Here is a 56,770-nt window from a genome sequence, read left to right as displayed (position 1 = left end):
GCATGCGCCGCGTGCTCAAAGCCAAGGCCCGCCAGATCAAGCTGTTCACAAACAGATCCACCACCCTAACCAGATGATCCTCATCGATCTAGTCCTCAAGACGGTCCGGAAACAGCGTCACCTGTTCGCGATCAACACCTTCAATGAAACCCGACATACATGCACTCCTGTAACGCAGAAAGCATACCACATATTGGGGTTTCCACACATGGGGTAATCGCGGGAGCGAGTCGCCCCGACCGTAATGCCAGCGGATTTTGGGCGGGTGGTTGTTCCCCGATAGGATGCAGATACGGGCTCACGATGGACATCGGGCCCAGACATCGAATGGAGAACAACCATGTGCGACTATATCGGTCTGGACGTATCTCTGAAAGAGACGGCGATTTCCGTGCGCCGAGGCGGCCGGCGGGTCTGGCGTGGCAAATGTCCCTCGGACCCGGCGGCGATTGCCGCGGTTCTGCGGCGACGCGCACCAGATGCAAAGCGTGTCGTGTTCGAGACCGGCCCGCTGTCCGTGTGGTTCTTCCATGTTCTGAGCGCCGAAGGGCTGCCGGCGATTTGCATCGACGCGCGGCACGCGAAGGCCGCGCTCGACATGGCGCCAAACAAGACCGATGCCAATGATGCCGACGGTCTGGCCCATCTGGCCGAGATCGGCTTTTACCGCGAGGTCCGCGTGAAGGGCTACGACAGCATGCTGGTCCGCACTCTGGTCGCCGCCCGCAGGCGCCTGGTCCGGATCTCGACCGAGCTTTCCAACCAGATCCGAGGCCTGATGAAGACGTTCGGTCTGGTCGTCCCGGGCGCCAAGGGAGGCCGGTTCGAAGCCGAAGTCCGTCGGCTCCTTGCGGGACAGGACAGCCTTGAACATGTCATCCTGCCGCTGTTGGAGGCATGGACCGCCGTCCGGGGCCGCGCCGCCGAACTCGGCCGCCAGTTGCTGCGCCTCGCCAGGCACAGCGAGGCCTGCCAGCGGCTGATGTCGATCCCCGGTATCGGAGCAATCACCGCAACATCCTTCACGACGGCTATCGAGGATCCGGAAAACTTCCGGACATCACGATCGGTCGGTGCCTGGCTCGGGCTGACCACGCGGCGTTTCCAGTCTGGCGAGGTCGATTACGACGGGCATATCTCGCGACGTGGAGATGCCCATCTGCGGGGCTTGCTCTACGAGGCGGCCACCGTGGTGCTGACGCGCACCAGCGCCGAGAGCGAGCTGAGAACCTGGGGGGTGAAGCTGCGCGAAAGGATCGGCTTCAAACGGGCTGCCATCGCTGTCGCGCGCAAGCTGGCCGTTATCATGCACGCCATGCTGAAGTCCGGGCAGTCCTTCCATCGGGAGGCCGAACCCATGGCCTGATCCATAGCCAATTCACGTCGGCCATCCGACGCACCGAGGCGTCCCTGCCGGGGACGTGGCCAGAACCATTCCGCCGAGGCTGTTGCACCATCACCCCAACGGATTGAGGCGTGCGTTCCACACATCGGAAGGTTCCCCCGCGAAGCCCCACCATGCGGCGGCCTATGCCGACCGCGAAGATGACACTGCTCCCGGCAAACGATGCTCCTCGGAACACAGAATGACCTTGCAAAATGACATGCGATTAGATGACAGCCTCGGCCCAAAGCCGTCGGCCGCGCCCACACCATGCTGCATCGCAGAAATCCTGAAAGCTGCCTTTCGTGCGCAGCTTTCGAGATTGTGCGCTGTCTTAGTGGCCCACACAGCGAAGATTCAAGCTCCAGGGGCAAGTTCTCGCCGCGATGTCCCTTTACAGCCCTGTCATTTTCAGCACCGCTTCAGGCAGCCTTTCGCCCTGCACCTCGATGTTGGCGGCCTCTTTTTCGATTTCCGCAAGTTCGGCCTGTGTCATTTCCAGATCTACGGCACCAAGATTTTCGTCCAGGCGGTGCAGCTTTGTGGTGCCCGGGATCGGCGCGATCCATGGCTTTTGGGCCAGAAGCCAACCCAGTGCTATCTGTGCCGGAGTTGTGCAAGTGCGTGATGCAATCCGTTTCACCACCTCGACCAGTGCCATGTTGGCCTTGCGGGCATCCGCCGAAAAACGCGGCACGAAGTTGCGGAAATCGTCTTTCTCAAAAGTCGTGGATTCGTCGATCTTGCCGGTCAGGAACCCCGCGCCCAGCGGGCTGAAGGGCACAAAGCCGATGCCCAGTTCTTCCAGCAGCGGTAGAAGTTCCAATTCCGGACCGCGCCAGAACAGCGAATATTCGCTTTGCACCGCCGTCACTGGCTGTACGGCATAGGCGCGGCGGATGGTTTGGATACCTGCCTCGGACAGCCCGAAATGGCCGACCTTGCCTTCGGCGATCAGATCGCGGACGGCACCGGCCACATCCTCGATCGGGACGGCGGGATCGACGCGGTGCTGATAAAGCAGGTCGATGTGATCGGTGCGCAGGCGTTTCAGCTGCGCCTCGACCACCGCCTTGATATGGTCGGGGCGGCTGTTGGTGCCACCGCTACGGGCGCCGGTCGCAAGGTCGATGTCGAAGCCGAATTTGGTGGCGATGACGACCTTGTCGCGGATCGGCTCCAGCGCTTCGCCCAGCAATTCCTCATTGGCAAAGGGGCCATAGGCCTCGGCGGTGTCGAAATGCGTCACGCCACGATCATGGGCGTCGCGGATCAGCCGGACCATATCGGGCCGCGCGACGCCTGGGCCGTAGACGCCGCTCATGCCCATGCAGCCAAGGCCAAGGGCGGAGACTTTCAGCGTGCCAAGAGTTCTGTATTTCATCGGTGTTCTCCTTGATGTTGTAAGGCCCGGGCGGCAAGGCCCGTGTCAAAGCTGGCTTTGCCAGAAGCGGATGGCTTTCGCGATCCAGCCTTCGGCAGGGGTTCCGGTGCCGGTGCCAAAACCATGGCCGACGGCGGGAATGCGGTGATATTGGACCGGCGTGCCGATCCGGCGCAGGGCGTCGATGCGGCGTTCCATAGTGGCAGGCGGGGCGATGCCGTCCTGTTCACCGACCACTACAAAGGTGGGCGGCTCGGTCGCGGCCAGATCGGCGTGGCTGGTATAGGCCATGATGACAGCGGTGGGCCGGGGCAGATCTGCGCCGCCGAACGCGGCGGGGCCGTGCGAGCCGATGAAGGCTGCCATTCGTGCCCCGGCGGAACTGCCCCACAGCGCGTAGCCTTTGGTGCTGACGCCCAGCTCCCCGGCATTGGCGAAGATCCAAGTGATCGCGGCGGCCAGATCCTGAGTCGCGGCCTGTCCGCCCTGACCGGCGCGGTATTTCAGCACGAAAGCGTTCAGGCCACTTTCGCTGATTTCTTGCGCATAGGGAAAGCCTTCGTGCAGCGATCCGACGTAGGCGAAGCCGCCGCCCGGCGCGATCACCGCAAAGGGGGCGCCGGGCTTTCCGCGATAGAAGAACAGGCCGGTTCTGGCCTTGGCTGGATCGGCGGTGCGCGTGGCCGCCGGGTAGAACTCGTAGAACACCGTCTGCCCGGCAGCCGCATCGCGGATTATCCGGTTCAGGCCCACCACCACCGTGCCGGTATCGACCGCGCTGTGATAGGGCAGCAGGCGGCCCAACTGCGCCAGCGGAAGCGCGGGGTCCGGCGCGTGGTCATCCCAAGGCAGGATACGTTCGGCAAAGCCTGCAAAGGCCGGGTGGTTCAGAATATCGGCCACTGTGCCATCAGGCGACAGCGGGCCGCCGCCGGTGGCGAAGTCTTGCGTCACAGGGACGGTCTCTCCGGTTGCGCCCGGAGCCTCGGCCAGTGCCAAGGCGGGCAGCGACAGCAGCACCGGCATCATCAGCAGCGTGTCACGAAAGGTCATCATCTGTCCTTTCAGCTTGCCACAACTGTGTGGCGGCGGGTCACAAGCCCGAAGGCCAGCGCGACCGCCACGGTCAGCGCGATCATCACCGCGCCGCCGGTCATCGCATGGGCGGTGCGGGCGATGATGCCGCCCGCCGGAGCGGCGACCGAGATCAGCACGCCAAGACCCAGCGAACTGCCAATCTGATGCGCGACATTCACCACCCCCGAAGCCGCCCCGGCGTCATTTGCCGCAGCCCCACTGATCCCGGCGGCGGTCAGCGGGGCCAGCGCGCCGCCCTGTCCAAAGCCAAGGAAGACCATCGGCAGCATCAGACCCAGCCAGAACCCGCTGTCAGGCGTGATCAGCGCCAGTCCGACGAAACCGATCAGGCTGGTGGCAAGGCTGGCGATCAGCACCGCCCCACCACCAAACCGCGCGATCAGTCGTGGTCCGGACAGCGCGGCGGCAAAATTAACCAAAGTTGTCGGCAGGAAGGCCAGCCCGGTTGTCAGGGCGCTGTAGCCCAGACCCTGCTGGAAATACTGCGACATGAAGAAGTAGAAAGACACATTCGCCCCCAGAAACAGCACCCGCGCCAGATAGGCCCCCGAACGCGCACGACTGGCAAACAGCCGCAGCGGCAGCAGGGGCTGGGCCGCCCGCGACTGACCAAGGATAAACAGCGCCAGACTGACCGCCCCCGCCGCAACTGCCGCCAGCGTGACGGCATCCTGCCAGCCCGCCGTGGCCGCATGGATCATGCCGTAGACCAGCGCGCCGATCCCGAAGGTCGATGTCGCGGCCCCCGGCAGGTCAATCAGCCCGCCCTGCGTGTCGGTGTCCGAAACATGGCGCAGCGCCGCGAGCGCCAGCCCAAGGCTGACAGGAAGGTTCAGGAAAAACCCCGCCCGCCAGGACACCAGATCGGCCAGCACCCCGCCCAGCACCAGCCCGAAGCTGGCCGAAACCCCGGCAGCGGCGGCATGGGCGGCCAGCGCCCGCGTCCGCTCTGGCCCCGGGCGGAAGGTGACCTGCAACAGCGCCAGCGTCGAAGGCGCCAGGACCGCCGCCCCCATCCCTTGCAAAGCCCGTGCGGCCACCAGCATCCCCGGCCCCTGTGCAAAGCCGATCAGCAGTGAAGCAAAGCCAAAGACCGAAAGCCCGATCAGGAACATCCGCCTGCGGCCAAACACATCGCCAAGCCGCGCGCCCAGCAGCAAGAAGCCACCGAAGCACAAGGTATAGGCGGTAGAAACCCAGGACAGGCCCGCCTCGGTAAAGCCAAGCTCGGCCTCGATGCGCGGCAAGCCGGTCAGTACGATGGAAATATCAAGCACGATCATCACATAGGTCAGAACGATAATCGCAAGGATTGCGGTGCGGTTGGACATCTTGAGTGCTTTCATGGTGCGAAATGCAATCTAGCCGCAAAGGCATCCATCAATTAGAGTGTATAAACCGAATGGGTCTATAAGCAGGTCATCTTAATGCCGCGCCGCAGTTTCAACGACCTTCATGCCTTTGTCGCGGTGGCTGTGGCCGGCAGCTTTACCCGCGCTGCGGCACAACTGGGCATGTCGCAATCCGCGCTCAGTCAGACCGTGCGCCAACTGGAGGAAGGCCTTGGCGTGCGGCTGTTATCGCGGTCCACCCGCAGCGTGGCACCCACCGAGGCGGGGCAGAGGCTGCTGGACAGCATCGGCCCGCAGTTTTCGGAGATCGAGACCGCGCTGGATACGCTGGGCGATCTGCGCGACCGGCCAGCCGGATCGGTGCGCATCAGCGCCGGGGAACATGTGGCGGTGTCGATCCTGCAACCGGCGCTGGCCCCGCTGCTGGCCGAATATCCCGATATTCATGTCGAAATCTCGGTCGATTACGGGCTGACCGATATTGTGGCCGAACGGTTCGACGCCGGGGTGCGGTTGGGGGAACGGGTGGCCAAGGACATGGTCGCGGTGCGCATCGGCCCCGACATGCGCATGGCGGTGGTGGCGACCCCCGGCTATCTGGCCGCAAACCCCGCGCCGGTGGTGCCGCAAGACTTGATCGGCCATCGCTGCATCAACATGCGCATGCCAACCCTGAACGAGATCTTCGCCTGGGAGTTCGAGAAGGACGGCCGCGAATTGCGGGTGCGGGTCGAGGGGCCTTTGACGGTGAACAGCCTGGCCCTACGGCACAATGCGGCGCTGGACGGGCAAGGGCTGGTCTATCTGCCCGAACCCTTTGCGCGCGCCGATATTGCCAGTGGCGCTCTGATTTCGGTGCTTGACGACTGGTGCCCGACCTTCCCCGGCTATCACCTTTACTACCCCAGCCGACGCCAGCACTCTACGGCATTCGCGCTGGTGGTGCAGACCCTGCGCCACCGGATGTGAGCAGCCCATCAAATACTTATCAACGAATTGTGATTAAGCGGCCTGGCTTATAGGGTCTTGTGCGGATGACCGGCTAATCACCGGGCGCGACACATGGTTTTCTGCCCCCTGAACCTTTCAGGGAGATACCGCCATCGCCATGCGCAAATTTGCCCTCATCACCGCCATCGTCATGCTTGGCCTGCCCGCATGGGCGGAACCCAACCGCGTGACCTTCCCGCCGCTGGACCAGCTGGAGCATTACACCACCGTCACCCGCGGCGAGGTGACCGAACACATGCTGACCAGCCGCGCCGCGATTGACGCGGTCGAGGCAGGCCAGCCAATCCCTTTCGGCACCCATGTCGTGCTGGTCGATTACCGCGAGGGCGAGGTTTACCGCTATTTCGTTATGCAGAACGGCGAGGGTTGGGGCGCCGATGATCCCGATCAGCGCACCGCCGACTGGCAGTTCCAATGGTTCTGGCCAGACCGCTCGATCAACGTGGATGAGACGACCTCGCGCTGCCAATCCTGCCACCAGTCGCGTGAAGACCGCGAGTTCATGTTCACCTACAACGACTTGCGCAGCTTCGACTGATGGCCGTCGTCGCCCGCAACCTACTGATCACGCGCCTGCTGCCCGATGGAATTGCCCTTGGGCTGCTTTTGGCCTGCATGGGCTATTGGTGGCTTGGCAACATTGCGCATGAGGTGATGGGCACCGCCTTTCTGCTGCTGGTCGGGCGGCATCTGATCCTGAACCGGCGCTGGTTCGGCGCACTCCGGCGCGGGCGCTATGACGCGGCGCGGCGGGTGCGGCTGGGGCTGAACCTGATGCTGGCTGTCACGATGCTGGTCATGCTGGTCACCAGCCTGCTGATCTCCGAAGCGCTGCGCGACTTTCTGAACAATCCCGGCCTGTTCACCCTGCGCGAGATCCACTGGTTCGCAGCCTATTGGCTGGTGGTGATCGTCGGCCTGCATATCGGGCTGCACTGGCATATCGTGGCCGGTCTGGCGCGGTCGCGGCTGCCCATCCTTCACAACCGCATCCTTGGCCTCGGCCTCTGGGCGCTGGCTGGTCTGGTGGCCCTGACCGGCATCAACAGCTCATTCGTGATGGGTTTGGGCACCCGACTGGGCTTCGACTACAGCCTGATCATGTGGGATTTCAACGAATCTACCCTGCCGTATTTCGCCCATTGGCTGGCGATCATGGTGCTTTACGCGGTGCTGGCCCATGCCGTTGTCCGGCTTTTGGCGCGGCACCGTACGCTATCCAATCCCGAAAAGGAGACGACCCATGACTGACGACACCGCTTTGAATATCGGCCGCCGCACCGCTGATCGGGGCCGCGCAGGCCCAAACCGCCCCTGCCGCAGCCCCCGCCGCCGGTCGCCGCCGCCTTGGCGCGCTGGAGGTGTCCAGCATCGGCCTTGGTGTGCAGAACATGAGCCGCACCTATCAGCGCACCATTCCCTACCGCCCGGAAATGCACGCCATCATCCGCGCCGCCTTTGACCGGGGCATCACCTTCTTTGACGCCGCCGAGGCCTACGGCCCGCATGAGGTGGAACGCATCCTTGGTGAAGGCATCGCCGGGTTCCGCGACCAGATCGTGGTGGCCACGAAATTCGGCTGGAACATCGACCAGCAGACCGGCGCGCGGCTGCCCGGCCTGAACATCAAGCCCGACCATATCAAGCTGGTGGTCGAAGGTATGCTGTCACGCCTGAAAACCGACCGCATCGACCTGCTTTACCAACACCGCGTCGACCCCGAAGTGCCGATCGAGGATGTCGCAGGCGCCATCAAGGATTTGGCCGCCGAGGGCAAGGTGCTGCAGTGGGGCCTGTGCGAAATGGGTCTGAACACCCTGCGCCGCGCCCATGCCGAACTGCCGGTCAGCGCCGTGCAAAGCGAATATTCGATGCTGTGGCGCGGGGTGGAAACCAACAACGTGCTGGCGGCCTGCGAAGAACTCGGCATCGGTTTCGTGCCGTGGAGCCCGCTGGGCGTCGGCTTCCTGACCGGGGCCATTGATGCTGCCACCACCTTTGCGGCGGGCGATATCCGTGGCATCGAGGGGCGGTTTGCTACCGAAAACCTGGCGCACAACATGGCGCTGGTGACGCTGCTGGTGGATTGGGCCGCGCGCAAAGAGGCCGCGCCGGCGCAGATCGCGCTGGCCTGGCTGATGGCGCAAAAGCCGTGGATCGTGCCGATCCCGGGCACCACGCAGATGGCGCATATGCAGCAAAACGCCGGCGCAATGGATATCACCTTCTCGGCCGAGGAACTGGCCGAACTCAATACCGCCGTGCGCGCCATCGAAGTGCAAGGCGCGCGCCTGCCCGACGCGGTACAGGTCTTCTCGGATGTCGAGGCCCCCGCGCGCGGCTAGGGCCGGGAAACGAAACCGCGTCACCCGGACGAATGGTCCGGGTGACGCATCAGCTAAGGGATGATCCCGGATGGAAACCAAAGGCATAAGCCGACGCACGGCCCTGCTCGCGCCCTTGCTTGCGGCAGCCTTTGGTGCGGCTGCAACATCCGCCCGCGCCCAACAGACCGAGGGCCGCGCGCTGGTGGCCTATGTCATCCGGTCCGGGAACGCCCGGGTCATTGCGGGTGCGCTCAGCCGTCAGTTCAACGCCCGGCTGTTCGAGATCCGCACCGCCGAACCTTACCCCGAAGATTACGAGGCCCATGTATCGCAGGCCCGCGCCGAACAGGACGCCCGCGCCACACCGAAACTGGCCGAACATCTTGAGGATCTGGCACGCTTTGAGACGGTCTTCCTGGGTTCCCCCGTCTGGGACGGTACCATGCCCGCCCCCATGCGCAGCTTTTTGACCCGCCATGACTTGACCGGCAAGACCATCGCCCCCTTCCTCACCCATGGTGGCTTAGGCACCGGCGGCCTGCTCGACACATTGGCGGAACTGGCCCCGGCGGCGAACTTCCTGCCGCCCTTCGTGCTGGAATGCGATCAGGAGCGGCGAACACTGGATCGGCTGGCGGATTGGCGGGACCATGCCGGACCGCAATTCCGGTTTTGACCGAAATGGGCAAGAGATTGGCGGCTTGTGCCTTATCCGGTACTTGCAAAGATTTCGCGGCGTTCTGACGATCCACCCACATCACATCATGGGCGGGCTTTTCACTATAAACCCAACGAAAGGCTGCTTCTTAAGATTGCGGCGGCCCTGAGTCTGCACTGCGGTCAGGCTGGTTTCCGCCCTGCGCGAGGGATCGAAGGGGCAGAAGGATCGGTGCTACACTTCCGGATCGGCGGAGCCGATGACGTGGTGGGCGTGGCGGATGGGAGTACTGTCATGACCATTGAAACCTTACCCGCTCTTCGCCCGGCCCGCGCGCCGTGGAACAAGGGCCGCATCATCGGCCAAAAGCTTCCACTTCTGCCAAAACACGTCTGGTCCATCTGCGTACGGCTTGAATTGGCCGACAATCGGCGCGACCTTGCCCTGTTCAACATGGCCGTCGACAGCAAACTCAGGGGCTGCGATCTGGTCGGTCTCAGGGTAAACGACGTCTATGCCGCCGGTCACGTCAAGGAACGCGCTTCGGTGACCCAGAGCAAGACCCGAAAACCCGTCCGCTTCGAGATTACCGAAACCACGCGCCTAGCACTGGAACGGTGGATCAAGGATCCCGAAATGATCGGCAGCGAATACCTCTGGCCAAGCCGCGTTCACGCCAGCCCCCACCTCTCGACGCGTCAACATGCCCGGATCATGCGCGACTGGGTTCTTTCGATCGGGCTCGAGCCCAGTGCCTATGGCACGCATTCGATGCGGCGAACGAAGGTTGCGCAGATCTACAAGAAGACCGGAAATCTTCGCGCCGTGCAGCTGCTCCTGGGCCACACCAAGATGGACAGCACTGTTCGGTATCTGGGCGTCGATCTGGAAGATGCGCTGACGTTGTCGGAAGGGATTGAGCTGTGAGCTTTGCCTGGCCGGCGCCCGTCGGTCAGGCATGTCGCGCAGGGCGACATTGCGCTTGCTTTTTGCCGAAATGTCGCTTAAAGCTACATCATGAAGCAGATCAGCTATACGAAAGCCGCGATCAAGGCCTTGCGGCGGATGCCCTCGAATACCGCTGCGCTGATCCGCGCCAAGATCGAAGCTTACGCGGAAGACCCGAACTCGCAGGCCAATAATGTGAAGCCCTTGAAAGGCCGGGAGGGTATTCGGCTTAGGGTGGGGGATTGGCGGGTGATCATGGATGATCACGGCAATGTTCTGGCCATTCTCGATATCGGGCCGCGCGGCGGCGTCTACGACTAAAGGGGTTTGAGATGAACGAGATGGTGACGATCCCGCGCGAAGAATATGACCGCCTGCGGGCAGCTGCGGAGGATCTGGCCGACCTGCAGAGCTATGACCGCGCCAAGGCGCGGCTTGCGGCGGGTGAGGACGAATTGATACCGGCGAACTATGCGAACCGCCTGCTGAATGGCGAAAGCGCCTTGCGCGTTTACCGCGATCTGCGCGGGCTGACCCAAGCGGCGCTGGCCGAGAAATCGGGCGTGAAGCGGGTCACTGTGGCCGAAATCGAGACCGGCCGAAAGCAGGGCTCGATCGCAACATTGCGCGCTCTAGCCGATGCGCTTGGCGTGAGTCTGGATGATCTGACGGAGTAACCCCGGCCCATAGCAGGCAATCATCATCTCACAACTTCTTCTCTGCAAAATCACCGAACCGGCCATTCATCGCATTTGCGGGGTTGGTGGTCGGCTGGACGCTCTGGACGCACGCTGCGGGCGCTTGTGCAGGGAGAAGTTTTGTTCAGCATACGCTCGTATCGGCGTTGTTGCGCAACTCATGCCTGAGGCATGATGTCCCCTTTCCCCGTCGGCGTCATGCCACGCGGACGATCTCAGCGGTGCCGAGCGCATTGAAGCGGTTGATGAGGGCGATGCGGACCTGGATTTCGGCGGTTTGTCGGTCCGGGTCTCGTGCGGCGATGCACTCGCCGAAGGCCTTGAGGCACCGCATTTTCGCCTCGATCCGGCTTCGGACATGGTATCCGGTCCATCGCTTCCAGAGGGCCCTGCCATAGTGCCGGGTTGCGCGAAGGGTTTCGTTTCGGGTGATTGCCGCCGGGCAGTCCTCTTTCCGCGGCCGACCGTTTTTGCCGATAGGGATGATCGGCGTGGCCTGACGGTCGATGATGGCGGCGTGGCAGCGGCGCGTGTCATATGCGCCATCGGCGCTCACGGTGCCGATCTCTTCGCCCTCGGGGATCTGGTTGAGCAGTTCCGGCAAGATAGGACTGTCACCATCGCTGCTGGGAGTGAATGCCACGGCGCGGATGTCAGACGTGGCGGCATCCATGGCCAGATGCACCTTGCGCCATTGACGACGGCTCTGAACACCGTGCTTGCGCGCCTGCCACTCTCCATCGCCGGGAAACTTGATGCCGGTGCTGTCAACCAGCAGGTTTAGGGGGCCATCGGCGCGCCGATACGGGATCTGAACGGCGAGCGTCTTCTGCCGACGGCACAGGGTCGTGTAGTCCGGCACCGCCCAGTCCAGTCCCGCCAACTTCAGCAGGCTGGCAACCATCCCGGTCGTTTGCCGGAGCGGCAGCTTGAACAAGACCTTGATGGTCAGACAGAACTGGATCGCCGCATCCGAGAACAACGCGGGGCGACCGGGGCTGCCGTCATGCGGCGCGAGCCAGGTCATCTCCTTGTCCAGCCAGATCAGCAGCGACCCGCGCTTGCGAAGCGAAGCCGTATAGCTGGACCAATTCGTCGTGCGGTAGCGGGCGGGTACAGGCTTGCTCATGCACCCCGTCAAACCGCATGCATTCACAATGTGAATCCTTCGCAGACAGAGTTCCGCAACAATGCCCTGCCGGAACACTGTTGCTGGATATCAGTTCGCCCCCGATCGCCGCGGAAAAATCTGACGTTGCGTCGAGCACGCGAACAGTGGTGCCAATGGTTGCGAACCTTAGAGGGAGAACCAAGATGGCATCGTTCGGGATCAGGCGCGTATGCCCGTTCCCCGGAAGTGCCAAAAGGCGCATCAGGGAAAGCAGGAATTCATCCTTCGAGTCGGCGAGTGCACTCTGCCGGGCTTGGGTGATGTGCCACTCCAACGCCTCGCGTCCGATCAATCGGAAGCTGGGGTCGGCCGGCAGGACCATTGTGACTATTTGTTCCAGGTCTTGGATCATCGACATACGCCAATGTGTAGTCATTTACGCCGCATTGTCCAAGATGGGCGCAAAGTCGCCTTGCTGCAGCGCGGCATGAATGGCCCTATTGATCAACGCCACCCGATCAGCGCGTCCGGTCGGTTGTCGACTGAACTCTCACAATACCTCGGTGAAGGCGGTGAGCTTTGCCGACACATGCCGATGACCCGGACAATAGAGGCACAGCCGCTCTTTCGCCGGGAGCCAAGTCAGCCAGAACTTCAACCAGCGCGCCGCTTCCGAGGTCAGCCGCAACCGCAGTTTCCGACAGGCAGACGAGGACTGCGTCGGCCAATGCCGCCTGACGCATGAGGTCGCCTTCGTCGAGGATCAGCCGTCCGGGAACGTCGAGGCGCATTTCCCGACCTTGCCGATTGAACTCCCAGCGATAATGTCAGCCCGAGGGCAGTCGTGCCCGGATGCGGTTGTGATCACGCAGATCGTGCGGCGCCTACGCATCGGAAGTCCGTCCGATCCATCGGTCGTGCTCAGGCCGATGGCCACCACAAGCCGCATTGGCAGCGCGTGCAAGGCTGGAACCGCACCGGCGTCACTGAAGGTTCCGTCCTACAGGTTCAGCCGAAAGCGCGGCGGGTGATGCGGTCCATGAAGATTGCCACGGCGACGATCGAGAGGCCGGAACGCAGGCCGAGGCCCATTTCCATGCGAGTAAGGCCGCGTGTGACCTCGGCCCCTAGCCCGCCAGCGCCAACGAGTCCGGCGAGGACGACCATAGCGAGGGACAAAAGGATACACTGATTCAGGCCAATCAGCAGGGTCTTGCGGGCGGCCGGAACCTCGATCTTGGTCAGGGTCTGCCACGGGGTCGCGCCTGTGGCTGCTCCGAGTTCAATCAGGTCGCGCGGCAGCTGTTTGAAGGCAAGCGTGGTCAGGCGCATCATGGGCGGGATGCCATAGATCACCGTGGCCAGCAGGGCAGGCACCTTGCCGAGACTGAAGATCATCACCGCGGGGATCAGATAGACCCAAGGCGGGACGGTCTGCATAAGGTCGAGGATCGGGCGCAGTGTGGCTTCGAGCTTTGGGCGCTTGCCGGCAAGGACGCCGAGGGGGAAAGCAACCAGAACGGCGACACCGACCGACAGCGTGACGAGCGAAACGGTCTGCATCGTTTCGACCCAGAGGCCGGAGAGGATTGAAACAGCAAGACATCCAGTTGCAAGAAGCGCCAGACGCGCCCCCAGCCGCCAGAAGACCAGTGCGATGATCATAGCCGCCATCACGGGTTCTGGCAGCAGGGTCAGCAAAGCCTCGGCATGTGCAAGGATGGCTTCGACGCCCGTGCTGATGGCCCGGAAGACGCCATGGGCATGGGTGTTCAGCCAGTCAATGGCGGGGGCGACAACTGCGCCTGGTGATAGAAGCGCTTTTTCTTTCATGGCTTGCCTCCGTCACGGCTGCCGGCAGCCTGGCTGATGCGGTCGATTATAATGGTCAGGATCACGATGGCGATGGCCGCGTTGACCGACAGCGCGATGTCGAGCTTGCGAACCGCGCCGTAGATCGTTTCGCCCAGTCCGCCCGAGCCGACGATGCCCGCGATGACCACCATGCCAAAGGCCATCATCAGACTCTGGTTGATGCCCGCCATGATGCTGGGCAGGGCGAAGGGAACGCGGATTTTCAGGAAGGCGTCCAGCGGCTTTGCCCCCGTTGCCTCGCCCAGTTCGACGAATTCGACGGGGGTCATGCGGAAGCCATGGGCGCAGAGGCGGATGACAGGGGGTAGCGAGACGATGAGAGTTGCCGCAATCGCCGTGGCGGGGCCGTAGCCGAGGAAGGCGATAGAGGGCAGCAGGTAGATGTAGGGTGGCAGCGTCTGGATCAGGTCAAGCAGGGGGTCGACGATCCGCGCCAGGCGCGGGCTGTAGCCTGCCCAGACGCCCAGCGGCAAGCCGACCAGGACGGCCAGAATGACCGAAACGAGCACGAGGCACATGGTTTCCACCGTCGCCCCCCACAGCCCCATGACGCGGCAAAGGCAGAGCCCGAGGGTCGCGGCGATGCCAGCTGCCCAGCCGAGGCTGCGGGCAGCGATCGCCCCGATCAGAAGGGCTGTCAGCCAAAAGGGCAGGAATAGGAAGCCGTCGGTCAGCCCGTCAAACGCAGTTTCAAGCGCGGCACGGATCATGTCGAAAACGATCCCGCCATGATCTGTCGCCCACGCCATGCCGTTGTCGATCGCGGCATCGAAGGCCTTGGTCCAAACGGTCAGGTCCATTTTACGCCTCCTGCGGAGCAGGGGCGGCGTCGCCCTTCAGCCCCTCGAGCAAGGTGCGGGCCGTCACAATGCCGCGGATTTCGCCACCTTCCACAACCGCGACGGCCTGATGGTCCGAGGCGAGGACGAGGTGGATCAGCCGGTCAATGTCGGCATCGAGGCCCGTGGTAGCCAGCGCCGAAACCGGGGCGGCGGAGAAATCGGCGACCGGCATCATCACAGATCCGGCCTTGACCAGATGGATGCGTGAGATGCCCGCGACAAAGTCGGCGACATATTGGTCGGCGGGGTTCATCACAATCTCTTCGGCGGTGCCGGTTTGCACCATCGCACCATCCTTCATGATCGCGATGCGGTCACCGATACGGATCGCCTCGTCCAGGTCATGGGTGATGAAGACGGCAGATTTGCCGAGCTGTTTGGTCAGCTGGCGGAATTCGTCCTGCAACTGACGTCGGATCAGCGGGTCGAGCGCCGAGAAAGGCTCGTCCATCAGAATGATTTCAGGGTCGGCGGCGATGGCGCGGGCAAGGCCCACACGCTGCTGCATGCCGCCGGAAAGTTCGCGGGGATAACGGTTCAACCAGTCACCCAGACCGACGCGCGTCAAGGCATCGGTGGCGATGCGGCGGCGTTCGGCGGGGGCGACGCCCTGCACTTCGAGCCCGAATGCCGCGTTTTCCAACACGGTGCGGGTGGGGATGAGGGCGACGTTCTGAAACACCATTCCGATGGTATGGGCGCGAAGGTCCCGCAACTCCTGCGGTCCCAGCCCGTTGATCGCGCGGCCCTTCACCAGGACTTCGCCCAGCGAAGGGTCAATCAGACGGTTGAGCAGGCGGATCAGGGTGGACTTGCCACTGCCCGATAGGCCCATGATGCAGAAAATCTCACCTTTGCCGACAGTGAAGCTGGCATCATGCACGCCGACGACACAGCCGAATTCAGACAGAACTTCGCGCTTGCCGAGGCCTTTGGCATGGATCGCGGCGATGGCATTCCGCGAGCGGTCTCCGAAGACTTTCCAGACCGAACGGCATTCGATCAGCGGGGCATCGGTGGCGGTGGCGGGGCTGGTCATGTGGGCTGTCCCATCTGGAAGGAAAGGCGAAGGGGCCGACCCCGTGACGGACCGGCCCGAGGTGTCATTCAGACTTGATGGCTTCCCAACGCGAGATCAGGTCGGCATGGGCAGCGGTCCAATCAGCCACGGCCTCTTCCATCGTCTTGCCCGCGTTCATCGCACCGTTAATGGCAGTGATGTCGTCGAGCGGGACGTAGATCGAGGCGAGCTGCTCACGGAGAGCGGGGTTCGCTTGCGAAAAGCCCTTGGTGCCGATGAAGTAGTAGGATTGTGCCGCCGGGAAGACGCCCTTCGGATCGGCAAGGAACTTCACGTCATACTTCTGCATCATCCACGACGGTTCCCAGACAGTCACGGCGATCGGTTCGCTGCGCGACATGGCCGAGTCGAGGGCTGCAGTCATCGCGGCGGTCGACCCTTCGACCAGTTCTATCCCGGTGCCATATGCTTCAACGGCAGCCGCGGCGTCACGCATCAGGCCCGAACCCGGCTCTATGCCGATGATCTTGCCGCCAAACATGTCCTTGCTGGCCGCCAATTCGTCCATGCTGTTGATGGTGACGTAGGACGGGACGGCAATCGCCTGATAGAGGCCATGCGACACGGGAGAGATCTTCTCGAGCTTGTCCATGTTCTTCACCCAGTAGTCATGGGCAACGTAATCGGTCTGGCTGGCCATGATGTCGACGTCGCCGTTGGTCAGCGCGGCGAAGGCGATACCCCATTCCGAGAATTCTTCGACTTCGACGGTGTAGCCCTTGTCTTCCAGCACCTTCTTGGTGATGCCGGTGATCGGGGTGAGGTCCTCCCAGCCCATCGTGCCGATGGTGATGGTCTTTTCGTCCTGCGCAAATGCGGGGATGGCAAGCGTGGCGGCCAGGGCAGTTGCGCCGAGAACATTGATGAATTTCCGCATTGGATCCTCCGGATGTGTTGGGGTTCGTGCCACCGTGTGCGCATACGGACGGATTGCGCGCTTGCGCCCTCCGCCGGATGCCGGCGATCTTTTTGGTGGGAGTGCGCACCGCGCACTGTCTCCAGTCTGGCGGGGCGCAGTCGACAGGCGCACCGTGGTCAGGCCGTCAAACCTTGCCTTCTAACGGTATCCTGTATTCAGCCATTCTGCGGCAAACGAGAATTTTGCAGGGTTTTGCATTAGCCCATCTAATGGCCGACGCGAATCTGCAAGTAACTGATTTTTTTGGTGATTTTCGTGATTTCCGAACGGGCCCGGCCCGCGTTCAGCGTTTTAGCGAGAGCAGCAGATGGTCGACGAAACGCGCGACCGCAGGCCGTTGGAGCGCGCTGGTGGCGCAGCGCAGGAAATTGCCGCGCCCGGCCGAGACCGGAGCCGGATGGGCAATAACGAGGCGGCCCTCGGCAAGCGGCTTTTGCACCATGTGCTGCCAGCCGAGCATGATGCCCTCGCCTGCCAAGGTTGCCTCGATCAGCAGCGCGACCTTGTTCGTCGACAGGCTGGATGCGCCCCGTTCCCAGCGTGCGCCTTGCGCGCGGAACCACTCCTCCCAGCCAAGCGGCTGCCAGCCGATGGCATCGGCGCTCCAATGGCGTTCGTGCAGATGCAGCAGGTTGGCACGGTTCAGGCTTTGGGCATCGGGAAAGGGGCCGCACTTGGCCAGATAGCCGGGGGAACAGACGGGTTGGGCGGCCTCGGGGAACAGGAAATGCAACTCCTCACCGACCTCGCTGCGTTCGTTGCCGCACAGCAGCGCGATATCGACGCCGGAATAGTTGCGCAGGGCGTTATCCTCGTCGGAGGCGAGGACGACGAAGCCGATCTGCGGATGTTCGGCGCGGAAGCTTTCGATCAGCGGTTTCAGCCAATAGACAGCCATGCCATCGGTCGCAGAAACCGTTACCGTTTCGGGCTGTCCGTCCGGCTGCAACAGGCCCACGCCTGCACTGATGGTGTCGAGCCCCGCCGATACGGCGGTGTAGAGGTCACTTCCCGCCGCCGTCAGCTCCAGCGCGTTGTGCTTACGCACGAAGAGCGGCAGTTCCAGCGCTTTTTCCAGGACGCGTATCTGCTGGCTGACCGCCCCTTGGGTGATGTTGAGTTCCTTCGCCGCCAGCGTGAAGCTAAGGTGTTTTGCCGCCACCTCAAAGGTGGCGAGCGCGCCGAGCGAGGGGAGGTGTCTGCGGCGAACCGGTCTCATCATTCGGCCCTTGCTTGCCATTCCTTCCAGCGAAGATAGGCATTTGCGCCGACGGTGTCGAATGGGTGTGGCGGCAGGCGCGCAGGCTCGGCTTCGGCAAGGAAGAAACGGGTGATCTCGCTGGTCCGGCCAAGGGCGAGGTCGGCGGCTCCGATGCCCGTCAACGTGCCACGGGTGGTGCCAAGGCCGTTCTGCACGCAGGCGGCGTAAAGGCCAGGTTCCAATTCTCGCATGACCGATACGGCATTTTTCGTCAGGCACAGGTGGCCCGACCATGCAGTTTCGAATTTCACGCCGCGCAGAGTGGGGAAACGGGCGTCGAACTTGGCGCGCATTTTCGCCTCTGCCCGGGTGAGATCACCGCCGCTCGTCTGCATCGTCGGGCGGTAATAGGCGCCCTGCCGGATGACGATACGGTTGCCGCCTTGCGCGGTGGAGATGCGGCGCACGGTCGCGCCCATCGGGTCGGACGGGGTGAGACCCCATGTCTCTTGGCCGCCAAGACCGCGCAGCAGGTGGTCGGGGATTTCTTCGGTCATGCAGGCGTTCAGCATGATGTGCATGAGCTGACCACGTTTGAAGCCGAAGCTTTCCAGATGGCCGTTGTTGGCGAGGATCACCCGCGAAGCGCTCACGCGGCCTTTGGGTGTGGTCAGAACCCAGCCCGCAGCTTTGCTTTCATAGGCGGTAACAGGCGAGGATTCGAAAACCTTCACCCCGCGCGAGGCGAGGCCTGCCGCCAGACCACGGATATAGCCCGCAGGCTGGATGAGTGCGGTACCGGGGGTGTAAAGACCGCTGGAATAGTAGCTGGTCCCCGTCACCTCGCGCATGGACTGCGCGTCGTAGATCTCGTGCGGTTCGTTCAGCGCCGAAAGGTGGTCGGCATAGGTGCGGTTCGCCTGTTCGCCCACGCGCGATGCCGCGCCGTTGATCTTGCCCCAGCGCTGGAAATATCCGGCAGGCAGGGCGTATTCTCGTGCGACATCTTCGGCAAAGTCGATGGCCTGACGGTTCAGGCGGGTCAGCATGCGGTCATGCGCCTCGCCCGCTCCGGCATAGTCGGCGCTGGTCAGCTCATGTGGCAGGTCGATCATGAAGCCGGAATTGCGCCCCGCCGAACCTTCGGCCACGCGCCCCGCATCAAGGATGCATACCGTCAGCAACGGATCGCTCATCGAGAGGTGGCGGGCAGCGGAAAGGCCCGCGAAACCTGCGCCGACGATGGCAATGTCACAGGTCACATCCCCCTGCTGCCTGGGATAGGGGGCAGCGGGCGGCAGGACCGAATTCCATCCTGCCGGACCGGTATGTACGGGCAGTCGGGCAACCTTGCGCAGAGCCATTGGGACCTCAGTCGATTTCGCTGTCACTGGTATCGGCCAGATCGAGCCAGATTGTCTTCAGCTGCGTGTATTGATCATGTGCATGGATCGAATTGTCACGCCCGCCGAAGCCCGATTGCTTGTAGCCACCGAAAGGCGTCGTGATGTCGCCCTCGCCGAAGCTGTTCACCGTCACGGTGCCCGCCCGCAGCATCCGCGCGCCGCGAAGGGCCCGCTTGCCGTTGGACGTGAAGATCGAGGCGGCGAGGCCGTATTCTGTGTCGTTGGCGACGGCGATGGCCTCTTCGAAGCTACTCACCGGAATCACGGTCAGGATCGGCCCGAAGATTTCTTCCTTGGCGAGGACCGAGGCATTGCCGGCCACTTCGACCACGGTCGGTTCCACAAAGCCTTCGGCCACGATCTTGCCGCCCATCACCACGGTTTCCTTGGCGGCGGCGGAAAGGTAGCCCGACACCTTGGCGAAATGTGCCTTGGACACCAGCGCGCCCACCCGCACCTCGGGGTTCAGCGGGTCGCCCACCACCCATTCGCGGGCATGTTCTGCGATCTTGCTCAGCAGACGGTCCTTGATGCCGCGCTGGACGATAAGGCGCGAGGCGGCGGAACAGTTCTGCCCCATGTTCCAGAAAGCCCCATTGACGACATGCGCCGCCACCGCGTCGAGGTTTTCGGCATCGTCGAGCACGATGCAGGGGTTCTTGCCGCCGAGTTCAAGGACCACTTCCTTGAGGTTGCTGTCGGCCGCGTAATGCAGGAAGCGGCGCCCTGTTACGGTCGATCCGGTGAAAGAGACCATGTCCACATCCGGGTGGCGTCCGAGGGGTTCGCCCACTTCGGACCCGCTGCCCGTGACGATGTTCAGAACGCCGCGCGGCAGGCCCGCCTCGGCGGCGAGTTCGGCAAGACGAAGTGCTGTGAGCGAGGTTTCGGCGGCGGGTTTCACCACGACCGAGCAACCCGCCGCCAGCGCGGGGCCGATTTTCCAGGCGAGCATAAGAAGCGGGAAATTCCATGGCAGCACCAGGCCGACCACGCCGACCGCTTCGCGCAGGATCATGGCGATATGATCGTTCGAGGCGGGGGAAACCTGATCGTAGATCTTGTCGATCAACTCGCCATGCCATTTGATCACATGGATCGACTCCGGGATGTCTGCCTGTTCGCAGTCATAGATCGTCTTGCCACTGTCGAGGCTTTCCATCACCGCGAGCTCACGTGCGTTGCGCTCCATTAGCTTTGCCAGTCGCACCAGCACATCCTTCCGCGCCCCCGGATGCAGCCGCGACCAGCGGCCGTCTTCGAAGGCTTCGCGGGCTTTCGCCACCGCAAGGTCCACATCGGCGGAAGCGCAGGCGGCAACGGTGCCGATCACTGCACCGGTGGCGGGGTTCACCGTCTCGAATGTCTTGCCCGAAATCGCGGGCCGATAGCTGCCATCGATCCATGCGTTTTGCGGCAGATCCAGCGCGGCGGCAATGGCGTGGTATTCTTCATGCGTCAGCAGGTCGGACATGGCTCAGTTCCCTTTCAGGATCGCTTGGACGGTGGTCTTGAGCGTGCGGATTACCTGCTCAAGCTCGCGCTTTTCTTCCTTGTTCAGCCCTTTCAGCGGCGGGCGCATCGGTCCGGCCTTTATGCCCGTGACCTCGACCCCGTGCTTGATGCATTGGATGAACTTTCCGCCCTGTTCCAACACGGCCATCAAGGGGAGCATGGCCGACATGATGCGGCGACCCTTAGCGAAATCGCCCTTGACCACACAGGTCTCCCACAGCGCGATATGTTCTTCGGGCAGGAAGTTCGACCCGCCGCAGATCCAGCTTTGCGCGCCCCATGCGAAGAATTCCAGCGCCTGGTCGTCCATGCCGCAGGACATCTGGATATGCGGATAATCGCGCGCCAGCAGATGAACGCGGTTGATGTCGCCCGAACTTTCCTTGATGCCGATGACGTTCTGCGACCGGCCGACGCGGTCAAGGAAGTCGCGCCCCATCTCGACGCTCATCCGGCCGGGGTAGTTGTAGAGAATGATCGGCAGGTCAGCGGCGCGGTCAATGGCCAGCGCATTCAGCGCGTTCTCGCGTTCCGTGGGCACCGAATAGGGCGGCGTGCCGAGGAGAATGCCGTCGGCATTCATTTCGCGTGCGCCGGTCGCCAGTGCGATGGAATCCGGCGTGCGCATCGCACCCGTGCCGATGAAGACCGGCATCCGGCCCTTGGCGCGCTCGACCACGAAGCGTGCGATCTGCAGCCGTTCCTCGATCGTCTCGGCATAGTTCTCTCCGGTAGAGCCGCCCGAAATCAACCCGTGAACGCCTGCGTCGGCGAGGCGGTCCACCAATTCTGCCAAAGAGTCGAAGTCGATCGAGCCATCCGCGAAGAAGGGCGTGATCACGGGCGTATAAATGCCCTCTAGCCTGAAACGGACGCCCATGCGCGGCTCTCCTTTGCTGCGATGTTGCGGCGTCTCGGCGTCGCAACCTTTGCCTTTCGCTCAGGATTATGCCCGCGAGCGATACGGCGCAAAGGAGAATGATCTTGAGGTAGGCATTAGTCAGGCTAATGGCCGCAGTAGTGGTGGTGGTCGCGGAGTGCGTGTCACATGCCGACACAGAGTGTCCGCTCTACGCCCATCGCGAAGATGACGGCCGCGCCATCGCGGTCGGCCCATTGCTGCCTGTCAACCACGCAGAATGCTGCGCGGCGGCGCTCCCCTTAACCGCCGCTCGACTGGCGCCGCAGCGAGTTCCTTATCACCATTGTACTGATGCGGAGCGGAACTGTCAGAAATCAAGCTTTTGGCGGTCAGCAAATGAGATGAATTGCTAGGGGAAAGGAAACCTCCCCCAATACCCGATCTGCAGAACATGTTTAAGCGCGCCATCTCCACAGAACGGATCACGGTGCAACCTCAAGGCTCATGTGTCTGCGAAAGGCCATTCTTCAGCACGGTAGGATTCGATGTCCGGTGCAATGACGGCGCGAAACCGATCCTCGTAACTTGAAATCGATAGGATCACTGATCCTCGCTGCTCTGCTCGCTTGATCCGGCATCGGGACGGATGCTCGGGGTGTTGGGTCCAGGCATCGATGCGGGCGATGTTCTCGGCGGTGAAGAACGCGCAGAAATCAGCCATCCTCGCCTGGAATTTTCGGAAGTCGCTGTCCGTCTGCCGAAGGCGGGTCGCGGCCCATTTGCGCTCGGCATCCGTCATCTGGCAGATAGCTTCGAGGGCGTCGTCCTCGGAGCCACACTCGGGGAAAACCTTCAAGACCGTCTCAATGCGGTTCAGCTCGGCCATGGGATTGTAGTCGTTGATGACGGCTGTGGTTCCGGCAAGGACGCCGAACACGGCGTCGCGCGTCTGCTTCCCGCTCGACCCTTTGAAGCCGGACGGGCCGATCTCGGCCAGCTTGGCGTCGATGGTCTCAGCGACGGTCAGGCGTGCCCCCTTCTGCTTGATGGCGCGAAGCTGGCGAACGGCATCTGGGGCGTCTTTCCGCAAGAGGCGAAACACCCGAAGGGCTTCAGCGGCGGCGGGTCGAACCGCGCGGATGGCGTCCATCTTGCGCGAGACATGGGGCAGGTTGGCGAGAAGATAATCCTCCTCGGCGCGCTGATCGCGGCGAGCGCGATAGTCCTTGTCGGCGGCGGCGCGGTTTTCCATAGCGGCGCATTCGTGGCCGATGGCAGCAACCGCCCTCAGGTCGGTTAGATAGACGAACGCCCCTTCGAGGTACTTGTTGGGCTGATGGCACATCGGACAATACGCCATGTCGGCGTCCGGACGCTTAATGCGGTCGATGCTGAATGCGGCCAGCTTGCGGAAGGGCTCGGTCTTGGCGAGCGGTCCTGGATGGATGCCTGGGAAACTTTCCGGCGCGCCGGTCGTGCGGATATGGGCGAGGAACTCCTCGGCCAGGTAGTCGCCCGGCAAGTCCTTGAATAGCCGGAACAAGGGGTGTTCGACCGCAATATCGCGTCGAAGGGGGCGGGCGCTAGCCATAGTTACTCCTCCTGGAACGAACCAAGAAAGTCGCGCTCCGTTCTCTTCCCTGAACGGAAGAGCCAAAGACTCGGCCCTTGCGGCTCAATCTTAACAAAACCGGCCCCGTTACACAAAGTGTAGCGGGGGTTTCTGTGTTATTGCCACCATATCTTGACGCACTCAGCGAAGACGACGGGTCAACCGGTCGATCTGATCCGGCGAACCTTCTGCGATGTAGCCCTCGCGCGTCTTCTTGATCCGGACGCCCGGCCCTGCCGCCTTGCGGATGCTCTCTTCGACGGCGTGCTTCGCCGCCTTCGTCAGCTCGCACTCGATCTGGCTGGCCGACGTGACCTTGCGGCCGTTGATCTTCATCTCGAACTTCATCGGTTAGTGCTCCTTAGCCCTTCGGCGGGAAGGGGTCCGCCCCGTAGGTGTTGCGTTCGCGGATGCGGCCGTTCTCGCCATGGATCAGCATCTCGCTGCCCTGGCGCATGGCGGTTTCACGCGCGGCCGCTATGGCCTCACGCTGCGTGCCGTGGACGGAAGACGCACGCTCATTGCCTGCCCCCTTCACTGCCCAACCGCTCTGATGCGGCACAACATGCTGATTTTTCTTAGACATTTCGGACCTCATGTGTTGATTTCGGTTGACAATTTTGCAACTTGGTGTTTATATATATCATAAGAAAATGCGTTTATCAACCAACAAGCCAAAGGGAGAGATGGCATGTTCGCGGATCGGCTGAAGCTGGCAAGAAAGAGGGCGGGACTGTCGTTGCAAGCCCTGTCGGAACGCGTCTCCCCGCCCGTTTCCGCCCAAGCGATCAGCAAATACGAGGGCGGCAAGATGATGCCCTCCTCTTCGGTCCTCGTCGGCCTTGGCAAAGCCCTCGGCGTATCGCTCGACTTTCTGATGAGTGGCCAGGTCGCGGAATTGTCCGGCGTCGAGTTTCGGAAGCATTCCGGAACCTCGGCCAAGGACCGCGCCCATGCCGAAGCTCTCGTGATCGAGAAGCTGGAAGACTACCTCGCCGTCGAAGACATTCTCGGCCTCGAAGAGACTGCCGATCCGTTCGTGGAGGTTCGGTGCGATGCCGTAGGCTCGCCCGACGAAATCGAACACAAGGCACGGGAGTTGCGGCGCAAATGGGAGCTCGGAAACGATCCTATCCCCAGCATCACCGATCTTCTTGAAAAGAAGGGGGTCAAGGTGATCGAGGCGGACCTTCCGGAGCGGTTCGATGGGCTGGCCTGTGCCGTGAAGCGCACCGGCGGCAAGCCAGATACTGAAGTTGTGGTGATCTCAAGCCGCACCAATATCGAGCGCAAGCGATTCAACCTCGCGCACGAGCTGGCGCATCGTGTCATCAAGGACGTGGCCAATCCGGCCAGCATGAAGCTCGAAAAGGCGATGCACCGCTTCGCGGGAGCCTTCCTCGCGCCCGCCGATCATCTGCGCAAAGAAGTCGGCGAAGGTCGGCACGGGATCACCTATCACGAGCTGATCCGGCTGAAGCGGTTCTACGGGATGTCGGCGGCAGCCATGTTGATGCGATTGCGTGATGTCGGATTGCTGCCGGAAGCGATCGTCGATTATGCGTTCCGCACCTATGCCCGCGCCTGGCGAACCGGTGAGCCTTCTCCGATTGAAGACGGGCAGGGTCTCGGCGCATTCGAGAAACCGCTCCGCTTTGAGCGGCTGGTCTATCGGGCGCTCGCCGAAGAGATGATTTCGCCTGTGCGCGCGGCGCAGCTTCTCAAGGTTCCCCTCGCCAAGATCGAGGAAGAAATGCGGGGGCCGCGTGACCAGTGACCCAGAACGAAACTCCCATCGTCGTCGTCAATGACGCTTCCTGTCTCATCGACCTTCGCAAAGCGCGGCTTCTGCATCTGCTGGTGCGGCTCCCCTACCGGCTGGTGATCCCCTTACCCGTTCGGGAATCCGAACTGATCCGGTTCACCCCACAGGAATGGGCGGTGCTGGATGCCGGAATCGCGATCTTCGATTTGCCGCCCGAACGGGTGGCCGAGGCCTTCGCGGTTAAGGCCACCATCCCGAAGCTTTCTGCCAATGACTGCTTCTGCCTCGTCACGACACGCTGCCACGATGGCGCGATCCTCTTGACCGGGGACGGGCTCTTGCGCGGCGTGGCGGCGGATGACGGTCGCCGCGTGCATGGTGTGCTATGGGTGATCGATGAACTCAAGCGGTTGGCACTCTGCGGCGACGACATCTTGGCGGCGGCGCTAGAACTCTGGCGTGACGATCCGACCGTGCGGCTTCCCGCACCGCAGCTGGCGCGGCGGCTTGCTCTGTTCCGGCGAGCTTAGCGCTGCCTTTCGATGCGTATTGCGCGAGTGGCTATTTTTTTGGTTTTTTCTAGCTCGATGCCGCACCGCCAACAGACCGCTTGCCGCCCTTCGCGCCACATGTTGCAGACCGCTAGAATGTCGCTGCAAGGCGCGAACGGGCGCGGCATCAGTCTAATTGCCGTGGGGTTGGCATCTGCCGACATAACATCATGCCGACCTGCTGCTACGGGGCGCAGCGCTCACCCCGATCGTGGTCGCAAAGGTCGGGAGGCTGCCCGAGCCTCGCGCATAGGCTGCAACGGCGAATTCTGCACTACCGCCCTTGGCTCGAGCCCATTCTCGGGGCGCAGGCCAAGGTCCAATCTCAACGCTTCGGCCAATTCTGATCGATATAGCGCTGCATTTCGGCGCGCATGAATTTGCCCGACTGATCGGCCTTGTCTTCCCAGGCAAAGACACAGGCGGTCATGATGCCGTCAAAGCCAATCTCGGCCAGCGTGCCGAAGAAATCGTCCCATGGCACTTCACCCTGACCGATGTTCAGATGCTGATGCACCCGCGCCTGTGTGCCCGGCGGGTTCAGGATATAACGCAGCCCCGAGCTGGCCTTGTGGTTGAACGTATCGCCGACATGCACATGCGCCAGCACATCCTTGGCCTCGCGCAGCATCGCCTTGGTGTCATCGCCGAAATAGAAGGTATGCGGCGCGCAATAGAGGAATTTCACATTCTTCGAATTCACCGTGCGGATGATGTCGAGCGCCGGTTGCAGCGTCTCGCACCAATCCTCGGGGTGGGGTTCGACGTTCAACTGGATCCCCTCGCGCTCGAAAATCGGCACCAGCTCTTCCATCGAGCGCCACCAGGCATCCTCGCAGGCTTCGATCATCGAGCCGGTATGGCAGCAATAGCACGAGCCCTTGTCCGGATGCGGACCGCGGCCGAATTCCGAGTTCATCGTGTCAACACCCAGCTCGACGGCAATCTCGATCGCGCGTTTCCAATGCTTGACCGCCGCCTGCCGCTCGGTCTCGTCATTCGAGGCCCAGCGGTACATCGGCAGCAGGCTGGCAATGCCGACTTCGGCCCCTTTCAGCGCCTTCTTGAAGCTCTGGAGCCGGTCCGGGAACACCCGCGGCGCCTTGAACCATTCCAGAAAATCGCCGCGCGGGCTCATTTCGATCCAGTCGAAGCCAAGTTCCTTCACCTTGTAGGGCAGCTCTTCCAACGGCAGGTGCCGGTGCATGAACGGGTCGATGGCTATGCGCATCAGGGTCTCCTCCCTAAGGGATGCGGGCGCGGTGCCCGCATCGGTTCACTGATAATCGTGGATATTCGCCGCGGTCACCGGCTCGAAGGGCACCCAGATGGTGCCCGGCACGGTCTCGCCCCCGGCCATGGCAAGGGCGCTTTGTAGGGCCACGGCGCCCTGTTTGGTGGCGTTCTGGAACACGGTCACATCCAGATCCCCGGCCGCCATCGCCGCCAGACCATCCGGCGTCGCATCGATCCCGGCCACCACCACGCTGTCCATGGCCCGGCCCGCGGATTTCAGCGCCTGAATCGCGCCGATCGCCATTTCGTCGTTATTGGCGATGATCGCGTCAAATTCGACACCCGAGGTCACCCAGTTGGTCGTCAGATCCGCGCCCTGCGTCCGGTTCCAGTTGCCAACCTGTTTGTCGACGATCTGCAGGCCCGCGCAGTCCGGCGTGGCGATGACATCCTCGATATCCTTGGTCCGGACCAGAGAGGCCTCGTTCTCCAGCGGCCCCATCAGCACCAGCACCTTGCCCTGGCCGCCCAACATCGCGCAGACCGCCTGAGTTTGCATCGTGCCGCTGTCGACCTCGTTCGAGCCGACAAAGGCGGTGCCGGCGGGCATCGCCTTTTCCTCGGCCGGCGGGTGGTTCACGTAGACCAGCGGGATCCCCGCCTCCAGCGCCAGCGCGGTCATCGCCGGGGTCGCCGAGCCATCCACCGCATTGACGATGATCGCATCGACGCCATTGGCGATAAAGTTCTGCACCTGGTTCATCTGCCGCGCGACATCAAGCTGTGCATCCTCCAGCACCAGCTCAAGCCCGTCATGACCTGCCGCCTCGGCCTTGATCCCGTCCAGCAGGATGGTCAGGAACGGATTGTCGAACGAGGTCATCGCCACACCGATCCGGGTATCCGCCAGAGCAGGCAGCGCAATCACGGCCAGTGCCGTGCCCAACAACAATGATTTCAACTAACTTCCTCCCTCAATGCACGGCGCCGGGGCGACGCGCCCCGGCTGACCGATCCTGTCGCGCGCGGGGTCAGGCGTAATCGACCCAGACCCCGCCCTGATCGGCAGAACGCACGCAATTCTCCACCCAGCGCACGCCCTCGACTCCGGCCTCGATCCCCGGATAGCGCAGCCCCGCCACCCGTTCCGGGCTGCCCGCGTCCTGTGCCTCCATCGCGAGGGCGAAGCGGTAGTAGAGATTGGCCCAGGCCTCGAACAGGCCCTCGGGGTGGCCGCCGCCGATGCGGTCATCGGCAAGGCTCGCCGGGTTGAGATAGCCCATACCGCGCTCGAGGATCTTCACCGGCTCGCCCTGCACCTCCAGCCGCAACTGGTTCGGCTGTTCATCCCACCATTCCAGCGAGGCGCGGGCGCCAACGATCCGCACCTTCTGGCCATGCATCGACCCGGCATTGATCGCCGAGGACCAGACCGTGCCAAAGGCGCCGCCCTCATATTCCATCAGCGTCATCGCATTATCTTCGAGCGGCGCGCGCGAGGCGATGAAGCTTTGCCGCGCGCAAAGCAGGCGTTTGATCTTCAGATCGGGGCAGATCACCTCGGAGAGATAAAGCGGATGCGTGCCGATATCGCCCAGCACATAGGACGGCCCGGCGAATTTCGGATCGACCCGCCAGCGCGTCGCCGGATTGGCCAGCTCCACCGCCTCATTGTGGAAGCCATGGGCAAATTGCAGGTTCACCAGCCGGATCTCGCCCAGCACGCCCTCGGCGACAAGCCGGGCGGCCTCTTCGATCATCTGATGCCCGGAATAGCCGTAGGTCACGCCGACAATCAGCCCACGCGCCGCGGCCAGCGCCTGCAACTCCAGCGCCTCGGCAGTGGTGAAGGTCAGCGGCTTTTCGCAGACCACATGGATCCCGGCCTCCAGCGCCGCCTTGGTGATGGCGTAATGGGTGTTGTTCGGCGTGGCAATCGACACCGCGCGGATACCGTCGGCGCGGGCAGCTTCGGCGGCGAACATCTCGACATAGGTCGGATAGCAGCGCGCGGGATTAAGGCCCAGCTCTGCGCCGAAGGCCCGGCCGCGCGCCGGATCGAGGTCAAAGGCCCCGGCGACCAGCTCGAAATAGCGGTCACGGGTCGCGGCCGAGCGGTGGATATAGCCGATCTGGCTGCCCTTGCCGCCGCCAACCATGCCCCAGCGCAGGGTGGATTTCGTCAGACGGTCACCATGGATCATGCTGTCACCTCGGAGTTTGCAGAAATAGCGGCAGGCCCGAAGCCGACCGAGTGCAGATAATCGCGCGAGAGTTTCACATCGGCGAGCGAGCCCCCGGCGTTGCGCGGGTCGCGTTCCTGTTCGACGGTGATGAACCCGCCATAACCCTTGGCGCGCAGGAAAGCATGGATCGCCGGATAGTCGATGACCCCCTGACCGATCGGGCACATCACGCCTTGGGCGCAGGCCTCGAAGAACCGGATGGTCTCGCCCATCACCTGGTCAAAGACCGCGCGGTCGATATCCTTGAAATGGATGTAATCGATGCGGTCCCAATAGGTCGCGAGCACCGCCAGCGGATCCATTCCGGCATAGAGCGTATGGCCGGTGTCGATGCAGAAGCCAGCCAGATCGGCGGGGATATCAGCGGCGATCTGCGCGATCTCATCGGCAAATTCGATATAGCCCCCGGCATGGGGATGGATCACTGCGCGCACGCCAAATTCATCCCGGGCCACCGTGGCAATGGCGCGGATATTCGCCACCATGCCTGCCCAGGCGGCCGGGTCGAGCCGAGGTGCGCGGTCGCCATGACCCGCCGCGAAGTCGCGCACGTCGTGACCCCAGTCCATCACCGTCAGATAGGGCGCGTCATAGCGCTGGCCCGGTACGCGCGGCGGCCGCGGCAGGGCGGTGATCAGCGCGCAGATCTCGCGGGTCTGGCGCAAGAGATTTTCGCGGTTTCCGGACGCCACCAGATCGTCAAAGATCGTGCCCGCCACGATATAGAGCCCGCGCGCCGCCAACTCCCGCGAAACGGTCGGCACATCCAGCGGCACATAGCCATAGGGCCCGAGTTCCAGCCCGCCATAACCCGCCGCCGCCGCTTCATCGAGCACCCGCCGCCAGTCCGGCAGATGCGGATTGCGCACATCATCGACGCCCCAGCAGCAGGGCGCTGTGGTCACTGTGATTGACATTTTGATATCCTCCCCGGTGCGGCCGGGCCGCCACCTGATCCTCTGCGCCAGGATAGCTCTGGCCCTTGCGGGCGGGAACGGTTTCGTTGATGGTTTTCCATCAGAACCCACGTTCAAGCATGGCGATACAGGCAAGGAAAACCATGGCAAAAAAGGTAAAACTGACCGATATCGCCGCGGCCGCCGGGGTCTCGATCGCCACGGTGGACCGGGTGGTGAACGGGCGCGGCGGCGTCACCGCGGATAAGGAAGCGGCGGTGCTGGCGGCGGCGCAAAGCCTGGGACTGGACCGCAAGCTGGCGTTGCAGCCGACCCGGACCCTGCGGGTGGCGGTGCTGATGCAGCCGCCCGGCAATCCGTTCCATGCGCTGCTACGCGATGGGGTCGAGGCGTTGCGCGATCTCTATCAGCCGCTGAACCTGCAACTGCTGATCCATCACCTTGACCCGAACCAACCCGCCGAGACCGCGGCACGGATCCGGCAGTTGGCGGCGGGGCATGACGGGCTGATCCTCTGCGCGCCGGAGTCACCGCAGATCGCCGCCGCCCTGCGTGTGGTGTCGGGAAAGCTGCCGGTGGTGACTTTGGCAACCGACATCCCCGACAGCGGCCGCGCCGCCTATATCGGGCCGGACGACACCCGGGCGGGCCGGGTGGCGGCGGATCTGATGGGGGTGTTTCTCGGCCCCGCCGGCGGCGAGATCGTGATGATGGCCGGGCGGCTGGACATTGCCGGTCACCGCGCCCGCGCCGAAGGTTTTCGCGCGGCGCTGGCACGCTGGCATCCGCAATGCGCGCTGGTCGAGGTGGTGGAAACCGGCGAAACGCTGGATGCCCCCGCCGCCCATCTGCGCCGCGCCTTGCGCAACCGGCCCGGGTTACGCGGCATCTATCTGGCCTCGGTCGGCAGTGCCGGGCTGGTCCGCTGCCTGGAGGAACTGGGGCTGAGCGGTCAGATCCGCCTCATTACCCATGAGCTGACCCCGAACCGCCGCGCACTGCTCGCGCAGCGCAAGCTGAGCGCGGTGATCGATCAGGCGCCGCTGACCGAGGTCCGTCTGGCGGGCGAGGCGATGGCGCGACTGCTCGACCGTATGCCCGGCACAGCGCAATCGATCAGCACCGAGATCCGGATCTATATGCCGGAAAACTGCTGAGCTCCGCACTTGTCAGGGCGCATGCGCTTCTTGGCGGCCCATAAGGTTTACCCCAGCGGCGAAGATGCACCCGCTGACGTCTTCGACGACATCGAGCGCTACCAGAACCCGCGCAGGCGGCATTCAAAATTGGGATATCTCAGCCCCATGAAGTTCTAGGCTTATTCCACGCTAGCTTAACCCGCCGTCCACAAAACCGGTAGCGGCACAAGGATGCCACTCGTCTCCCAACGGTCGGCATACTGACGGATCCGCCACGGGCCGGCCGATGGAAAAGACATGCAGTCTTACGGACCCTTCGCATTTTCAAGGAAATGGCCTTTTCATCATCACGGGGCCGTGATCATTTGCAGTGGTTGACTATGACATCGATCCGTAATTCGGCACCAAAGGAATAATGTGATGGCGTTTTCGAGTGTTGCGCGGGCTTTTTCCGCGCTTGGGGTCTGCTTTTCGCTTTGCGCATGCGGCACGACGTACACCCTTCCGGGCATCGGTGAGAGCGAAGCAGGTCGCGCGACAGCAATGTTTGCCGAAGCCAAGGCGGCTCCGCCCCGCCGTTTGGCAAGTGCGAGCACGGGTGAAAGCCGCTTTCGCAAAGTTGCGGCCCGGATCCAACCCGTTGCCCGCCAATTCTGCGAGACTGAACTCGCACAGGCGCGGACAGTGGATTGCAACGTGAAGCTGGAAATTGATCGAGAGATGACAGAGCGGAACGCCTATTTCACCTATGCCGGGTCGGGGAATACTTCTCCGGTCATACGCTTCTCAGTACCGATCCTTCAGGATGCAGCGAGCGATGACGAAGTGGCCTTTATACTGGGACACGAATACGGCCATCTGATTGGCCAGCACATCATCAAGCAGCAGCAGCAGGCGATGGCCGGGGCGCTGATACTGGGTGCATTGACCGCATATGGAAATGCTCAGGCTGCCAGCGCGGGCCAGTATTACGATCCAAACGCTGTCGACAGAAATATGCAACTCGGCGCCGCCGTGGGGCAAACAGCATTCTCTCAAACCTATGAGCTGGAAAGTGATATGCTGGGCACCCGGATTGCTGAGGCTGCAGGCTATGATCCAATCAAGGGGGCGCAATTCTTCGCGCGCGACGAGACCGCGCGGTCAACTGAAGGAAAGCTGTCGTTTTGGGGGACGCATCCGGCGGATGCCAAGCGTCTCGCCGTTGTGATTGCCACAATGGACCAAATTAAAGCGCAGAAAGAGCTTACGCGGAAAGTGGTTCAGTAATCGCGTCGGTATGCCGAGGCAGGCACCTCGGTTCCCGAATGTTACCGCGCATTACATGCCCCGCGTGAGACACGTCACTATCGACCTCGCAAGCAAGTGCCACAGCCCTTTGGTCTGTTGACCGACAGACGGCGGCAGCCACAGAGGCCGTTGCGATCAGATTTAGCCAAAGTCGATCTCAAACCGGATCTGTCAGCCGAACGCGGCGGAACACTACTTACCCCTGATATGGGGGGGAGAAGCGATCAGCCAGCACGACAAACTGAGTTGTGCAAACCTAGGACCCAAGCGCGGGGCCCATTCCAACACTTCCTCTTCTGGGGAATGAACGGAGCATGCTGATGCTCCGCCTGCTGCGCGCGGATGTGTGCAGGAGAACCTTGCCAGAAAGATGGCCCGGAGAGCCGCGACGCACTCGCGGCTCGCAACACGTTCAATCGACAGGACGTAGGATCGACGGGCTGACCCGCTCACCCACGACCTGGTGTGACCCTGTTCCTTAGGTCCGCCCAACAGACCTGCGCCGGAAAGTCAAAAGACAAGCGCCGCCACAGGCGTCGTCTTCGCCGGGGCCGTGTCCTCGGCCTGCGGCCTGCGGGCCGCACCACCCCCAGCTGCGATCCTTTGACTGTCCGGTGCAGGCCCGTGGGTCGGGCTGCGCCCTCTCCCACTCTGTTCCGCCGAAAACATGTGTTTTCGGTCAGATCAGATTGGCCGAGGCGCTGCCCATCGGCGGATGGAAGGCAACAAGCTTCCCCGCCCCACCATAAAGGAGGCCTCACATGGCAAAGTATCAAAAGATCACCCCAACCGAAGCCCGTTTTCCCCTTGAGAAACTGACCCTGTCAGCAATGAACCCGCGCCAGTCCGTTCCTCAAACCGAGATAGAGGAATTGGCGGAAAGCATTTGGGCGGCGGGGCTGATCCAATCCATCGCCGGTCTGGCAGATGGCGAGGGTGGTGTTGAAATCGTCGCCGGTGGCCGCCGCCTGCGCGCCTTGCAACATTTGGCGGAAAAGCATTCCGATCTGGCGAAACTCCGGCCCGACCTTGCAAACCCGCTGGTGATGCTGGCACCGGACGCGGCAACCGCGCAATCCTGGGCCAATCTTGAAAACGTCGTCCGCCGTGATTTGCATCCGGCAGAGGAAATCCGCGCCTATGGCAAAATGGCAGAAGATGGTGCCACCCCGGCGAGCATCGCCCGGTCCTTTGCGGTGACCGAAAAGCACGTTTACCGCCGACTGGCCTTGGCCACTTTGCCCGCACCGATACTGGATGCGCTGGCCGCCAATGACATCAGCCTGTCGATGGCCGCCTGTTTCACCATCTGTGACGACACAGATCATGCCCTTGAAATTCTGGCGCAATGCCGGGGCAGCGCGTGGAGCGATTACAATCTCAAAGCGGCCCTCAAACCCGCCGCAATCAAGGCAACGGATCGGCGCGCAGTATTTGTGGGGTTGGAAGCCTACAAAGAGGCGGGCGGCGGGGTCACCTGCGATCTCTTCGCGGAAAATACCTATCTGGAGGACCCTGCACTTCTGGACCGGCTTTTCAACGAAGCGCTGGAAGGGATGAAGCCGCAGGTCGCGGTGCGCGGCTGGAAATGGGTCGAAGCCCGCACCGAGGTGGTGCATTTCGGCTGGTATGACGTCCAGCAAGAGCAGATGACACAGCTTTCTGTCGCACGAGGTGTGCTGACCGACGAGCAGGCAACCCGTTATGACGCTCTTGCGGAAATGCTCGAGACTGGTGCCCTTGATGAAGCAGGACAAACGGAACTGGACACCCTGCAGAGCATTCTGGATGGCGGCTACACCGAGGATCAGAAGGCAGTGGCCGGGGCTATCATCTATGTGACCCGGGATGGCGAGGTCCGGGTCGCTGAGGGGCTCATTTTGCCCGAGGACAAAGCCACGGCCCGCGCTGCCGGTCTCATCGCCCGAACCAGCGAGAGCGACCGCGAAGAAAAACCGAAATCGCTGATCTCTCACGCGCTCGCAGAGGATCTGGGTCGTGTCATGACCGGTGCGCGGCAGCATGCCTCCCTGGGTGATCCCGATCTGCTGCTTTCCCTCTTGGCCTACGAACTGAGCGGGGAGATGGGTCACCGCCACGCATTCGGCATCCGCACCGATGATGTGCCGAACATGCCGACGACCGGCGAAAGTGGTTATGCTCTGGATGCGCGCCTGACGACCCCCACCAGCCGCCCCGCCGATCCTTGGGGGTCAGACGTCGCCGAGGGTTTCGAAGCGTTCCGTCAGCAAGGTCGCGATCACAATTTGGCCGAACTCACCCGGCATCTGGCCGCGTTGCTGACCGGGGGTGATGCGAAACTGCGGGCGTTGATCGATGCGGAAGTGGTTACCGCCCCGCGCATGGTGTGGACACCTACTGTCGCAAACATGTGGAACCGCGTGCCCGGAACCTATCGTGTGATGGTATGGCGGGACCTTCTCGACTTGTCAGACGATCATCCGACGGCAACGAGCTTTGCCAAGATGAAAAAGGCCGAGCAGGCTGACCGACTGGAAAAGCTCTTCACCGATGAAGCATTCCGCAGCGCCCTCGGGGTTTCTAAAGCACAGGCAGAGAAAATCGCTCATTGGCTACCCGATTGCATGGCCTGAATAAGCGGCAGGGCGCGAAAGCGCCCTGCCCTTCTCGATCAGTAAAAGGTAGGACACAATGAGGATTGACGTACCGTCACACTACTTGACGACCACAAAGAGACATCAATCATGTCGATCGCTGCCGGAACTTTGATCCGGTTACGGCAAGTCCCCCCCTGCCCCGCCCAGAATGAACAGCCTTTACCCGTGGACCACTCAGCCGGGTGGATTGTCCTGCTGCTTCCCGGCACCGCGCCAAGAAGCAGCAGGACCGGCGCTGCCCGCGCAGGGGCCGCGGTGCGGCGGCCCAAACCAGATTGCGATGCTTAAAAGCGCCTAAGCCGAACAGCAAAAATTCAAAGAGCGCTTTTGGCCGAAATAACTCTCGGCCAAAAAATCAGATCGCGAGATCCGCCAGAGACTTGCCCGCTTCAAGCGCAGCTTGCACCCAGCCTGGCTTACGCCCCCGCCCGGTCCAGGTTTGATCAGCATTTTCGGGGTTGATGTATTTCGCAGCCGCCGGCTTACGCTTTTTCACGATATTAAGGCCCGTCAGATCCGCCAGCGAAAAGCCCATACGCTGTGCCGCCGCGTCCAACTCCATCAGTGCCTCTTGCTTCCTGCGGTCTTCAAACGAGGCAATCGCCCGTTCTACCCGGGATTGCAGGTCGCTCAGTTCTTTGAGGGAAAGCTGGTCCAGATCGAGGTTCATCACATATTCCTTTGCCGTTTCGCGCCGTATATTCATCTCTGCAAAGCATAGCGCAAGGTCTGAACAATTCATTGGCGCGAAATATCAAAGCAGGAACTTGCAGATGCACATCGGTCGATAGCACGGCTATTTCGATGAAATCGGGGGGCGTTTGAAACCAAGCGTTGCGCGTTGCTGTATCGTTCGAAACCTTCGTAGAGCGGGATTGTTCCAGCAACAGGATCCGCAGCGTATGTGAAACACAATTTTATACAATAGGCCCAGACAGCCCCAGCTGGAATTAAGGTCTCAAAGTGTTCGACGGTTGGAAATCCATAAGATAGCCCGCCAAAAACCACTACATTCAGAGCTATTCAGCATGTGATCCTGATGAACTGGCGAACCCCGGGCTTCCCGGGACGGGCCCTAATCGCGTGCCGGGAAGCCGGCCCGCGATCCGAGCCGATGCGCCCTGCCCTCCCTGGCGCCGGAAAACGGCTGCAACAGTCTCGAAGAGCCAGTGGCAGCCGCGCCACCATGGTCGGTCAGTGCACCCTGTCTCGACCCATTCGGGTAACTGTCCCTTTCGCAGCGTGACCTTTTCACCAGAAGCAATCGCGTGGGCATATGCATTGGAATGAAGTGCGCTCGCCCGCTGCGCCACCAAGACAACCTCCAGATTCAGATAAACGAGAGAGAGCCGCGCCTCAGGCCCGGCTCGTGGCCGAATAAACAGACAGTTCAGCGGATCGACGGGCCGTGCCCGCTCACCCCCTGCCCTGCGGTCATTTCTGTATTGGAGATCCGCCCAACAGACCTGCACCGGAAAGTCAAAAGACAAGCGCCGCCACAGGCGTCGTCTTCGCCGGGGCCGTGTCCTCGGCCTGCGGCCTGCGGGCCGCACCACCCCCAGCTGCGATCCTTTGACTATCCGGGGCAGGCCCGTGGGTCGGGCTGCGCCCTCTCCCACTCTGTTCCGCCGAAAACATGCGTTTTCGGTCAGATCAGATTGGCCGAGGCGCTGCCCATCGGCGGATGGAAGGCAACAAGCTTCCCCGCCCCACCACGAAAGGATCCACCATGAGTTTTCAAATTGTGCAGATGATCGAGGGGGTCATTGCCTCGGTATACGCTGACAACATCGAAGACGCCGCACATCGCCTCGGCGTGACCCTTGTCGGGATTGAGACGCGCAGAAACCTGCGCCCCTGCCTTCAGGGCCAACCGAAGATCTGGGGCTTTGTCGGCCCCTGCTACGGCGGGACTGTCGCGGGCATAGACGTGATCCGCTACGAGGACGCCAACGTGTATCGGGAGGTTTCGCAATGAGCGCGCCGTCGATAGCCGAGACGGAAATCGATGTTCAGTCCGCAGTCGTCGCCCGCCAGAACGATGCGTTCCGCGCGGCTCTCCTGTCCAACGGCGGTAGTGGCTTTCCGGGAAAGACAGTTTGCACCCAAGGGATTGCCGCAGAAGGGCCTCTGTTTATGGCTGAGTTACTGCACGCCGTCGCGACATTCGACGAATTCAACGAAGATAATGACCCTTACGGCGATCATACCTTTGGCGTTCTCGAGGTCAGCGGAACCCGCGTCTACTGGAAAATCGATCTCTACGACGAAGAATACGAGTTCGGATCTGAGGATCCAGCCGATCCAGAGCGCACGCGCCGTGTACTGACCCTGCTGCTCCCCTCCGAATACTGATGCCGCGAGCCCCTGCGCAGCTGCGCAGGGGCGCCCCTACTGCTGCCAAGGTTCCCGAAAATGACCGCACGAGACGTCGCCGTTTTTTCCAAGCGGATGAATGATATTGACCATAGCAAACGCCGCACGGAGGTTTTTCGTGATTTCTGTGAAATGGCCTATCTCGCACTGGCCAATACCACCGCACAGCCAGCGAAGTCCGATGCGACAGAAGCCGAGTACATGGCCTGCGTGAGACGCTATCGTCACAAGGACGATGTCCGCAAAATGCGGGATCTGCTGGAAATCGCCGTGGCGGCGATTGCGCCGGGGTCCCGCGACTTCCTCGGGGAAGTCGCGGCCGAACTCGGGGCGCTGGACGCCAGCCTGGGACAGTTTTTTACCCCCTACGATGTGTCGCGGCTGATCGCCGAGATGAATCTGTCTGACGCTAAAAGCATCATCGAGGATCGGGGGTTCATCACTCTGCAGGAACCTGCCGCTGGCGCGGGTGGCATGGTGATCGCCGCCGCCGATGCGCTCGAGAAACAGGGCTTTGACCCGAGGTGCTGCCTGTGGTTCGAAGCGACGGAGATCAACCGCAGCACTTTTCATATGCTGCATATTCAAACCGCCTACCGAGGGCTGGCGGGGCGAAACATCCATGGAAATTCCCTGACCGTGGAAAAATACGACTCCACCCTTACCCCCAACGCGCTGCACTTTCTGGCACAACGAGCTGCACAGCATCGGAGGGACAGCGTACAAAAATCCACCGGGACAATGGCCACGGCGGGGATAGAACGACGGACACAGTTACCGGCGAGCGATCGTCAATTGTCGCTGTTCGGCTGAACAGCGGCCCCATTTTTGGGCTGACCCGCAAGTGCATCCCGGGTTATGCTCAGGCAATTGTTTTTGATCCAGAATTTCTGACCGCCTTTTTGACTAAAGCCAATTTCAAGGACCAAGACTATGTCGTTGCCCGCACAAAGCTCACCGGTTTGGAGATCGGCCGAGCTGCTGATCGCCTTTTTTCGGGACCCAAAGGGGGTGCGCCGCGAAAAGCCCTTCGTCTGGAACCCCAAGAATTCCCGCGCGACATTGGTAGATCGGGATCAGGATCAGGAGGCTTTCGTGCAAATGGAGGCCAGCGATGGCCGCGATGTTCAGCTACGTCTGCAGCCTACCAATATCGTCGCCCGGCGAGAGGCTGGCGGCGGATGGAACGGCGTGGTCATCTCTGACACCGAAATCTCGATCCAGATTGGCGAAACCTGGATCCATGTGCGGGGGGATGGTTCCATTCGCCACGATCAGCACAAAACGACCACCTTCGTGGAGCCCGATGGATCGATCATTCGGCTCGATCCACTCTCCAAGATCACCGTATCGGCCGACGGGAGTCGCGTCGCCCGCAAGACGGACGAAAAAATCGAAGCGTTCACGCCAGAAGGGTTTGTGTCGAAAAAACTGTGATGATGCGCCTTCGGGCGCGCGCGCGTGTGATGCATAGAACGATCTTCCATAAATCATGATCTTGCCGCATTATGAGTTATAGAAAGGGACTCTATCGCTCATGCTCTGGAATTGGACGCAACCCGACTGGCCGAACTTCCGCTTTGACAGCCCCGCCGCCGAACCTCTCGAGCGGCGGTTCCTGCTGTCATCCGGAGAGATCCTGGGAGCCGTCCGCCACGTGACCGGCGGAGAGCGCGACCGTTTGCGTATCGAGTTGCTGAGTGAAGAAGTGATGCGGACCAGCGCAATCGAAGGCGAAGTGCTGGACAGGTCCAGTGTGCAATCCTCGCTGCGGCGTCAGTTCGGCTTGACCGCTGACGGCGCGCCGTCAAGGCCGCGCGAGCAGGGCGTCGCCGAGATGATGGTCGACGTCTATTCGACCTATGCCGCACCATTGACCCATGACACCCTGTGTCGCTGGCATAGGATGCTCCTGTCTCACGACCGCGGCCTTGAGACCATTGGTGCCTATCGTCGACATGATGACGCGATGCAGATCGTCTCTGGTCGCATCGACCGACCGACGGTGCATTTCGAAGCCCCGCCCTCGGCGCAGGTTCAGGGCGAGATGGACGCGTTTGTCGACTGGTTCAACCGCACGGCACCAAACGGACCGGCGCCACTGCCCGCCCTGACACGCGCGGCGCTTGGGCATCTCTGGTTCGAGAGCATCCACCCTTTCGAGGACGGCAATGGCCGCCTCGGGCGCGCCCTTGCCGAAAAGTCGCTTGCCCAAAACATCGGGCAGCCGAGCCTGATCGCGCTGGCCTACACAATCGAACGGCATCGGAAAGACTACTACGACCAACTCGAGACCCACCAGAAGACACTCGATGTCACCGGCTGGCTGCTCTGGTTCGCCGAGGCTGTCCTCGAGGCGCAACAGGTGACGCTGACGCGGGTCGCCTTCTTCATTGGCAAGGCGAAGTTCTACGACCAGTTCCGCAACCTGTTGAGCGACCGGCAGACAAAGGTGATCGAGCGCATGTTTCGCGAGGGTCCCGACGGGTTCAAAGGCGGTCTCAGCGCCGAGAATTACATCGCCATGACCGGCACGTCGCGCGCGACCACGACCCGGGATCTGCAGGACTTGGTCGAGATGGGCGCGCTCCATCGAACTGGGGAGCGACGGCATACACGGTACTGGCTACGCTTGCAGACGGCAGACACAGGAGAGCGGCGCTTTGATGAGAGATCCGGCGGATGACACGAATCGAACAGATCTCTCGATCTGTTGACTGTCATTGAAAATGAACCCGGGATTCTCATCGAGATCTGACCCACCAAGTCATTTTGTTCTGCTGAGTATGATGGCGTCTATGCTGTTGGATCCTGCCGATTTTTCTTCTCTGCTTCGGAACTGCCCCTAGGGCGGTAGCTATCATTGCCGGTCTCGCGGATTAGCGTCGAACTTTTGGGCCAGTTCAATCAGCGTTTTCCCGCCCTTGATCGCGGCAACCGCCACTTTCGCCTTGAATGCCGAGCTGTGTTTCCGACGCGGTTGTCTTGCCATGGTCTTCTCATCGCTTGCAGCATCATGCTGCTGCGCGAAAATCCACTTATCCCAGTTGCTCCAATTTCCGCAGTCGCCTCTGAACTAAACCGGTTGAGCAATGCATGCACCAAACATACGCGGCGCAGGTGACCTTCGATTCGCAACTGCGTCTACACCGCACGCCTTGCGATCAACCCAGGCAAACCCACAAAATGTTGCGGCCCAATGCCATGTCAATGAATTCAGTAATTTTTACAATAGCTTACTCCCAGAAACGTCCCAGGGCGCCGAAACCTTTCTTACAAATTCACAGCGAGCGCAGCACAAAAAGTGTTGTTCGACTGCAAGTTGCGTGGCATGACTTCAATTGTCGCAAGAACGCGAAATTCGCGCCTTCTCGCGACGAAACACAATCGACCCACCAAGAGGTCACGAGGGCAGTATGAAATCGACAGTGGATTTTTCTAACTCCAGCTCCATCGCCGCATCCATTGCTGCGAATGCTGCCCGCCTGTCGGAAGCATTGAACAATCATATGCGCAATAGCTTTCAGCCCGACAGCAGAAAGGCGTTGCGCAAGTTTCACCCTGCCGAAGTGTCGGAATTGACCGGCATCAGCATGTCTAACTTGAGAACGCGCCATCAAGAGGGCGACTTTCCGGATGTTGAAACCGATACGCGCGGCCGGAGGCTCTATTCCGCGGAAGAGATCGAGCAAATCCGTCACGTGATGGCGCGTACAGGTCGAAACGGCGAGGCCTATTTGCCGGGGCGCCGCGAAGGTGACGCGCTTCAAGTCATTTCCATCGTCAACTTCAAGGGCGGCTCCAGCAAAACCACAACGGCAATTCACCTTGCCCAACGCTACGCGCTTCGGGGATATCGCGTATTGGCGGTAGATATGGATCCGCAGGCCAGTCTGACGACGATGTTCGGCTATCGTCCGGAAATCGAATTTGCCGAAAGCGGCACCGTCTATGACGCGCTGAAATACGAGGACCCGGTTCCGCTGAGCCAAGTGGTGCGAAAAACCTACTTCCACAACCTGGACCTGGCGCCGGCCGGACTGTTGCTGTCCGAGTACGAGACAGAAACGGCATATGCTCTTCAGCACAAAATTGATCCTCCGTTCACGCAGCGATTGGCGATTGCGCTGGATGAAATTGAAGAACAATACGACCTTGTCATCATCGACTGCCCACCGCAGCTCGGCTTTACCACAATGACGGCTCTGTTGGCCTCCACCGGGCTGCTGATCACTGTTATCCCCAGTATGCTGGACGTGGCATCCATGGCGCAATTCCTTGAAATGGCAGGAGAAACTGTCCAGACGCTCGAAGAAGCGGCCGGGCCGATTGACTGGTCATTTCTGAAGTTTCTGATCGCGCGCTATGAACCCACCGATGTCCCTCAATCGCAAATGGCCGGTTTTCTACGGTCCATTCTGCTTGATCAGGTGCTCACGACGCCGATGTTGAAATCGACGGCAATTTCGGATGCGGGGATGACGCAGCAGACCATCTACGAATTGGACCCGGGTCAGGTGATCAAGAAAACTCTCGACCGGATTTTGGAGAGTGTTAACGGCGTTGCCGACGAATTTGAAAAAACGATTCAAGCGGCTTGGGGAAGGGAGATTGACTGATGGCACGCAGAAACCTGTTCCAGCCCCCTGCCCTTCCGAATGCAGGTGCTGAAGCGTCCACACAAGACCAGAAGCCACGCTTTCCGAACACCGGCGCAATGAGCGGGGTCAAATCAACGCTGAAAGATCTCTCCAGCAACGCTGTGAGAGAAATTGCCATTGAGATGATCGAAGAAGGTGGGCCAAAAGATCGCCTTGCCTTTACCGAAGCCGATGTTGAATCGCTTGCCGCAAGCATTCGGGCGCATGGCCAGCAGGTGCCGATCATGGTGCGTCCAATTGTGGACAAACCGGGCCACTATCAGATTGTCTATGGCCGCCGCAGACTGCGCGCGTTGCGCTCCCTCGGGCTGCCCGCGAAAGCCTTGGTGCGCAGCCTGTCAGACGAAGAGGCAATCCTAGCCCAAGGCCAGGAAAACTCTCAGCGTCTTGATCCCAGTTTTGTGGAGAAGGCGCTCTTCGCGGCCGAACTGCTTGAGAGCGGCTATGAACAGACCATCATCCTAGATGCGCTCGCGATTGATAAGCCCATGCTGTCGCGCATGACCAAAGTGACGCGCGCAATCCCTCAGTCAGTGATCCAAGCCATTGGCTCGGCCCATGGTGTGGGACGACGGCGATGGGAGGATCTGGCAGATCGCGTCAAAGACGACGACATCATTTTGGAGCAGGTCGTTTCGACACTCCAGCTGGACTTGGTGAGCAGCTCGGATGATCGGTTTGCTCGAGTCAGCGATGCGGTTGCCCAAAAGCGCAGCGCTGCTGCGACTGTACCCGACCGCCCTACGCTTTCGATCGTGACAGAAGCTGGATCGCCTCTCGCCGAGCTCACCGACACCGCGCGTGCCCTCAGCGTGAAGCTGACGAAGGCGCACAACCCAGAATTTGCTCAGTGGCTGCGAGACAATGCAGAGACTGAGCTGAGGCGCCTCTATGAGGCATGGCAGTCAGAGCATCGCACCGACTGACCTGACAACGAGCAGAGCAATCAAGAACAAAGGAGCACGATTCACAGCCAAAAAAGAAAGAGCCCCCCAGGTCATCCCCGGAGAGCCCAATCTGTACTTTGCACCTTCAGATTTACCAGCTTCTCCACTGCAGTCAACAACAACCGATTCGGTTGACTGGTGAATTTTGGCCTTTTCTCAAAGAAAAAATGGAATCGGGGCTTTTCCCGAACGGTTGTCGTGAAAAAACATGGCATTCATCCAAGCAGCTGCCTCCCTCGGAGCGCAGAACAAAGAAACGTTGTCCGCGGACAACGCTGTCCCGGAACGTCACATCGTCATCGCAACACTCCGCAATGCAGCGCATCTGATGGGGCTGACCGCACCTGTCATCGCGACGTTGGATGCGATGCTTTCCTGCTTGCCGCCAAAGAGAGCACATCACACCGTCTTCGCCTCGAATACGACGCTGACGTTCCGCCTAAACGGAGTTACGGATCGGACAATCCGACGGCACGCGGCCCTGCTCCAAGAGGCTGGCCTTCTCATTCGCAGAGACAGCCCAAACAAAAAGCGCTTCACCCGGCACAATACCCACGAGGGTAAATCACTGAGATTTGGTTTCGACCTGTCTCCACTGTTTCAACGTCTTCAGGAGATCGCCGCCCTCGCAGCCGAGGCCATGATCGAGCGTGAACGCATCGACTATATGCGCGCAAAAATCCGGGCTGTGGCGCATGACATCCTCCGGACAAATCCTGAGAACAATGAGGCGGCAAGCGCACTGCGCATCCTGCGTCGCAAGCTGACGCTCCAGGACTGCGAAAGCCTCATGAATACTCTCGTTCAGAGCGCAGTTTCAGCGACAGTTCAAATCGAGAAAACAGAGAGCGATACAACCATTCTGACCGCCAGCGACGGTCAGAATGTCCGGCACCATCATAGGTCAACAAAAGAAAATACTGATAAGAAGGCAATCACACCAACACAGGACAACAAAACCAACTTAGATACCCTAACAGTTGCAGAACTACTGGATGCATGCCCCGAAGCCGCCGAATTTGCATTGAAAAAAATAGAGTCCGTGAGCGATGTGGTTGCACATGCCCGAACATTGGCGCCAATGATGGGGATTGATGAGAAAAACTACCAAGCCGCTCAAGACCATTTGGGCGCTTTCGGCGCAGCTGCAACCGTTTGGGCAGTCATGCAATTCCATAAGAAAATTCACAAGGTCGGGGCCTACTATCGGGCCCTCACGTCCGGAAACAAGAGCAGAGACTTTGACCCCCTTCGGCTCATCAGACGACTGGGGCAGCGAAATCGTACTGCGATATGAAAACCCATATTGTCCGCGGACAAACGGCAACCCCTGCACAAACAGGTGATCATGCAAGAATTGTCCGCGGACAACTTTCCACGTCTGCACGAAAACACAAAGCTAGATGCGTGCAGAATACATATCATCCCGCCTTGCGGAGTAATGTCAGACTTGAGTTGTGAACTCTAAGGCATCTGAGCGTGTCAAGAGCCTTAGAAGCGACTGTTAAGGGCCTCGTTTGCGCAGCTCTGGCACTCGACAATCTTTGCGGGGATACCACATACGACCCTTACTCGATCATCGCTAAATTTGAGATCCCGAACGCAGTTCGAGATCATCCTGGCGCAGAGGCCAAGGCCGGAGATCGACGCGGGCTGAAGCCCGCACTCACCCCCGGCCCTGCGGTTCATTCCGTATCTTTGTCCGCCCAACATCCCTGATCAGGCCGGTCAATCGGCAAGCGCCGCGCGAGCGCGCCGTGGGGTGCTGACCCCGTGTCCTCGGCTTTGCCTGCGGGCCGCACCAAGGTCAGCACCCCACCATTGACAGTCCTTCTCAGGGCCGTGGGTCGGGCTTTGCCCTCTCCACTCTGTTCCGCCGAATACATGCGTATTCGTCAAAACAGACCGGCGAAGCGCAGCCCATCGGCGGATGCGACAGAAGACCAGCACCGCCCCTTGCCCAAAGGAGGCCACAAATGGCTACTGAGAAATTTGATGTTCAGGCGGAAGTCACCAAGTCTATCGTCGCGGCAATTGAGGCAGGTTGCCCGCCATGGCGCCAGCCCTGGGTCGGAGATGCGGGAGGTGCAATGTTGCCCCTGCGCTCGAATGGAGAAGCTTACCGCGGCATAAACGTGCTCTTGCTATGGGCGCGGGCCTCCGAAATGGGTTACACTTCGGCCTATTGGTTTACCTTCAAGCAGGCACAGGAAAAGGGCGCTCACGTCCGGAAAGGCGAAAAGTCTGCCACTGTGGTCAAGTTTGGCACCGTCGAGAAAGAGAATGAAGACGGCGACGAAACCCGGCTCAGCTACGCGCGGGCCTACCGCGTGTTCAACGTCGATCAGATCCAGGGGCTACCGACGGAATTCTATGGAAAGCCCGCCCAACTTCCCCGCGATCTGGGGACGGTCTCAATTCCTGAGTTGGACGCGTTCTTTGCGGATACAGGCGCGCGGATTGTCCAAAATCCCGATGACGCCCGTGCCTATTATGCCCCGGCGACCGACCATATCAACATGCCGCTGATTTCCACGTTTTTCAGCGCCGAGCGGTACTATGGCGTCCTCGCGCATGAGGTAACGCATTGGACAGGCGCCAAAACAAGGCTTGATCGTTTCAGCAATGCGCGGACAAAGGATGTCTATGGCTTTGAGGAACTGGTGGCCGAAATCGGCGCTTGTATGATCGCCGCCCAACTGGGTGTACTGCCGGATTTTGAGCAAAGCTCTGCATATGTCACGCATTGGCTTGAAGCGATCCGCGGCGACAAAAGGCTGATCTTCAAAGCGGCCACCGAGGCCCAGAAGGCCGTGGATTTCGTCTTTGATTGTGGCAAGGAAAGTCGGGGGGAGGCCGCATAGGCCCCCTGCCCTTGTGGGCAAACGCAAAGGCTCCGATGGATCGCCGGAGCCTTGCGCCTTAGGAGGTATGCACACCTTCTCGCACAGCTGCCGACGCGTTACGGTGCCAGGCGTTCTGCATCGGGAAGTTCCTCTAAAAGCTCCGCAAAATAGCCAGATGCGAAGCGGCCAAGGACCGAAGAAGGCGCTTCAAACTGGTTAAGTCTCTCAGATAAAACGATTTTTGCAACAACGCTGTCAGGAAGTCGCAGGTCGGCCCGCACAGCTGTTGTCTCATCCGGACTATGCGGCCTTGATTGCCCGGCGCCCGCGATGATCCTATCCCGTAAAACAGTGAACATGGCTCTCTTCAGGGTGACCGAGGGTGGTTTCCCATCAAAATGCACTCTGGCAGCCAGTTCGGAAGCAACTTTCAGGATCAGCGTGTAGCGCTTTGAGCTTTCGGCCTTCGCGGCGTTGGACGCTGGACCCTGCGCATGGTGACGTCTGTTTTCATCCGGCGCGGTTGCTTCGTCATGGTTCCGCGCTGGTACCGTTGTTCCGGCAGCGTCCGGGGCAGCGGCGAGAGCGCGCGATGGCGGTTCCGCCGGTCGAATGGCACCACCCGTCCCTGCAAAGATCTGGCAAGCTCCGATCGCTGGCACCGCTTGCTTGTGCTGCCCCAGGGGTATTGCACGCCGGTTGAGAAGCCCCTTGTTCTTCATGCGATCTCTCCCTGTTGTGCGATGGTTGCGTCGATCTCATCCAACAACGCGATGCATTCTTTCAAAGCTTCCTGATATCGCGGGATCTCGCTTCGTTGCAGGCCTCTCGCATGCGCCTCAAGATGGGCAATTCGCTTACCAAGCAGCCCTCGCATGACGAGGTCACCATTGATTGCGGTTTCCCGTATTTGGGTACCTAAGACCGGGAACCCCTCCAAAGCAGCCTCGACATAGGCTGATTGGGCGGCGTTCATTCTGCTGCGCATTTTCGTGAACACCACCCGGGCGTCACCGATTTCGCCTTCTTCTCCGAGTGCCCGAATGACCTCGAGCGCTGCGGGCAGTTCCATCAGATCGAGTGCCGACGGAGCAAAGGGTAGGAGGGTGAGTTCTGCGTAGCGCAGAACATGCCTGTTGAAGGGATGATCCGTCCCCGACAGGTTCACCAGAGCATAGTCGTATTTGCCACTCTCATCCGCAGTAAGCAGTTGTGCCTCAAGGTGCCGGAGTGTTGTCGCCTCATAGGGAAGATAGAACAGATCAAATCTCTCCGACCAAAGGTCGGCGTCTTCGGTGACGCTATGTGCTTTGAATGCGCCGAAGGATTGGTGTGGGTCACAATCGATCAAGAGGGCGCTCCGACCCTTCGCTTCGATCGCGCTCGTCAGCATGAGCAGGGCGGTCGTTTTTCCTGTGCCACCTTTGTGGCTGTAGGCGGTCAAAACCTTCATTGCGTGTTCCTTCGATTATTTCGGCCCGGGTACGGGTGATGCGAGGCTTGCGCGGGTGGCGTGCGACGCGGGTACGGCGGGCTTTACCGGGCAGGCGGGTCAAACGTGTCTGGCGGGTGTCACGTGCGAGGCGTGTGTTGCGCGTTTGGCTGGTATTGCGGGGCAGGGGGCGGACGCGTCTCTGGCGGGTGATACGGGTCCGAACGAGCGCCGAAAGGCGCGGTGTGGGGCAGGGTGGCACGTTCGCCTCGCCTAAGAGGTGGCAAGGGAGCCGCTCTCCCGGGGGCTACGCGCCGATCTAGAGGTTTGCGCGGCCTCGGGGCGGTGGCGTGACTTGTGAGGCTTCCGCGGGGAAGATTTGAGCCATCAGCCGGGAATACATCTCGTAGCTGATCGTCGCCTGATTGTTCGCAACGCCCTTGTAATAAGATTCTCCCGTTGGCAGAGGGAAACCGGCCCAGACCTTGGCCAGCTCGGCCTTAAAGCCGTCCAAAGACATGGTGCCATCCTTCAAGGCCAAATAGCCGGCATCGATGATCAATACATTGGCGAAGGCATCCTGGATCTGAGGATCAAATACCGTGTCCACGCTGATGCCGGTGCGCGCGATCAGAGCATTCAACGTGGACGGGATGATCTGATACCTGCCGATTGCGTGTTGCTGACCTGGTGTGTCCCACGTCCATTGCTGGATTTCTCGCAGCGTCATGGTCGAAGCCGGATGGGGAGGGGGGACGCGGGCCGCAAGATTGTAGGCATCATAGCCATCTCTTCGGCTTTCAGCATGGGTGATCACGGCCCGCACTTTGGTCAGTTCGTCCGTCCCGACCGGCAAGACAAAGGGCTTTCCAGCCGATGACCTGGGCTGGCTGCGAGGGGCAAGGTCAAAGGAGGATTTCGCTTCGATCCCGACGAAGGAAGACCCGGCCGGAGCAGCCGAGATCTGCTGACCGTTCGAGCCAAACGATCCGCCGGAGGTCCAGCCACCCGCGACCGTTTCCCAGGAGCCAGCCGACGCTATCCCCCCGGCTGCGAAGAGTGCAAAGGAGGCTCCGCACACTCTGGCGAGCGAGCGAAGCCAAGCTCTTTGAGAGGTGGTCCGAAGGGGGACCACCTGAAGATTTTTCCACACCTGACGCAGCAATCTGCCATCGACTCGTAAGTCACTGTAAACAGAGACTTTTTCGGCGCTATTGGGGATATTTTGGCTGATTTTGCCCCGACAGCGATTTCCGATTAAATACAGTAAGTTACAGAGACTTGGGCCAACTTGGCCCAAACGTGGGCCAAGTTGGCCCAAGCTGCTGCGGCAATTTTCCGGGCTGTTTTTCGCAATCTTTGGCATGTTCTCACCGCTCCTTTTCCGTCTCGCGGCTTTGGGCGAGATCATCCATTTCTTTGTCTGCAACCTTTTGGACCGCCGGATTTTGGATCAGCCTTTCAAGCAGCTGAGCCTCTTTGCCATGGTCATATTCCGGTACCTCAATGCCCTCTCTCGCGCGCCAGGCGAGCAGGGTGCCGCGCAGCTCCATGATGATCGGGAGGGCCTTGTCCATCAGCCGCTCCGCTTCCTCATTGCTGGCGGCTGACGAGACAATCAGGATCTGCCGGAAGACGTGCAGCTCCCGCACAATCTGGCCCAGCATCATCACCTCGTTGCGCGTGGACAGCCGGTGCTGCGCCATGAATTGCTCATAGCGGGTGTCGAGGCGGTCCAGCTGGAACTTCAGCTCCTTATTCACGCCTTCCAGAACAATATTTTCAGACTGCAGTTTGACGATACCCGCCTCTAAGTGATCGGCGTTCGGGATGTCGCCGGGAGGGCAGGACTGGTGCATCAAGGCCATAGACACGGGTCGAAGATCTACCCGTTGGCGCTTCTCAATATTATCTTTTCTCATCTGACCGGTCCTTCCTTCACCTTCTGCATCTGCTCAATTTCCTTCAGCGCTCCGGCAATGTCGGGGGCTTCCCGCTCCCGGATCGTGTCGAGCGCCTTGCCCGCCTGATGCGCCAGCACCCCGTCCAGATCCTTGAACTCGCGGGTAGGGGAGGGGGCCTGGCTCTGTTGCAGCTGGTCTTTGGTCCCCTCTGCAGGCTTCTCAGCGCGGGCCTCGTCCAGCTGTTTTTGGGCATAGGCATCGAGCGCGGTGGGTCTGTCGCCGCTGTTCTTCTCGATCGTCTCCGCCAGTTTCGCGACATCTGTCGTGACCAAATGCACGCTGTCGCGCGCGCGGCTGATGTTCACATAGAAGGATTTTTGCGTTGAAAGCGTCTCTGTGGCGCTCATGCCGACGATGATCCGATCCACCGATGACCCCTGAAAGTCATGTGCCGTGGCGGCATAAGCATGGTCCATGCCGCGCGCCGCCATGCCTTCAGAGGGCAAATTGACCGACTTTCCGCCTTGCAAACGGACGGTGATTTGGCGCTCGTCGATGGCCTCAATGGTGCCGCGTGCGCCATTCGCCATGCCAGCTTCTTTGTCGGTGATACCGAATTTGACCTGATCGCCTCTGCTGAAGTCACGCTCGCGGGGTTCATAGGCTGCAAGGGCAGGGGGGGCTTTCGGGTCTTTGGCGAGGCTGAACCGGATCGCATCACCGCCGGTCTCGGGCCGCAGAATGAGGGTCTGCGACCGCTCGCTCTTGCCCTCTACCACATAAACGCCACCGCGCTGCAGCCCCTCTGTCTTGTAGCCTCGCAGGGGCACCACGACATCGCCGGTTTTGTAGCTGCCCACTTCCTTCGCTTCGGCGCCCGTCAGATTGAGCGGCTGCAGCACTGATTGCCGCACATCCTGAGGCGCAAGCCGCCTCTCGTCTTTGAGCGCGTCTCGGATTTCTGCGTTCACTTTTTCCCGGACATGGTTGGTCAAGACCACAATGCCGGTCTGATCCCGTTCACCGGATCGCAGGGCCAGCCAGCTCGCGGCAACAGCCGAGGGCAACAGTTGGTTCGGACCGGGGGTTGAGATCCGGTTGATGTTGTCAAAGGCGGCTTTCACCTCTCCTTTGATCGCATGAAGGACAGCCGCCCGGGCGGTGTCGTCGCGCTGGCGTTGGATGTCGGCCATCAGCGCGGTCGGTAGCCCCGCCTTTTGCAGCTGGGCAAACGGCGAACCCGCGCTGACGGCATCGAGTTGTTTCACGTCGCCGACGAGGATCACGCGGGCATAGTTTGCGCGGTTGGCGGCCGCCATGATGTCGCGCATGTCTGAGGTGCTGACCATGGCCGCTTCATCAATCACCAGGATCGACTTGCTCTTGTCGCCCAGCTTGTCGTTTGCGGCATTGATCCGAAGCATCGCCGTGGTGGTGCTGTTGGGGATCGCTTCCGCCAATTGCTCAACCGCGCGGTTGGTCGGCGCCGCCCCTTCAACACTATAGCCCGCTTTTTCCGCATAGCCTCGCAGCGTGTCCAGCATGTAGGTCTTGCCGGTGCCGGCATAGCCTTGCACCCCCCGGTAGCGGCCAGTGCCTGTCAGGCCATTGATTACCGCGTCTTTCTGTCCTTCGGTCAGAGTGGTCTCATTGACCCGCTGGCGCAGCGTCGCTTCTCCGGTCTGCTTCAGGCTGCCGTCCTTGCGCAGGCGCGAGGCGAAGCTGACGCCCCCCTCGGCCCTGCCTGTGCGGAACTCCTGCAACACGCGACGTTCCGCGGCCATGGTCGCATCGTCGGTATAGAGCCTGACGTTGGTTTTTTCCTGAAACGTCCGGTCGCTCGGATCGGCCTTGGTGACGTTCCAGTCATTGCGCTTGGCGTCGATGGCTTTGCCGCCTGCGTCGGTGACAGTTACTTCGCGATCGGCAATGCGGGAAAGATAGATGCTGTCGCCCTTCTGGACTTCGGCCGCTGCGATGGCTCGCTGCAGGTCTACCCCCCAGATCGTGTGCTCGCTGCCCGCTGTCTGGACGGTGACATAGAAGCTGGCCTTGTTCGTGGGATTGTTCTGGTAGGGAGCCGCCCCGAAATCCTTGAGGATACCGCCCTTGGTGCCGCCTTTTTCCTGTAGGTCTTTCCATTCATGGACATGCACGGAGACAAGCCGCCCACTCGCTTCCTTCTCTTGCATAGCCCGCTCGATTTGCTCGATCTTTGCACCCTTGGTGCTGTTGAGCGCGGTCTTGAGAATGTCATCCCGGGAATAGACTGCGGCGCGTTCGCTGATGTGCTGAATGGCAAATTCAACGGCCCTGCTGCCCAACTCAGCCGGGGTCGCAGGCACCTGCAGTTCGCGTGTCGCACCCGGCAGTTGCACAGCCTTTGACAGCATGGCGTCATCGCGGATCTTCTGCAGGGCATCGAGGTTGAAGCCGAAGCCTTGGGCTTCTTTGGTCCACGCCTCCTGCAGCTCGCCCCTGTCGATCCCATTGTGCTTGCCCTTACGGGTCGCCAGCGCCGCCAAGGCGCTGTTCACCGCGCCATGCTCTGCGCCGCGGGCGTCCAATGCCGCTTCTATTTCTTGCCGCCGCTTGGAAAATCCATCCATCAGCTCGCGCGGCACGCCCCGGATTTCCGTGATGCCATCCTTGCCAACCCGATCAACCTCATAGCCGACCTTTTCGAGGTTCTGGGCCAGCTCGTTGCGGTAGATCGCGCCAATCAGCATCTTGTTGCGGTAGATCTGTTCGTTCGACAGCGCGGTCCACTTGCCGTCCTCCCCCAGGACCATGTTCTGGATCACGGCATGGGTGTGCAGCTGCGGATCGAGCGCCCGCGAGGTGTCGTGCCGGAACAGTCCCGCGATCATCTTTCCCGGCACAGACTGGATTTCGCCGCCCACATCGCGCCGGGTGGCGACAAACCGATCCTCTACATAGGCCATCGCAGATCTCACCGCCGCGTCATGCGCCGCCGTGACCCTCTCGTCGCCCACCACCAGCGCCATGATCGAGACCGACTTGCTGGCCGAGAAGGTCAGGTCCAACCCGGGCCGGTGCTGGCGCTCGCCATCCACATGCCGCCCGAGGGTCTGGCCCTCTTTCCAGTTTCCGTCCGCGTCCTTTTCTGTCGGCGGCGCGTAGCCCTCCAACATGTCCGAAAATGACTTGTCATCGACACGACCGGCAAACTCGGTCTGGCCTTCCTCCACTAAATGTTCGGCGGCTTTTCCGAACCAGCTCGCGGCGGCATCGGCCTCCGGACTGCCCGCGATATAATAGCCTTCGGCCTTATAATAGCCGCTGGCGGCCGCGCCGCCCGAGACGTTGCTGAGCGACATCATAGCAAGCTGCCCTCCTCAGTCTGGGCAGATTGAAGGTCATCCTGCGCCAGATCCTCGGGCGCATCACTGATCGGCGGGGCAGGGGGGGCCGGGGGAGTGGCGGGGAAGGGGATCACCGTGGTCGCGTGACCGGCCTCTGCCGCGGCCTGCAGGGCCACTTGGTAGTGCGGCACGATCAGGCCATCCGTGGCGCTGTTTTGCTTTTTCGGGCGGGAGCCGATCATTGCCTCCACATTCGGCGTCAGACGAAACACTGGCTTGTCATGGCCTTCTGCGCGCTGGCGGTAGTAATGGTCCCACATCAGATCCACATCGGCGGCGGTCAGGAAGGATTCAAAGCGTCCGGTTGCGACGTTGAACTGCGGTTCCGTCGCCTCCCGTCGCCATTCTTCAAAAGCCGCAATCTGTTGCTCGACCGGCCATGCGATAAACTTCTGCCGCCGCTCTGCCTCCACCTGGCTCAGGAGCTGCGGCGCGAAATGGGCGGGCATTGAGGTTTCGTTTTCTGCGGGGGCAGGGGACTTGTGCGGGTCCATGCCATCCATGTCGAAGCCGCCGCCCTGGTAGGGCACCAGCTTTTCGGCGCGGGGTTCGGTGCTGACCGGCTCGAAATAGACTTTGGCGGTGGGTGCATCATAGGCGAAGCGTATGAAGGCTTCGAACTGCGGCAGCGCCTGGATTTCCGAGGCGGTGACAATCGGTCGCTCGATGCGCTGACTGATGAAGGACACGCCATCGCGGCTTTCATGCGCACCGAAGGACAGGTTTTCCCGTTGCTCCACCACATCCTCAAAGCCGAGGGATTCCGAGAACAGCTTAGCCGTGCGAGCATCCGGCGTGTTGAACACCACGCGGTTGTTCAGCGTGCCGGAAATCGACTGCGCCCCCTTCTCACCATAGATGTCTTCCAGCTGCGAATAGACCTGATAGCCAAGCACGAAGGCCCCGCCGAACTGACGGATTTCCGCCAGTTTCGAGACGAGGAAGGGCAGGCGGTTCAATGTCGGCACTTCGTCAATGAAGAACCACAGCGACGGGTCGCGCTGCTCTTCGCAGGTCATCAGCGCATTGGCCGCAACCTCAATGATGGTGGAAATGATGTTGCGGGTGGCCGCGGAATGTTCCGCATCGCCGGTGAGGAAGAGGAAACCGGGTTTTGCCGATTTGACCCATTCGCGGGCCGAAAAGGGCTCGCCGTCATCGCGCAGAAATTCGAGAAAGCGCAGCTCCGCAATCATGTTGGCGCGGATCGAGGCAGAGGTCTTCTCGACATGCTGGCCGAAGAAGTGCTGGCCGGGCGTGCCTGCCAGCAGCTTTTCCAACTCTTCCGCCTTGATCGTCATAATGGCGCGGCGCAGGTCATCATTCGTCGGCGTCTTCGCCTTGATGAGGGACCGGGCGGCATATTCGAAGACGAGCCGGGCGGTCACGCTCCAGAACGGATCATTCTGACCGGGCTTTTGCGGGATCATCACCTCGGCAATCTGCGCCAGCGCTTCGGGCGTGCGGGCCTCATAAAAGGGCGACCAGATATGCGACCGCGCATCGAACGGGTTGATGATGATATCTGTCTCCGGGTCGTAAAAGTCCCGGACCAGCGCGCCCATCTTGTCATAGACCACCGCCCGGCCGTCCTGCGCGCGGATGGTCTTCAGAAGCTCTTTGATGGCATTGGTTTTGCCGACGCCGACTGTCCCGAAAATGCCGGTCTGCGCTTCAACCGCGTTGGGCGGAAAGGGGATGCCGGCGATCGTATAGGGCGTGCCCTTCTTGCTGTTCCGGCCGAATTTTTGCCGGTAGCGCTTCCATTTCTGCCGCGACCATTTCGCCAGATCGGCCTGTGAAATCAGCCGACTGCCCCGCACATGCGCGTTTTCCCCGACACGTTGCCCGGCATAGACAAAGACCCCGATGCTCAGCAGGAAGGCCAGCCCGGCGGGTATGGCCGCATAGATTGCGAAAAGCTGGGCATTTTCGCGGTAGCGCACCGCCACCTCCCGCATCTGCGGATCTGCGGCAACTTCCGCCGAGGTCCGCGACAGGCGTTTTCCTTTGGCATTGGTGTAGGTCAGCACCTTCTCAGGTCTGTCCATCGCGAGGTTATAGTCCGCCAGGAAGGTGGCGAAGGTCTCGCGCATGTAGCGGATCTCGTACCGCGTTCCGATGAGGATGCAGTAGCTGATCGTGAACGCGCCGAGTGCCATGAACAGTGAGGTACGGACCACCTGTGCTGCCATCCGCCACCAGTGCTGGGTTGTCTGGCCCCCACGGACAAATCGCGTGGGTTGGCTCCTCTGCAGAGGGCTCATCTGGACTTCCTTTCAAGTTAAAAATAAGTATTGATATGAAAATAAATTTGAAAGCTAAACTGACTATGCGCGAATTTCTGAGAAATATTGAAACATCATGTGATTTTCTGACGGCGCCGTGTGGGAGTGCGTGCGGCCGGTCACCTCGGGGCCGCTCCCTTCTGGCCGGGGTCTTGATCACTGCGGCATGCGTGGGCATAGGCTCGGCGGCAGCCGCTGAACCGCCTTCCTATTCGCCCGAGTTCGGCGAAAGCGTCCGCGCGTATCTGCTCGACAATCCCAAGGTCGTGCTGGAGGTCTTCACGCTGCTCGAGCAGCAAGAACGGGCTGCGAAAGCCGAGGCAGCGAGCGTCACCATTGCTGAATATGGCGACCAACTGTTCCGGTCAGACGACGCCCGCAAAGGGGCGGCCGATGCAAAAATCGTTGTCGTCGAATTCTTTGACTACCAATGCGGCTACTGCAAAGCGGCGCTGCCCGAACTGACCCGGGCAATGGCGGGTCGGGATGATGTCGCCGTCGTTTTGAAGGAGTTCCCGATCCTTGGACCGGCTTCGGAGCGTGCCTCACGCCTCGCGCTGGCCGTCCGCGCTGTCCATGGTGATGAGGCCTACCTCGGCTTCCACAATGCCCTTCTGTCCCAGAAGGGACAGTTGAACGATGCGACATTGTCGATGCTCGTAGGGGCGGCGGGGTATGATTTCGACGCGTTGTCGGTGCGATCCGGTGGAGCGGATATTTCAGCGAGCATCGCCAGCAATAAGCGCCTCGCGCAGGGGTTGGCGATAAATGGAACGCCTGCATTTGTGTTCGAGGATGAGGTGGTTGGAGGGATGATGGGTCAGGAGAGAATGATGGCGGCATTTGATCGAGTAGCGAGCTCAAGTGCTGAAAGATAGCTTTGTGGGCTCAAACATTCCTTCGGCAAGATCCCTGTTCACTGAGTGCGCTGACCGGGTCTGTGGTCTCTTCAGCGGTATTCTCCGCTCGAGGGCTGCGTCAGGTTCACCTTGAAGGGCAGTTCTTCCAACGGCAGGTGCCGGTGCATGAACGGGTCGATGGCTATGCGCATCAGGCTCTCCTCCCAAAGGGATGCGGGCGCGGGGCCCGCATCGGTTCACTGATAATCGTGGATATTTTCCGGGGTCACCGGCTCGAAGGGCACCCAGATGTTGCCCGGCACCGTCTCGCCCCTGGCCAGCGCCAGCGCGGTTTGCAAGGCGACGGCGCCCTGTTTGGTGGCGTTCTGGAACACGGTCACATCCAGATCCCCGGCCGCCATCGCCGCCAGACCATCCGGCGTCGCATCAATTCCGGCGACCACCACGCTGTCCATCGCCCGGCCCGCGGATTTCAGCGCCTGAATCGCGCCGATCGCCATTTCGTCGTTATTGGCGATGATCGCGTCAAATTCGACACCCGAGGTCAGCCAGTTGGTCGTCAGATCCGCGCCCTGGGTCCGGTTCCAGTTGCCGACCTGTTTGTCGACGATCTGCAGGCCAGCGCAGTGCGGCGTGGCGATGACATCCTCGATATCCTTGGTCCGGATCTCCTACCTATTGGAACAACCTCAACAGCCTGCCACAAAGCAGGCCGATGGGGATGGGGCATCCACACCATCAGTGTCCAGTTTTCGGGGGGCACTTCAATACCGGTCCAACCCATCGCTTGGACGAGATCATCCATGGCGCAGGTCGAAAAGCCATGGACGTAGGCCTCCGAGATCACGGCCGTAAGCACCTTTTCGACCGACCGCCAGGGCTCGAGGAAAGGCGGGAAGTACGATCCGGTCTGCAGGCGCGGGAATATGAGCTGCTGCCGGTTTCGTGGACACGAAGATAAGATCGTGACCAAGGAACTGGAGTGTGGATATGACGAGACGGA

At 61.1% G+C, this 56,770-nt stretch carries 52 protein-coding genes and 3 pseudogenes (1 of these 55 cut by a window edge); 25 read left to right on the top strand and 30 right to left on the bottom strand.

The window, feature by feature from the left end:
- A pseudogene (locus ACEN2S_RS19805) lies at positions 1-157 on the bottom strand (transposase); its annotated part reaches 453 nt to the left of the window's first position; the annotation flags it as partial.
- Positions 158-340: 183 nt separating this feature from the next.
- On the opposite strand from ACEN2S_RS19805, the gene ACEN2S_RS19800 reads away from it, so the two are divergent.
- On the top strand, positions 341-1,366 hold the full coding sequence (locus tag ACEN2S_RS19800) for an IS110 family transposase (RefSeq protein WP_441869633.1): 1,026 nt from the start codon (positions 341-343) through the stop codon (positions 1,364-1,366).
- Positions 1,367-1,778: 412 nt separating this feature from the next.
- Here the strand turns inward: ACEN2S_RS19800 and ACEN2S_RS19795 are convergent, their stop codons facing one another.
- The 3 genes from ACEN2S_RS19795 to ACEN2S_RS19785 are packed head-to-tail and all read right to left on the bottom strand — an operon-like array spanning position 1,779 to position 5,197.
- Complete coding sequence (locus ACEN2S_RS19795; protein WP_441869630.1) at positions 1,779-2,768, bottom strand: aldo/keto reductase; 990 nt, start codon at positions 2,766-2,768, stop codon at positions 1,779-1,781.
- A gap of 45 nt (positions 2,769-2,813) precedes the next feature.
- Positions 2,814-3,821, bottom strand: a complete 1,008-nt coding sequence (locus tag ACEN2S_RS19790) for an alpha/beta hydrolase (protein WP_441869627.1) — start codon at positions 3,819-3,821, stop codon at positions 2,814-2,816.
- Between the two features lie 11 nt (positions 3,822-3,832).
- Complete coding sequence (locus ACEN2S_RS19785; RefSeq protein WP_441869624.1) at positions 3,833-5,197, bottom strand: MFS transporter; 1,365 nt, start codon at positions 5,195-5,197, stop codon at positions 3,833-3,835.
- A 96-nt stretch (positions 5,198-5,293) separates the two neighbouring features.
- Between ACEN2S_RS19785 and ACEN2S_RS19780 the strand changes: the two genes are divergently transcribed.
- From ACEN2S_RS19780 to ACEN2S_RS19745, 8 genes are all read left to right on the top strand, one after another.
- A complete protein-coding gene (locus ACEN2S_RS19780; RefSeq protein ID WP_441869621.1) occupies positions 5,294-6,187 on the top strand; it encodes a LysR family transcriptional regulator in 894 nt (297 codons plus the stop codon).
- A 139-nt stretch (positions 6,188-6,326) separates the two neighbouring features.
- The gene (locus ACEN2S_RS19775) at positions 6,327-6,767 is read left to right on the top strand and encodes a cytochrome P460 family protein (protein ID WP_441869618.1); all 441 of its coding nucleotides are present in this window, start codon (positions 6,327-6,329) and stop codon (positions 6,765-6,767) included.
- Complete coding sequence (locus ACEN2S_RS19770) at positions 6,767-7,480, top strand: DUF4405 domain-containing protein (protein ID WP_441869616.1); 714 nt, start codon at positions 6,767-6,769, stop codon at positions 7,478-7,480. Before ACEN2S_RS19775 ends, ACEN2S_RS19770 begins: the two co-directional genes overlap by 1 nt.
- Positions 7,481-7,590: 110 nt before the next feature.
- Positions 7,591-8,574, top strand: coding sequence for an aldo/keto reductase (locus ACEN2S_RS19765; RefSeq protein WP_441869613.1), 984 nt, complete (start codon positions 7,591-7,593; stop codon positions 8,572-8,574).
- 70 nt (positions 8,575-8,644) lie between these two features.
- Entirely contained in the window at positions 8,645-9,232 is a 588-nt protein-coding gene (locus tag ACEN2S_RS19760; RefSeq protein ID WP_441869610.1) for a flavodoxin, read from the top strand.
- 276 nt (positions 9,233-9,508) lie between these two features.
- Positions 9,509-10,141: a tyrosine-type recombinase/integrase gene (locus ACEN2S_RS19755; RefSeq protein ID WP_441869607.1), complete on the top strand. Its 633-nt coding sequence runs from the start codon at positions 9,509-9,511 to the stop codon at positions 10,139-10,141.
- 90 nt (positions 10,142-10,231) lie between these two features.
- On the top strand, positions 10,232-10,483 hold the full coding sequence (locus tag ACEN2S_RS19750; RefSeq protein WP_441869604.1) for a type II toxin-antitoxin system RelE family toxin: 252 nt from the start codon (positions 10,232-10,234) through the stop codon (positions 10,481-10,483).
- Positions 10,484-10,494: 11 nt separating this feature from the next.
- Entirely contained in the window at positions 10,495-10,839 is a 345-nt protein-coding gene (locus ACEN2S_RS19745; protein ID WP_441869601.1) for a helix-turn-helix transcriptional regulator, read from the top strand.
- Between the two features lie 217 nt (positions 10,840-11,056).
- On the opposite strand, the gene ACEN2S_RS19740 is transcribed toward ACEN2S_RS19745, so the two are convergent.
- The 12 genes from ACEN2S_RS19740 to ACEN2S_RS19685 all read right to left on the bottom strand — a co-directional run bounded on the left by ACEN2S_RS19740 (position 11,057) and on the right by ACEN2S_RS19685 (position 23,870).
- The gene (locus ACEN2S_RS19740) at positions 11,057-11,989 is read right to left on the bottom strand and encodes an IS5 family transposase (protein ID WP_441869598.1); all 933 of its coding nucleotides are present in this window, start codon (positions 11,987-11,989) and stop codon (positions 11,057-11,059) included.
- A 990-nt stretch (positions 11,990-12,979) separates the two neighbouring features.
- On the bottom strand, positions 12,980-13,804 hold the full coding sequence (locus tag ACEN2S_RS19735) for an ABC transporter permease (protein ID WP_441869595.1): 825 nt from the start codon (positions 13,802-13,804) through the stop codon (positions 12,980-12,982).
- Positions 13,801-14,646 carry an ABC transporter permease gene (locus ACEN2S_RS19730; protein ID WP_441869592.1) on the bottom strand — a complete coding sequence of 282 codons (846 nt, stop codon included), beginning with the start codon at positions 14,644-14,646 and terminating at the stop codon, positions 13,801-13,803. The genes ACEN2S_RS19735 and ACEN2S_RS19730 overlap by 4 nt, the downstream gene beginning before the upstream one ends.
- A 1-nt stretch (position 14,647) precedes the next feature.
- Positions 14,648-15,727 (bottom strand): quaternary amine ABC transporter ATP-binding protein, encoded by a 1,080-nt coding sequence (locus ACEN2S_RS19725; RefSeq protein ID WP_441869589.1) that lies wholly within the window; start codon positions 15,725-15,727, stop codon positions 14,648-14,650.
- Between the two features lie 64 nt (positions 15,728-15,791).
- The gene (locus ACEN2S_RS19720; protein WP_441869586.1) at positions 15,792-16,646 is read right to left on the bottom strand and encodes a glycine betaine ABC transporter substrate-binding protein; all 855 of its coding nucleotides are present in this window, start codon (positions 16,644-16,646) and stop codon (positions 15,792-15,794) included.
- Positions 16,647-16,971: 325 nt separating this feature from the next.
- Positions 16,972-17,910, bottom strand: coding sequence for a LysR substrate-binding domain-containing protein (locus ACEN2S_RS19715; protein ID WP_441869583.1), 939 nt, complete (start codon positions 17,908-17,910; stop codon positions 16,972-16,974).
- A complete protein-coding gene (locus tag ACEN2S_RS19710) occupies positions 17,907-19,151 on the bottom strand; it encodes an NAD(P)/FAD-dependent oxidoreductase (RefSeq protein WP_441869580.1) in 1,245 nt (414 codons plus the stop codon). The genes ACEN2S_RS19715 and ACEN2S_RS19710 overlap by 4 nt, the downstream gene beginning before the upstream one ends.
- A 109-nt stretch (positions 19,152-19,260) precedes the next feature.
- On the bottom strand, positions 19,261-20,769 hold the full coding sequence (locus ACEN2S_RS19705; RefSeq protein ID WP_441869577.1) for an aldehyde dehydrogenase: 1,509 nt from the start codon (positions 20,767-20,769) through the stop codon (positions 19,261-19,263).
- A gap of 3 nt (positions 20,770-20,772) precedes the next feature.
- The gene (locus ACEN2S_RS19700; RefSeq protein WP_441869574.1) at positions 20,773-21,690 is read right to left on the bottom strand and encodes a dihydrodipicolinate synthase family protein; all 918 of its coding nucleotides are present in this window, start codon (positions 21,688-21,690) and stop codon (positions 20,773-20,775) included.
- Between the two features lie 484 nt (positions 21,691-22,174).
- The gene (locus ACEN2S_RS19695; protein ID WP_441869571.1) at positions 22,175-23,263 is read right to left on the bottom strand and encodes a hypothetical protein; all 1,089 of its coding nucleotides are present in this window, start codon (positions 23,261-23,263) and stop codon (positions 22,175-22,177) included.
- 162 nt (positions 23,264-23,425) lie between these two features.
- A complete protein-coding gene (locus ACEN2S_RS19690; RefSeq protein ID WP_441869568.1) occupies positions 23,426-23,632 on the bottom strand; it encodes a hypothetical protein in 207 nt (68 codons plus the stop codon).
- A 13-nt stretch (positions 23,633-23,645) separates the two neighbouring features.
- Positions 23,646-23,870: a DUF2188 domain-containing protein gene (locus ACEN2S_RS19685; RefSeq protein WP_441869565.1), complete on the bottom strand. Its 225-nt coding sequence runs from the start codon at positions 23,868-23,870 to the stop codon at positions 23,646-23,648.
- Positions 23,871-23,975: 105 nt separating this feature from the next.
- On the opposite strand from ACEN2S_RS19685, the gene ACEN2S_RS19680 reads away from it, so the two are divergent.
- Complete coding sequence (locus tag ACEN2S_RS19680; protein WP_441869562.1) at positions 23,976-25,061, top strand: helix-turn-helix domain-containing protein; 1,086 nt, start codon at positions 23,976-23,978, stop codon at positions 25,059-25,061.
- A complete protein-coding gene (locus tag ACEN2S_RS19675; RefSeq protein ID WP_441869559.1) occupies positions 25,058-25,579 on the top strand; it encodes a type II toxin-antitoxin system VapC family toxin in 522 nt (173 codons plus the stop codon). The genes ACEN2S_RS19680 and ACEN2S_RS19675 overlap by 4 nt, the downstream gene beginning before the upstream one ends.
- A gap of 346 nt (positions 25,580-25,925) precedes the next feature.
- Here the strand turns inward: ACEN2S_RS19675 and ACEN2S_RS19670 are convergent, their stop codons facing one another.
- The 4 genes from ACEN2S_RS19670 to ACEN2S_RS19655 all read right to left on the bottom strand — a co-directional run bounded on the left by ACEN2S_RS19670 (position 25,926) and on the right by ACEN2S_RS19655 (position 29,999).
- Complete coding sequence (locus ACEN2S_RS19670) at positions 25,926-26,831, bottom strand: sugar phosphate isomerase/epimerase family protein (protein ID WP_441869556.1); 906 nt, start codon at positions 26,829-26,831, stop codon at positions 25,926-25,928.
- A gap of 45 nt (positions 26,832-26,876) precedes the next feature.
- Entirely contained in the window at positions 26,877-27,797 is a 921-nt protein-coding gene (locus ACEN2S_RS19665; protein ID WP_441869553.1) for a sugar ABC transporter substrate-binding protein, read from the bottom strand.
- A 70-nt stretch (positions 27,798-27,867) separates the two neighbouring features.
- Positions 27,868-29,040, bottom strand: a complete 1,173-nt coding sequence (locus ACEN2S_RS19660; RefSeq protein WP_441869550.1) for a Gfo/Idh/MocA family protein — start codon at positions 29,038-29,040, stop codon at positions 27,868-27,870.
- A complete protein-coding gene (locus tag ACEN2S_RS19655; RefSeq protein WP_441869547.1) occupies positions 29,037-29,999 on the bottom strand; it encodes a TIM barrel protein in 963 nt (320 codons plus the stop codon). The genes ACEN2S_RS19660 and ACEN2S_RS19655 overlap by 4 nt, the downstream gene beginning before the upstream one ends.
- A gap of 143 nt (positions 30,000-30,142) precedes the next feature.
- Here ACEN2S_RS19655 and ACEN2S_RS19650 point away from each other — a divergent pair, with 143 nt between their 5' ends.
- The 4 genes and pseudogenes from ACEN2S_RS19650 to ACEN2S_RS19635 all read left to right on the top strand — a co-directional run bounded on the left by ACEN2S_RS19650 (position 30,143) and on the right by ACEN2S_RS19635 (position 35,043).
- Positions 30,143-31,156, top strand: a complete 1,014-nt coding sequence (locus tag ACEN2S_RS19650; RefSeq protein WP_441869544.1) for a LacI family DNA-binding transcriptional regulator — start codon at positions 30,143-30,145, stop codon at positions 31,154-31,156.
- Positions 31,157-31,192: 36 nt separating this feature from the next.
- Positions 31,193-31,315 (top strand): annotated as a pseudogene (locus tag ACEN2S_RS19645) (IS3 family transposase); the annotation flags it as partial.
- Between the two features lie 243 nt (positions 31,316-31,558).
- On the top strand, positions 31,559-32,407 hold the full coding sequence (locus ACEN2S_RS19640; RefSeq protein ID WP_441869541.1) for a M48 family metalloprotease: 849 nt from the start codon (positions 31,559-31,561) through the stop codon (positions 32,405-32,407).
- Positions 32,408-33,189: 782 nt separating this feature from the next.
- Positions 33,190-35,043: a ParB/RepB/Spo0J family partition protein gene (locus ACEN2S_RS19635; RefSeq protein WP_441869538.1), complete on the top strand. Its 1,854-nt coding sequence runs from the start codon at positions 33,190-33,192 to the stop codon at positions 35,041-35,043.
- Positions 35,044-35,422: 379 nt separating this feature from the next.
- Here the strand turns inward: ACEN2S_RS19635 and ACEN2S_RS19630 are convergent, their stop codons facing one another.
- The gene (locus ACEN2S_RS19630; RefSeq protein WP_441869535.1) at positions 35,423-35,737 is read right to left on the bottom strand and encodes an H-NS histone family protein; all 315 of its coding nucleotides are present in this window, start codon (positions 35,735-35,737) and stop codon (positions 35,423-35,425) included.
- A gap of 1,059 nt (positions 35,738-36,796) precedes the next feature.
- Here ACEN2S_RS19630 and ACEN2S_RS19625 point away from each other — a divergent pair.
- From ACEN2S_RS19625 to ACEN2S_RS19605, 5 genes are all read left to right on the top strand, one after another.
- Positions 36,797-37,045 carry a hypothetical protein gene (locus ACEN2S_RS19625; RefSeq protein WP_441869532.1) on the top strand — a complete coding sequence of 83 codons (249 nt, stop codon included), beginning with the start codon at positions 36,797-36,799 and terminating at the stop codon, positions 37,043-37,045.
- Positions 37,042-37,422, top strand: coding sequence for a DUF3768 domain-containing protein (locus tag ACEN2S_RS19620; protein ID WP_441869529.1), 381 nt, complete (start codon positions 37,042-37,044; stop codon positions 37,420-37,422). Before ACEN2S_RS19625 ends, ACEN2S_RS19620 begins: the two co-directional genes overlap by 4 nt.
- Before the next feature lie 60 nt (positions 37,423-37,482).
- Entirely contained in the window at positions 37,483-38,256 is a 774-nt protein-coding gene (locus ACEN2S_RS19615; RefSeq protein WP_441869526.1) for an N-6 DNA methylase, read from the top strand.
- 120 nt (positions 38,257-38,376) lie between these two features.
- Positions 38,377-38,880, top strand: a complete 504-nt coding sequence (locus ACEN2S_RS19610; protein ID WP_441869523.1) for a hypothetical protein — start codon at positions 38,377-38,379, stop codon at positions 38,878-38,880.
- A gap of 100 nt (positions 38,881-38,980) precedes the next feature.
- Positions 38,981-40,129: a Fic family protein gene (locus ACEN2S_RS19605; RefSeq protein ID WP_441869520.1), complete on the top strand. Its 1,149-nt coding sequence runs from the start codon at positions 38,981-38,983 to the stop codon at positions 40,127-40,129.
- Between the two features lie 174 nt (positions 40,130-40,303).
- On the opposite strand, the gene ACEN2S_RS19600 is transcribed toward ACEN2S_RS19605, so the two are convergent.
- Positions 40,304-40,435, bottom strand: a complete 132-nt coding sequence (locus ACEN2S_RS19600) for a hypothetical protein (RefSeq protein ID WP_441869517.1) — start codon at positions 40,433-40,435, stop codon at positions 40,304-40,306.
- A gap of 424 nt (positions 40,436-40,859) precedes the next feature.
- Here ACEN2S_RS19600 and repA point away from each other — a divergent pair, with 424 nt between their 5' ends.
- From repA to ACEN2S_RS19580, 4 genes are all read left to right on the top strand, one after another.
- A complete protein-coding gene (gene repA / locus ACEN2S_RS19595) occupies positions 40,860-42,062 on the top strand; it encodes a plasmid partitioning protein RepA (RefSeq protein WP_441869514.1) in 1,203 nt (400 codons plus the stop codon).
- Positions 42,062-43,030, top strand: a complete 969-nt coding sequence (repB, locus tag ACEN2S_RS19590; protein WP_441869511.1) for a plasmid partitioning protein RepB — start codon at positions 42,062-42,064, stop codon at positions 43,028-43,030. Before repA ends, repB begins: the two co-directional genes overlap by 1 nt.
- Before the next feature lie 229 nt (positions 43,031-43,259).
- On the top strand, positions 43,260-44,348 hold the full coding sequence (repC, locus tag ACEN2S_RS19585; protein ID WP_441869508.1) for a plasmid replication protein RepC: 1,089 nt from the start codon (positions 43,260-43,262) through the stop codon (positions 44,346-44,348).
- A gap of 679 nt (positions 44,349-45,027) precedes the next feature.
- On the top strand, positions 45,028-45,915 hold the full coding sequence (locus tag ACEN2S_RS19580) for an ArdC family protein (protein WP_441869505.1): 888 nt from the start codon (positions 45,028-45,030) through the stop codon (positions 45,913-45,915).
- 98 nt (positions 45,916-46,013) lie between these two features.
- Here the strand turns inward: ACEN2S_RS19580 and ACEN2S_RS19575 are convergent, their stop codons facing one another.
- From ACEN2S_RS19575 to ACEN2S_RS19550, 6 genes are all read right to left on the bottom strand, one after another.
- Complete coding sequence (locus tag ACEN2S_RS19575; RefSeq protein ID WP_441869502.1) at positions 46,014-46,619, bottom strand: hypothetical protein; 606 nt, start codon at positions 46,617-46,619, stop codon at positions 46,014-46,016.
- Positions 46,616-47,350 carry a ParA family protein gene (locus ACEN2S_RS19570; RefSeq protein WP_441869499.1) on the bottom strand — a complete coding sequence of 245 codons (735 nt, stop codon included), beginning with the start codon at positions 47,348-47,350 and terminating at the stop codon, positions 46,616-46,618. Before ACEN2S_RS19570 ends, ACEN2S_RS19575 begins: the two co-directional genes overlap by 4 nt.
- A 298-nt stretch (positions 47,351-47,648) precedes the next feature.
- Positions 47,649-48,695, bottom strand: a complete 1,047-nt coding sequence (locus ACEN2S_RS19565) for a hypothetical protein (protein WP_441869496.1) — start codon at positions 48,693-48,695, stop codon at positions 47,649-47,651.
- 4 nt (positions 48,696-48,699) lie between these two features.
- Positions 48,700-49,251 (bottom strand): hypothetical protein, encoded by a 552-nt coding sequence (locus tag ACEN2S_RS19560; RefSeq protein WP_441869493.1) that lies wholly within the window; start codon positions 49,249-49,251, stop codon positions 48,700-48,702.
- Positions 49,248-52,577 carry a MobF family relaxase gene (gene mobF / locus ACEN2S_RS19555; RefSeq protein ID WP_441869490.1) on the bottom strand — a complete coding sequence of 1,110 codons (3,330 nt, stop codon included), beginning with the start codon at positions 52,575-52,577 and terminating at the stop codon, positions 49,248-49,250. The genes ACEN2S_RS19560 and mobF overlap by 4 nt, the downstream gene beginning before the upstream one ends.
- Entirely contained in the window at positions 52,574-54,802 is a 2,229-nt protein-coding gene (locus ACEN2S_RS19550; RefSeq protein WP_441869487.1) for a type IV secretion system DNA-binding domain-containing protein, read from the bottom strand. The genes mobF and ACEN2S_RS19550 overlap by 4 nt, the downstream gene beginning before the upstream one ends.
- A 119-nt stretch (positions 54,803-54,921) precedes the next feature.
- Between ACEN2S_RS19550 and ACEN2S_RS19545 the strand changes: the two genes are divergently transcribed.
- Positions 54,922-55,785 (top strand): DsbA family protein, encoded by an 864-nt coding sequence (locus tag ACEN2S_RS19545; protein ID WP_441869484.1) that lies wholly within the window; start codon positions 54,922-54,924, stop codon positions 55,783-55,785.
- Between the two features lie 218 nt (positions 55,786-56,003).
- On the opposite strand, the gene ACEN2S_RS19540 is transcribed toward ACEN2S_RS19545, so the two are convergent.
- On the bottom strand, positions 56,004-56,435 hold the full coding sequence (locus ACEN2S_RS19540) for a substrate-binding domain-containing protein (RefSeq protein WP_441869692.1): 432 nt from the start codon (positions 56,433-56,435) through the stop codon (positions 56,004-56,006).
- A 98-nt stretch (positions 56,436-56,533) separates the two neighbouring features.
- Positions 56,534-56,701 (bottom strand): annotated as a pseudogene (locus tag ACEN2S_RS19535) (transposase); the annotation flags it as partial.
- Positions 56,702-56,770 lie beyond the last annotated feature (69 nt).

It is taken from the genome of Phaeovulum sp. W22_SRMD_FR3 (assembly GCF_052113705.1).
In the GTDB taxonomy this organism is placed as follows: Bacteria; Pseudomonadota; Alphaproteobacteria; order Rhodobacterales; family Rhodobacteraceae; genus JBGQOG01.
This window is presented reverse-complemented; position numbering and strand designations above follow the sequence as displayed.

Coding starts and splice junctions, on each gene's coding strand:
- ACEN2S_RS19800 (WP_441869633.1), top strand. CDS start 341: ATGTGCGACTATATCGGTCTGGACGTATCTCTGAAAGAGACGGCGATT.
- ACEN2S_RS19795 (WP_441869630.1), bottom strand. CDS start 2,768: ATGAAATACAGAACTCTTGGCACGCTGAAAGTCTCCGCCCTTGGCCTT.
- ACEN2S_RS19790 (WP_441869627.1), bottom strand. CDS start 3,821: ATGACCTTTCGTGACACGCTGCTGATGATGCCGGTGCTGCTGTCGCTG.
- ACEN2S_RS19785 (WP_441869624.1), bottom strand. CDS start 5,197: ATGTCCAACCGCACCGCAATCCTTGCGATTATCGTTCTGACCTATGTG.
- ACEN2S_RS19780 (WP_441869621.1), top strand. CDS start 5,294: ATGCCGCGCCGCAGTTTCAACGACCTTCATGCCTTTGTCGCGGTGGCT.
- ACEN2S_RS19775 (WP_441869618.1), top strand. CDS start 6,327: ATGCGCAAATTTGCCCTCATCACCGCCATCGTCATGCTTGGCCTGCCC.
- ACEN2S_RS19770 (WP_441869616.1), top strand. CDS start 6,767: ATGGCCGTCGTCGCCCGCAACCTACTGATCACGCGCCTGCTGCCCGAT.
- ACEN2S_RS19760 (WP_441869610.1), top strand. CDS start 8,645: ATGGAAACCAAAGGCATAAGCCGACGCACGGCCCTGCTCGCGCCCTTG.
- ACEN2S_RS19755 (WP_441869607.1), top strand. CDS start 9,509: ATGACCATTGAAACCTTACCCGCTCTTCGCCCGGCCCGCGCGCCGTGG.
- ACEN2S_RS19750 (WP_441869604.1), top strand. CDS start 10,232: ATGAAGCAGATCAGCTATACGAAAGCCGCGATCAAGGCCTTGCGGCGG.
- ACEN2S_RS19745 (WP_441869601.1), top strand. CDS start 10,495: ATGAACGAGATGGTGACGATCCCGCGCGAAGAATATGACCGCCTGCGG.
- ACEN2S_RS19740 (WP_441869598.1), bottom strand. CDS start 11,989: ATGAGCAAGCCTGTACCCGCCCGCTACCGCACGACGAATTGGTCCAGC.
- ACEN2S_RS19735 (WP_441869595.1), bottom strand. CDS start 13,804: ATGAAAGAAAAAGCGCTTCTATCACCAGGCGCAGTTGTCGCCCCCGCC.
- ACEN2S_RS19730 (WP_441869592.1), bottom strand. CDS start 14,646: ATGGACCTGACCGTTTGGACCAAGGCCTTCGATGCCGCGATCGACAAC.
- ACEN2S_RS19725 (WP_441869589.1), bottom strand. CDS start 15,727: ATGACCAGCCCCGCCACCGCCACCGATGCCCCGCTGATCGAATGCCGT.
- ACEN2S_RS19720 (WP_441869586.1), bottom strand. CDS start 16,646: ATGCGGAAATTCATCAATGTTCTCGGCGCAACTGCCCTGGCCGCCACG.
- ACEN2S_RS19715 (WP_441869583.1), bottom strand. CDS start 17,910: ATGATGAGACCGGTTCGCCGCAGACACCTCCCCTCGCTCGGCGCGCTC.
- ACEN2S_RS19705 (WP_441869577.1), bottom strand. CDS start 20,769: ATGTCCGACCTGCTGACGCATGAAGAATACCACGCCATTGCCGCCGCG.
- ACEN2S_RS19700 (WP_441869574.1), bottom strand. CDS start 21,690: ATGGGCGTCCGTTTCAGGCTAGAGGGCATTTATACGCCCGTGATCACG.
- ACEN2S_RS19695 (WP_441869571.1), bottom strand. CDS start 23,263: ATGGCTAGCGCCCGCCCCCTTCGACGCGATATTGCGGTCGAACACCCC.
- ACEN2S_RS19690 (WP_441869568.1), bottom strand. CDS start 23,632: ATGAAGTTCGAGATGAAGATCAACGGCCGCAAGGTCACGTCGGCCAGC.
- ACEN2S_RS19685 (WP_441869565.1), bottom strand. CDS start 23,870: ATGTCTAAGAAAAATCAGCATGTTGTGCCGCATCAGAGCGGTTGGGCA.
- ACEN2S_RS19680 (WP_441869562.1), top strand. CDS start 23,976: ATGTTCGCGGATCGGCTGAAGCTGGCAAGAAAGAGGGCGGGACTGTCG.
- ACEN2S_RS19670 (WP_441869556.1), bottom strand. CDS start 26,831: ATGCGCATAGCCATCGACCCGTTCATGCACCGGCACCTGCCGTTGGAA.
- ACEN2S_RS19660 (WP_441869550.1), bottom strand. CDS start 29,040: ATGATCCATGGTGACCGTCTGACGAAATCCACCCTGCGCTGGGGCATG.
- ACEN2S_RS19655 (WP_441869547.1), bottom strand. CDS start 29,999: ATGTCAATCACAGTGACCACAGCGCCCTGCTGCTGGGGCGTCGATGAT.
- ACEN2S_RS19650 (WP_441869544.1), top strand. CDS start 30,143: ATGGCAAAAAAGGTAAAACTGACCGATATCGCCGCGGCCGCCGGGGTC.
- ACEN2S_RS19640 (WP_441869541.1), top strand. CDS start 31,559: ATGGCGTTTTCGAGTGTTGCGCGGGCTTTTTCCGCGCTTGGGGTCTGC.
- ACEN2S_RS19635 (WP_441869538.1), top strand. CDS start 33,190: ATGGCAAAGTATCAAAAGATCACCCCAACCGAAGCCCGTTTTCCCCTT.
- ACEN2S_RS19630 (WP_441869535.1), bottom strand. CDS start 35,737: ATGAACCTCGATCTGGACCAGCTTTCCCTCAAAGAACTGAGCGACCTG.
- ACEN2S_RS19625 (WP_441869532.1), top strand. CDS start 36,797: ATGAGTTTTCAAATTGTGCAGATGATCGAGGGGGTCATTGCCTCGGTA.
- ACEN2S_RS19620 (WP_441869529.1), top strand. CDS start 37,042: ATGAGCGCGCCGTCGATAGCCGAGACGGAAATCGATGTTCAGTCCGCA.
- ACEN2S_RS19615 (WP_441869526.1), top strand. CDS start 37,483: ATGACCGCACGAGACGTCGCCGTTTTTTCCAAGCGGATGAATGATATT.
- ACEN2S_RS19610 (WP_441869523.1), top strand. CDS start 38,377: ATGTCGTTGCCCGCACAAAGCTCACCGGTTTGGAGATCGGCCGAGCTG.
- ACEN2S_RS19605 (WP_441869520.1), top strand. CDS start 38,981: ATGCTCTGGAATTGGACGCAACCCGACTGGCCGAACTTCCGCTTTGAC.
- ACEN2S_RS19600 (WP_441869517.1), bottom strand. CDS start 40,435: ATGGCAAGACAACCGCGTCGGAAACACAGCTCGGCATTCAAGGCGAAA.
- repA (WP_441869514.1), top strand. CDS start 40,860: ATGAAATCGACAGTGGATTTTTCTAACTCCAGCTCCATCGCCGCATCC.
- repB (WP_441869511.1), top strand. CDS start 42,062: ATGGCACGCAGAAACCTGTTCCAGCCCCCTGCCCTTCCGAATGCAGGT.
- repC (WP_441869508.1), top strand. CDS start 43,260: ATGGCATTCATCCAAGCAGCTGCCTCCCTCGGAGCGCAGAACAAAGAA.
- ACEN2S_RS19580 (WP_441869505.1), top strand. CDS start 45,028: ATGGCTACTGAGAAATTTGATGTTCAGGCGGAAGTCACCAAGTCTATC.
- ACEN2S_RS19575 (WP_441869502.1), bottom strand. CDS start 46,619: ATGAAGAACAAGGGGCTTCTCAACCGGCGTGCAATACCCCTGGGGCAG.
- ACEN2S_RS19570 (WP_441869499.1), bottom strand. CDS start 47,350: ATGAAGGTTTTGACCGCCTACAGCCACAAAGGTGGCACAGGAAAAACG.
- ACEN2S_RS19565 (WP_441869496.1), bottom strand. CDS start 48,695: ATGCCAAAGATTGCGAAAAACAGCCCGGAAAATTGCCGCAGCAGCTTG.
- ACEN2S_RS19560 (WP_441869493.1), bottom strand. CDS start 49,251: ATGAGAAAAGATAATATTGAGAAGCGCCAACGGGTAGATCTTCGACCC.
- mobF (WP_441869490.1), bottom strand. CDS start 52,577: ATGATGTCGCTCAGCAACGTCTCGGGCGGCGCGGCCGCCAGCGGCTAT.
- ACEN2S_RS19545 (WP_441869484.1), top strand. CDS start 54,922: ATGAAAATAAATTTGAAAGCTAAACTGACTATGCGCGAATTTCTGAGA.